Source organism: Streptomyces sp. NPDC050422 (assembly GCF_044458665.1).
GTDB lineage: Bacteria > Actinomycetota > Actinomycetes > Streptomycetales > Streptomycetaceae > Streptomyces.
Map to the genome: position 1 here is coordinate 114,023 of NZ_JBITIE010000016.1, position 57,671 is coordinate 171,693.

Annotated in this window: 46 protein-coding genes, 1 tRNA gene and 2 pseudogenes (2 of these 49 running past the window's edge); 38 read left to right on the top strand and 11 right to left on the bottom strand. The window is 71.1% G+C overall.

The window, feature by feature from the left end; genetic code table 11:
• On the top strand, positions 1–1,024 hold the 3' portion of the coding sequence (locus ACIBJG_RS25290) for a hypothetical protein (RefSeq protein ID WP_399310651.1). It extends 308 nt beyond the left edge of the window; the window shows 1,024 of its 1,332 coding nt (coding positions 309–1,332); the start codon falls outside the window, past its left edge; it ends in the stop codon at positions 1,022–1,024.
• Positions 1,025–1,192: 168 nt separating this feature from the next.
• Here ACIBJG_RS25290 and ACIBJG_RS25295 read toward each other — a convergent pair whose 3' ends face one another.
• Entirely contained in the window at positions 1,193–2,194 is a 1,002-nt protein-coding gene (locus ACIBJG_RS25295; protein ID WP_399310652.1) for an ATP-binding protein, read from the bottom strand.
• A 102-nt stretch (positions 2,195–2,296) separates the two neighbouring features.
• On the opposite strand from ACIBJG_RS25295, the gene ACIBJG_RS25300 reads away from it, so the two are divergent.
• Positions 2,297–3,121 (top strand): oxidoreductase, encoded by an 825-nt coding sequence (locus ACIBJG_RS25300; RefSeq protein WP_399310654.1) that lies wholly within the window; start codon positions 2,297–2,299, stop codon positions 3,119–3,121.
• A 627-nt stretch (positions 3,122–3,748) separates the two neighbouring features.
• On the opposite strand, the gene ACIBJG_RS25305 is transcribed toward ACIBJG_RS25300, so the two are convergent.
• Positions 3,749–4,588 (bottom strand): HAD family hydrolase, encoded by an 840-nt coding sequence (locus ACIBJG_RS25305; protein WP_399310655.1) that lies wholly within the window; start codon positions 4,586–4,588, stop codon positions 3,749–3,751.
• Positions 4,589–5,153: 565 nt separating this feature from the next.
• On the opposite strand from ACIBJG_RS25305, the gene ssd reads away from it, so the two are divergent.
• From ssd to ACIBJG_RS25340, 7 genes and pseudogenes are all read left to right on the top strand, one after another.
• Positions 5,154–6,215: a septum site-determining protein Ssd gene (ssd, locus tag ACIBJG_RS25310; protein WP_399310657.1), complete on the top strand. Its 1,062-nt coding sequence runs from the start codon at positions 5,154–5,156 to the stop codon at positions 6,213–6,215.
• A complete protein-coding gene (locus ACIBJG_RS25315; RefSeq protein WP_399310658.1) occupies positions 6,212–7,360 on the top strand; it encodes a TadA family conjugal transfer-associated ATPase in 1,149 nt (382 codons plus the stop codon). The genes ssd and ACIBJG_RS25315 overlap by 4 nt, the downstream gene beginning before the upstream one ends.
• 11 nt (positions 7,361–7,371) lie before the next feature.
• A complete protein-coding gene (locus ACIBJG_RS25320) occupies positions 7,372–8,235 on the top strand; it encodes a type II secretion system F family protein (protein WP_399310806.1) in 864 nt (287 codons plus the stop codon).
• Positions 8,232–9,098, top strand: coding sequence for a type II secretion system F family protein (locus ACIBJG_RS25325; RefSeq protein WP_399310660.1), 867 nt, complete (start codon positions 8,232–8,234; stop codon positions 9,096–9,098). The genes ACIBJG_RS25320 and ACIBJG_RS25325 overlap by 4 nt, the downstream gene beginning before the upstream one ends.
• A 66-nt stretch (positions 9,099–9,164) precedes the next feature.
• Entirely contained in the window at positions 9,165–9,362 is a 198-nt protein-coding gene (locus ACIBJG_RS25330) for a DUF4244 domain-containing protein (protein ID WP_399310661.1), read from the top strand.
• Positions 9,349–9,819, top strand: coding sequence for a TadE family type IV pilus minor pilin (locus ACIBJG_RS25335; RefSeq protein WP_399310663.1), 471 nt, complete (start codon positions 9,349–9,351; stop codon positions 9,817–9,819). Before ACIBJG_RS25330 ends, ACIBJG_RS25335 begins: the two co-directional genes overlap by 14 nt.
• A 119-nt stretch (positions 9,820–9,938) precedes the next feature.
• Positions 9,939–10,139 (top strand): annotated as a pseudogene (locus tag ACIBJG_RS25340) (Rv3654c family TadE-like protein); the annotation flags it as partial.
• 40 nt (positions 10,140–10,179) lie between these two features.
• On the opposite strand, the gene ACIBJG_RS25345 reads toward ACIBJG_RS25340, so the two are convergent.
• Entirely contained in the window at positions 10,180–12,750 is a 2,571-nt protein-coding gene (locus ACIBJG_RS25345; protein WP_399310665.1) for a DEAD/DEAH box helicase, read from the bottom strand.
• 78 nt (positions 12,751–12,828) lie between these two features.
• Between ACIBJG_RS25345 and ACIBJG_RS25350 the strand changes: the two genes are divergently transcribed.
• From ACIBJG_RS25350 to ACIBJG_RS25420, 15 genes are all read left to right on the top strand, one after another.
• Positions 12,829–13,182, top strand: coding sequence for an STAS domain-containing protein (locus tag ACIBJG_RS25350; RefSeq protein WP_003967428.1), 354 nt, complete (start codon positions 12,829–12,831; stop codon positions 13,180–13,182).
• A gap of 428 nt (positions 13,183–13,610) precedes the next feature.
• Positions 13,611–14,087, top strand: a complete 477-nt coding sequence (locus ACIBJG_RS25355) for an ATP-binding protein (protein WP_399310667.1) — start codon at positions 13,611–13,613, stop codon at positions 14,085–14,087.
• A gap of 300 nt (positions 14,088–14,387) precedes the next feature.
• Positions 14,388–16,823, top strand: coding sequence for a sodium-translocating pyrophosphatase (locus ACIBJG_RS25360; protein WP_399310668.1), 2,436 nt, complete (start codon positions 14,388–14,390; stop codon positions 16,821–16,823).
• Between the two features lie 280 nt (positions 16,824–17,103).
• Entirely contained in the window at positions 17,104–17,730 is a 627-nt protein-coding gene (locus ACIBJG_RS25365) for a small secreted protein (protein WP_399310670.1), read from the top strand.
• Between the two features lie 70 nt (positions 17,731–17,800).
• Complete coding sequence (locus ACIBJG_RS25370) at positions 17,801–19,336, top strand: methyltransferase (RefSeq protein WP_399310808.1); 1,536 nt, start codon at positions 17,801–17,803, stop codon at positions 19,334–19,336.
• A complete protein-coding gene (locus ACIBJG_RS25375; RefSeq protein WP_399310672.1) occupies positions 19,333–20,340 on the top strand; it encodes a winged helix-turn-helix domain-containing protein in 1,008 nt (335 codons plus the stop codon). The genes ACIBJG_RS25370 and ACIBJG_RS25375 overlap by 4 nt, the downstream gene beginning before the upstream one ends.
• A gap of 108 nt (positions 20,341–20,448) precedes the next feature.
• Positions 20,449–21,897 (top strand): ATP-binding cassette domain-containing protein, encoded by a 1,449-nt coding sequence (locus tag ACIBJG_RS25380; RefSeq protein WP_399310674.1) that lies wholly within the window; start codon positions 20,449–20,451, stop codon positions 21,895–21,897.
• A complete protein-coding gene (locus ACIBJG_RS25385; protein WP_399310675.1) occupies positions 21,894–22,685 on the top strand; it encodes an ABC transporter permease in 792 nt (263 codons plus the stop codon). Before ACIBJG_RS25380 ends, ACIBJG_RS25385 begins: the two co-directional genes overlap by 4 nt.
• Positions 22,686–22,747: 62 nt before the next feature.
• Positions 22,748–23,587, top strand: a complete 840-nt coding sequence (locus tag ACIBJG_RS25390; protein ID WP_399310677.1) for an ABC transporter permease — start codon at positions 22,748–22,750, stop codon at positions 23,585–23,587.
• Positions 23,588–23,756: 169 nt separating this feature from the next.
• Positions 23,757–23,954 (top strand): hypothetical protein, encoded by a 198-nt coding sequence (locus ACIBJG_RS25395; RefSeq protein ID WP_362554178.1) that lies wholly within the window; start codon positions 23,757–23,759, stop codon positions 23,952–23,954.
• Between the two features lie 343 nt (positions 23,955–24,297).
• Positions 24,298–27,165: a type I DNA topoisomerase gene (gene topA, locus ACIBJG_RS25400; protein WP_399310679.1), complete on the top strand. Its 2,868-nt coding sequence runs from the start codon at positions 24,298–24,300 to the stop codon at positions 27,163–27,165.
• 174 nt (positions 27,166–27,339) lie between these two features.
• Positions 27,340–30,642: a dTMP kinase gene (tmk, locus tag ACIBJG_RS25405; protein ID WP_399310681.1), complete on the top strand. Its 3,303-nt coding sequence runs from the start codon at positions 27,340–27,342 to the stop codon at positions 30,640–30,642.
• A 170-nt stretch (positions 30,643–30,812) separates the two neighbouring features.
• Positions 30,813–32,018: a DNA polymerase III subunit delta' gene (locus ACIBJG_RS25410; RefSeq protein WP_399310683.1), complete on the top strand. Its 1,206-nt coding sequence runs from the start codon at positions 30,813–30,815 to the stop codon at positions 32,016–32,018.
• Positions 32,019–32,264: 246 nt separating this feature from the next.
• A complete protein-coding gene (locus tag ACIBJG_RS25415) occupies positions 32,265–33,815 on the top strand; it encodes an alpha/beta hydrolase (RefSeq protein ID WP_399310686.1) in 1,551 nt (516 codons plus the stop codon).
• A gap of 98 nt (positions 33,816–33,913) precedes the next feature.
• Positions 33,914–33,987: transfer RNA gene (locus tag ACIBJG_RS25420), tRNA-Thr, on the top strand.
• A gap of 570 nt (positions 33,988–34,557) precedes the next feature.
• Here ACIBJG_RS25420 and ACIBJG_RS25425 read toward each other — a convergent pair.
• Positions 34,558–35,421, bottom strand: coding sequence for an SDR family oxidoreductase (locus tag ACIBJG_RS25425; protein ID WP_399310687.1), 864 nt, complete (start codon positions 35,419–35,421; stop codon positions 34,558–34,560).
• Positions 35,376–36,215, bottom strand: coding sequence for an SDR family NAD(P)-dependent oxidoreductase (locus tag ACIBJG_RS25430; RefSeq protein ID WP_399310689.1), 840 nt, complete (start codon positions 36,213–36,215; stop codon positions 35,376–35,378). Before ACIBJG_RS25430 ends, ACIBJG_RS25425 begins: the two co-directional genes overlap by 46 nt.
• A 194-nt stretch (positions 36,216–36,409) precedes the next feature.
• Between ACIBJG_RS25430 and ACIBJG_RS25435 the strand changes: the two genes are divergently transcribed.
• The 4 genes from ACIBJG_RS25435 (at position 36,410) to ACIBJG_RS25450 (ending at position 40,369) form a co-directional block, all read left to right on the top strand.
• On the top strand, positions 36,410–37,321 hold the full coding sequence (locus ACIBJG_RS25435) for a helix-turn-helix transcriptional regulator (protein ID WP_399310690.1): 912 nt from the start codon (positions 36,410–36,412) through the stop codon (positions 37,319–37,321).
• A gap of 346 nt (positions 37,322–37,667) precedes the next feature.
• Complete coding sequence (locus ACIBJG_RS25440) at positions 37,668–38,516, top strand: oxidoreductase (RefSeq protein WP_399310692.1); 849 nt, start codon at positions 37,668–37,670, stop codon at positions 38,514–38,516.
• A gap of 115 nt (positions 38,517–38,631) precedes the next feature.
• Positions 38,632–39,552 carry a helix-turn-helix domain-containing protein gene (locus ACIBJG_RS25445; RefSeq protein ID WP_399310694.1) on the top strand — a complete coding sequence of 307 codons (921 nt, stop codon included), beginning with the start codon at positions 38,632–38,634 and terminating at the stop codon, positions 39,550–39,552.
• 250 nt (positions 39,553–39,802) lie between these two features.
• Entirely contained in the window at positions 39,803–40,369 is a 567-nt protein-coding gene (locus tag ACIBJG_RS25450; RefSeq protein WP_399310809.1) for a Uma2 family endonuclease, read from the top strand.
• A 126-nt stretch (positions 40,370–40,495) separates the two neighbouring features.
• On the opposite strand, the pseudogene ACIBJG_RS25455 reads toward ACIBJG_RS25450, so the two are convergent.
• Positions 40,496–41,398, bottom strand: a pseudogene (locus ACIBJG_RS25455) (histidine kinase); the annotation flags it as partial.
• 724 nt (positions 41,399–42,122) lie between these two features.
• Between ACIBJG_RS25455 and ACIBJG_RS25460 the strand changes: the two are divergent.
• Entirely contained in the window at positions 42,123–42,506 is a 384-nt protein-coding gene (locus ACIBJG_RS25460) for an FtsX-like permease family protein (protein WP_399310811.1), read from the top strand.
• A gap of 25 nt (positions 42,507–42,531) precedes the next feature.
• Here ACIBJG_RS25460 and ACIBJG_RS25465 read toward each other — a convergent pair whose 3' ends face one another.
• Positions 42,532–43,212 (bottom strand): phosphotransferase, encoded by a 681-nt coding sequence (locus tag ACIBJG_RS25465; RefSeq protein WP_399310695.1) that lies wholly within the window; start codon positions 43,210–43,212, stop codon positions 42,532–42,534.
• A 188-nt stretch (positions 43,213–43,400) separates the two neighbouring features.
• Here ACIBJG_RS25465 and ACIBJG_RS25470 point away from each other — a divergent pair, with 188 nt between their 5' ends.
• Together ACIBJG_RS25470 and ACIBJG_RS25475 are read left to right on the top strand one after the other, a co-directional pair.
• The gene (locus ACIBJG_RS25470; RefSeq protein WP_399310812.1) at positions 43,401–44,759 is read left to right on the top strand and encodes an alpha-lytic protease prodomain-containing protein; all 1,359 of its coding nucleotides are present in this window, start codon (positions 43,401–43,403) and stop codon (positions 44,757–44,759) included.
• A gap of 48 nt (positions 44,760–44,807) precedes the next feature.
• Complete coding sequence (locus ACIBJG_RS25475) at positions 44,808–45,680, top strand: carbohydrate-binding protein (protein ID WP_399310696.1); 873 nt, start codon at positions 44,808–44,810, stop codon at positions 45,678–45,680.
• Between the two features lie 87 nt (positions 45,681–45,767).
• On the opposite strand, the gene ACIBJG_RS25480 is transcribed toward ACIBJG_RS25475, so the two are convergent.
• Positions 45,768–47,483, bottom strand: a complete 1,716-nt coding sequence (locus ACIBJG_RS25480; protein WP_399310698.1) for a bifunctional 3'-5' exonuclease/DNA polymerase — start codon at positions 47,481–47,483, stop codon at positions 45,768–45,770.
• Positions 47,484–47,629: 146 nt separating this feature from the next.
• Between ACIBJG_RS25480 and ACIBJG_RS25485 the strand changes: the two genes are divergently transcribed.
• The 3 genes from ACIBJG_RS25485 (at position 47,630) to ACIBJG_RS25495 (ending at position 52,044) form a co-directional block, all read left to right on the top strand.
• Positions 47,630–48,541: an NADP-dependent oxidoreductase gene (locus ACIBJG_RS25485; protein ID WP_399310700.1), complete on the top strand. Its 912-nt coding sequence runs from the start codon at positions 47,630–47,632 to the stop codon at positions 48,539–48,541.
• A gap of 69 nt (positions 48,542–48,610) precedes the next feature.
• Complete coding sequence (locus ACIBJG_RS25490; protein ID WP_399310703.1) at positions 48,611–49,786, top strand: DUF2786 domain-containing protein; 1,176 nt, start codon at positions 48,611–48,613, stop codon at positions 49,784–49,786.
• A gap of 104 nt (positions 49,787–49,890) precedes the next feature.
• Positions 49,891–52,044 (top strand): FUSC family protein, encoded by a 2,154-nt coding sequence (locus ACIBJG_RS25495; RefSeq protein ID WP_399310705.1) that lies wholly within the window; start codon positions 49,891–49,893, stop codon positions 52,042–52,044.
• Between the two features lie 32 nt (positions 52,045–52,076).
• On the opposite strand, the gene ACIBJG_RS25500 is transcribed toward ACIBJG_RS25495, so the two are convergent.
• Positions 52,077–52,568, bottom strand: coding sequence for a hypothetical protein (locus ACIBJG_RS25500; protein WP_399310708.1), 492 nt, complete (start codon positions 52,566–52,568; stop codon positions 52,077–52,079).
• 249 nt (positions 52,569–52,817) lie between these two features.
• Between ACIBJG_RS25500 and ACIBJG_RS25505 the strand changes: the two genes are divergently transcribed.
• Complete coding sequence (locus ACIBJG_RS25505) at positions 52,818–53,060, top strand: DUF397 domain-containing protein (protein WP_250969074.1); 243 nt, start codon at positions 52,818–52,820, stop codon at positions 53,058–53,060.
• A 39-nt stretch (positions 53,061–53,099) separates the two neighbouring features.
• On the opposite strand, the gene ACIBJG_RS25510 is transcribed toward ACIBJG_RS25505, so the two are convergent.
• Complete coding sequence (locus tag ACIBJG_RS25510) at positions 53,100–53,600, bottom strand: ATP-binding protein (RefSeq protein WP_399310709.1); 501 nt, start codon at positions 53,598–53,600, stop codon at positions 53,100–53,102.
• Between the two features lie 332 nt (positions 53,601–53,932).
• Here ACIBJG_RS25510 and ACIBJG_RS25515 point away from each other — a divergent pair, with 332 nt between their 5' ends.
• The 3 genes from ACIBJG_RS25515 to ACIBJG_RS25525 all read left to right on the top strand — a co-directional run bounded on the left by ACIBJG_RS25515 (position 53,933) and on the right by ACIBJG_RS25525 (position 57,054).
• Positions 53,933–54,814 carry a helix-turn-helix domain-containing protein gene (locus ACIBJG_RS25515; RefSeq protein WP_399310710.1) on the top strand — a complete coding sequence of 294 codons (882 nt, stop codon included), beginning with the start codon at positions 53,933–53,935 and terminating at the stop codon, positions 54,812–54,814.
• A gap of 54 nt (positions 54,815–54,868) precedes the next feature.
• Positions 54,869–56,326, top strand: a complete 1,458-nt coding sequence (locus ACIBJG_RS25520; RefSeq protein WP_399310712.1) for an aldehyde dehydrogenase family protein — start codon at positions 54,869–54,871, stop codon at positions 56,324–56,326.
• 86 nt (positions 56,327–56,412) lie between these two features.
• Entirely contained in the window at positions 56,413–57,054 is a 642-nt protein-coding gene (locus ACIBJG_RS25525; RefSeq protein ID WP_399310713.1) for a PadR family transcriptional regulator, read from the top strand.
• Positions 57,055–57,227: 173 nt separating this feature from the next.
• Here ACIBJG_RS25525 and ACIBJG_RS25530 read toward each other — a convergent pair whose 3' ends face one another.
• Positions 57,228–57,671, bottom strand: partial view of a glutamate decarboxylase gene (locus ACIBJG_RS25530; protein WP_399310715.1) — the end only. The gene runs 981 nt beyond the window's last position; 444 of the gene's 1,425 nt are visible here — the last part of the coding sequence; its start codon lies off the right edge, out of view; it ends in the stop codon at positions 57,228–57,230.

Consider the following 57,671-nt stretch of genomic DNA (forward strand, 5'->3'; position numbering starts at 1 on the left):
GCGGCTCTTCTCGCACTTCCGTGAGGTGGGCAAGAAGTACCACGCGAACATGACGTACTTCCTGAGCGGTGTCTACCTGCTGCCGGAGGCGAAGCGTGGGCTCTACGACCCGCCCAAGCACAACGCGGGCAGTTCCGACATCGGCTTCAACGACACCGAAGGCATTCGGGACACCCTGACCCAGGTCCGTGGTGCCTGGCTGGACGGCAACGAGATCGGCACCCACTTCAACGGCCACTTCTGCGGCAAGGACGGCGGGGTCGGCACCTGGTCCGTAGCCGAGTGGAAGAGCGAGATCCGCCAGGCCAAGTCGTTCGTGAAGGGCTGGAAGAGCAACGATCCGGACCTGAAGGACGAGAAGTCGCTGCCCTTCGACTACGACAGGGAACTGATCGGCGGCCGGACTCCCTGCCTAGAGGGGCAGAAGAACATGGTCGCGGCCGCGCGTTCGATGGGGTTCCGCTACGACTCCAGTGGCGTCAACGATCAGGTCTGGCCGAAGAAGAAGGGCGGCATCTGGGACCTCTCGATGCAGCTCGTCCCGGTGCCGGGCCGCGAGTTCGAAACCCTGTCGATGGACTACAACTTCATGTTCAACCAGTCCGGTACGACCCAGGGTGATCCGGACCAGCACGAGTACTGGGGCAACCAGATGCGGGACGGCCTGATCCAGGCCTTCGACCGCGCGTACGACGGAAACCGGGCCCCGCTGATCATCGGCAACCACTTCGAGTCCTGGAACGGTGGCACGTACATGCGCGCCATCGAGGAGACGATCGAGACGGTCTGCACCAAGGAAGGCGTGCGCTGCGTGTCCTTCAGACAGCTCGCGGACTGGCTGGACGCACAGGATCCGGCCACGCTCGCCAAGCTCGGCACGCTGAAGGTCGGCAAGGCCCCGAAGACCGGTTGGGCGTCGTTCCTCGGCGGGGCTGCGAGCCCCGGCAAGAGCGAAGGCCAGGATCAAGGCCGGGCGGAGGCGAAGGCGCCCGCCGGTTCGACGGGTAAGCAGACCGACCGCTAGTCGGCGCCTGGGCCTGACCCGGGTCGCCGCCTGGGGCTGCCCGGGTCGGGAGTGGGCCTGGCCCGGGTTGGCCACAGGGGGGCAGGGGCCGTCCCGTGTCGGCCCAGGGGCGGCGCTCGTCGGCCAGGGCCTGCCCCGGGGGCGATGCAGACCCTGGCCGACGGCCGATCAGGCGGGCTGGGCGGCGGCGGCCCCGGCCCGTGCGTGCCGCTCGTCGAGCACGAAGGCGGGGTCTACCTGGGCAGCCAGATCGGCCCCGGTCTTCTCGTTGCCCCAGCTCTCCGCGTTCTTCAGGTGGAAGTGCACCATCTGCCGCGTGTAGCGCTCCCAGTCCCGTTGGCCGTAGGAGTCCTCCGCCGCGTTTTGCAGGGCCTGCAAGGCCATCCGATTGTCCGCCTCCAGCAGTTCGAAGCGGGCAGGGCGCCCCTTCTCCATGGCCCGCACCCAGTCGGAATGGCCGATGGTGACCAGCAGGTCGTCGCCGACCTCGGCGCGCAGGAACTCCAGGTCGTCCTCGCCCTGCACCTTGTTGCCGACCACCTTCAGTGCGACGCCGAAGTCCTGTGCGTACTCCTTGTACTGGCGGTAGACCGAGACTCCCTTGCGGGTCGGCTCGGCCACCAGGAACGTCATGTCGAAGCGGGTGAACATTCCGGAGGCGAAGGAGTCCGAACCGGCGGTCATGTCGACCACCACGTACTCCTCGGGGCCGTCGACGAGGTGGTTGAGGCACAGCTCGACCGCGCCGACCTTGGAGTGGTAGCAGGCCACACCGAGGTCCGATTCGGTGAACGGCCCCGTGACCATCAGCCGGATGTCTCCGTCGTCGAGCCCGACCGTGCGGGCGCAGGCGTCGTAGACGGGATTGTCCTCGCACACCCGCAGCAGCCGGGAGCCTTCGCCCGGCGGGGTCGTCTTGATCATCGTCTCGGCGGAGGCGATGCGAGGATTGTCGCCCCGCAGATACTCCTTGATCAGTGGCAGCTGCGCTCCCATGGCAGGGAGGGCGGCTGCCTCCCTCTCGTCGAGGCCCAGCGCGGCCCCGAGATGCTGGTTGATGTCGGCGTCCACCGCGACGACGTGAGCTTCATTGGCGGCAAGGTGGCGGATGAAGAGCGAAGACAGCGTGGTCTTGCCGCTGCCGCCCTTCCCTACGAAAGCGATCTTCATGTTCACCTACGGTAGTCGCATGATTGCGGTCCGTTGTCGAAGTTCGTGAAGAAGGCCACTCCGGGCCGGTAGGTGTGCAAGGGGCGCGTAGCCTCGCTACTTATGAGTACGACTTCCTCGGACCCGCTCGCCACCCTGGGTGCTCTGCCAGGGGTGACCGATGCGGTGGACTCCGTACGCAAGGCTGTCGACCGGGTCTACGGCCACCGTGTCATGCGGCGCCGCAGCAACGAGGTGACGGCCGAGGCGGCCTTGCGGGGCGCCCGTGGTTCGGCCGCGCTCTCGGGCGCCGACTGGAACCTCGAGGAGGTGCGCCGCCGTACCGACTTCAGTGGTGACGGTGAGGCGCACGTGATCGGGGCGGCCCTGCGGTTGACGGCCGAAGCGGGGCAACTCCTCTCCATCTGGCGGCAGTCGCCGCTGCGGGTTCTCGCGCGGCTTCATCTCGTGGCGGCCGGTGGCGCGGCGCCCGAGGACGCGGTTGGCCGGCCCCGGCTGGCCGGCGAGCCGGTGGACGAGCCGCTGATCGAAGCGCCCCTGCCGGATGCCGACGAGGTTGCGGGGCGGCTCGAAGGGCTCAGTGGACTCATTCTTTCGGGGAGTGCGGCGCCCGCTTTGGTGACGGCCGCCATCGTGCACGGGGAACTGCTGGCACTGCGCCCCTTCGGCTCGTACAACGGCCTGGTGGCGCGGACCGCCGAGCGGATCGTGCTGATCGGGAGCGGGCTCGACCCCAAGTCGATCTGCCCGGCCGAGGTCGGCCACGCCGAGCAGGGGCGGGCCGCTTACGTCGCGGCGTTCGAGGGCTATCTGACGGGGACGCCGGAGGGCGTGGGCGCCTGGATCGCGCACTGCGGGCGGGCGGCGGAACTGGGTGTCAGGGAGTCGACCGCAGTGTGCGAGGCGCTTCAGCGCGGCGCCGCGTAGAAGCCGCATGGCGCGGCGGCGGGCGTCGCGGACGCGGCGCGGTGAGGCCTTGAGGCGCGGCGAGCCCGTCGGCGGCCGGGCTGGGCCGGGCTGGTGGATGGTTTCCGTCGGCTGGCCGATCGACCGGTCCGGTCGCCCTGAGCTCGGCGGCAAAGGGTTGCGGCGGTACCGTCCTCGGTACCGCCGCTGGCATGTCCGCCCAGTTACCAAGCGTCCTCGATATATGCCCATCAGGTCGGATGCTTTGCCCGTTCCTGGTGCGGCTGGCCCGTATTCGACGGGTCGACGTCGCGTGGGTGCCCGGCTTTCATGCGCGGTCCGTGGGGCCTTCTCTGCGTTTCAGGTCATCCTCTCGGATGTCCTTGGTCTCGCGGGCCGTTGAGTCCTTTGTACTCCAGGGGTCGAGCGAGCGGAAGTGCTGGCCGGACTTCTTTACTTTTAGGTTCAATTACGGACGAGTCGGTTCAAACAGGTTGGTGTGGTGCTGTGCGGCGGGTTTGGCGCCGGTGAGCGCTGCGTCCGCGCCGTCCGCGCCGGTGAGTACTGCGTCCGGTGCCCGGTGTGGGCCGGGGTTGCAGCCGCTGGGCGGGTGGCGGGCGCGCCGCCCATCCCGTGGGTGGAGCTGAGTCACGCCGATGGCGTGGTGGCGCGGCGTCGGGCGGTGTACCAGACGAGCCCGGCGGTGAGGGCTGCCGCGCCGACGGCAGCCGCAGCCATGAGCGCCGGCCTGGGCGGCATGGAGAGTGCGGGCAGACGTTGCTTGAGCCGGACCGGGCGGTCGAAGACGAGAATCGGCCACTCCCTCAGAGTCGCCTCGCGCCGCAGCGCGCGGTCCGGATTGACGGCGTGAGGATGGCCGACCGATTCCAGCATCGGCACATCGGTGGCCGAGTCGCTGTACGCGTAGCAACGGGCCAGGTCGTAGCCCTCGGACACGGCGAGGGCTCTGATGGCCTCAGCCTTCGTCGGTCCGTACGCGTAGTACTCCACCTCGCCGGTGAAGCAACCGTCGTCGCCGACGACCATTCGAGTGGCGACGACGCGGTCCGCGCCCAGGAGCTCGCCGATCGGCTCCACCACCTCGGCGCCCGAGGTGGACACGATCACCACGTCGCGTCCGGCGGTGTGATGTTCCTCGATGAGTGTCGCTGCTTCGTCGTAGATGATCGGGTCGATCAGATCGTGCAGGGTCTCGGCGACAATTTCCTTCACCTGCTGCACGTTCCAGCCCTTGCAGAGAGATGAGAGATATTCACGCATCCGCTCCATCTGGTCGTGATCTGCGCCCCCGGCGAGGAACACGAACTGTGCGTACGCAGTGCGCAGTACGGCGCGGCGGTTGATCAGCCCGCCTTGGTAGAAGGACTTGCTGAAGGTCAGCGTCGATGACTTCGCAATGACCGTCTTGTCCAGGTCAAAGAAGGCGGCTGTGCGCGGCAAGAAGCGGTTTTCCACAAGGCAGAGCATAGGGGCCCACCATTCGGCGTAAACTCCGGCGCGTGGGTTTGCCTGAGAAGGCTCTCGGGTACACCATGGAAGTCACGGATCGTTCGCGACCGTGCTAACCCGGTCCGACTCCTCCCCCCCCGAGTCGGCCGTGGGGACGACCCCCGCTCTCCCCCCCGGCGGGGGTCGTCGCATGTCCGGACGCGGTCTGCCGCTCGGAATCACGCATTTCTCCTCCTTCTCGGCCGCGATGGCCTGCTGTCGTGGGCGACTCTCCTCAGCATGCTCCGTCACGGTGGGTGATGGAAGGGGTGCTCTCGGAAGTCGCCGGTTTGAGTGACGGAGTTATTCACAACGGCGGAGCTGTCCACAGTTCTTGAGCAAGATCCACACGATTTCCTGAAGCGCTGCACGGTGATTCCACCCGTGAAGTCCACGGGTTCCGGAATCACCGTTTCTCGGGACGCTCCGAGATCGCCGCGAACCGCGGTGAAGGTGAGTGAAGAAGGGGCCAGAGATCGTGGCTGAATCCAGTGCACGGGATCGTCTGCCGGCCGCTGCGGCGCGAGGGGGCGGACCGCTGATCGTGACCGAGGATGTGGAACTGCTCGATGATCTGCTGAGGCTGTGCGCCGCCGCCGGAGCGGAGCCCGAGGTTCATCACACGCTGCCCGACCGCAGGGAAGGGTGGGAGCAGGCCCCCATGGTCCTCGTGGGGGACGATGCGGCGGCGCGGTGCCGGGGGGCGGCTCGTAGGCGGGGCGTGATGCTCGTCGGACGGGACCAGGATGCTCCCGACGTGTGGCGCAGGGCTGTGGAGATCGGGGCCGAGTATGTGCTGCGCCTGCCCGATTCCGAGACCTGGCTGGTCGATCAGATCGCCAATGCGGCAGAGGGGGTCGGCCGGCCCGCGCTGACCGTCGGGGTGATCGGTGGCCGGGGCGGATCCGGTGCGTCCACGCTGGCGTGTGCGCTGGCGGTGACCGCGGCCAGGGCTGGGCAGCGGACGATGCTGATCGACGGAGACCCACTGGGCGGCGGCATCGACGTGCTGCTCGGCGGGGAGCGGGCCGAAGGGATGAGGTGGCCGGATTTCGCCCATTCCAAGGGGCGGGTCGGGGGCGGGGCGCTGGAGGAGTCGTTGCCGGCTCTGCACGGGCTGCGGGTGCTCAGCTGGGGCCGTGACGACTGGGTGGTCATCCCGCCACAGGCCATGCAGGCGGTTCTTGGCGCCGCACGCAGGCTCGGCGGGGTGGTGGTGATCGATCTGCCGCGTCGGGTCGACGAAGCGGTGGCCGAGGCTCTGGCGCAACTGGACCTCGGGCTCCTGGTGGTGCCCGGGGAGCTGAGGGCCGTGGCCGCGGCAAAACGGGTGGCCTCAATGGCCGGGATGGTGCTGGAGGACCTACGCGTGGTGGCGCGAGGACCGTACGCATCCGGCCTCGACGAACAGTGGGTGGCGCACGCCATGGGGTTGCCGCTGGCCGGTGAACTCCCGTTGGAGCCAGGGTTGCTGGCCGAGCAGGACATGGGGGAGCCGCCCGGCGGGAGCCCCCGTGGGCCGCTGGCCAGGTTCTGTTCGGCCTTCTGGGACCGGGCACTTGCCGTCGAAAGGGCCGGAGGCCAGGTCATGGGGGGTGGGTCATGACCGAGGCGTTGCTCGACGCGGTGAGGCAGCGGCTGGCGCAGAGCGGTGCGGCGCCGACTCCGGCGGGGGTGGCGGCCGCATTGAGGGCGCAGGGGCGGTTGCTGGGGGATGCCGAAGTGCTGGGCGCGGCAGACGAGTTGCGTGGCGAACTGATCGGGACCGGTGTGCTGGAGCCGCTGCTCGCCGATCCGGCGGTCACGGATGTGTTGGTGTCCGCACCCGACCGGGTGTGGGTGGACCGGGGCGGCGGACTCGAACTCACCGCGGTGACTTTCGCGGACGCGGCAGCGGTCCGGAGGCTGGCACAGCGGCTGGCCGCTGTGGCGGGACGGCGTCTGGACGATGCCAGACCCTGGGTGGACGCCCGGCTTCCGGACGGGACCCGGATGCATGCCGTACTGCCGCCGGTATCGGTCGGATCGACGTGCCTTTCGCTCCGGGTGGTCCGGCCGAAGGCCTTCTCACTGGGGGAACTGGTTGTTGCCGGGACCGTGCCGCCGGGCGGCGACAGGGTGTTGCGGGCCTTGGTGGAGGCCCGGGTCTCCTACCTCATCAGCGGCGGAACCGGAGCGGGGAAGACGACGCTCCTGTCCAGCATGCTCGGTGTGGTGAGTGAGCAGGAGCGGATCGTGCTCGCCGAGGACTCGGCCGAGCTCCGGCCGGACCACCCGCACGTGGTGCGCCTCGAATCGCGCCCTGCGAATCAGGAGGGTGCCGGGCGGGTGACCCTTCGGGACCTCGTGCGGCAGGCCCTTCGTATGCGCCCCGACAGGCTGGTGGTCGGAGAGGTGCGAGGTGCCGAGGTCACCGAACTGCTGGCGGCCCTGAACACAGGTCATGAAGGCGGCTGCGGAACTGTTCATGCCAATGCCGCCGAACATGTCCCGGCCCGGCTGGAGGCACTGGGGACCGCTGCGGGTCTGGACCGGACAGCGCTTCACAGCCAACTGTCCGCGGCGTTGTCGGTGGTGGTCCATCTCGTACGGGACCGGTCCGGGCGGCGGAGGATCTCCGAGATCCAGGTGCTGGAACGCGATGGGGCGGGGCTGGTAGTGACCGTTCCGGCCCTGCGCTGGGGGGCGGCCGGCTTCGAGCGGGAGCGGGGCTGGGAGCGGCTCTGGGAGCTGATCGGGGGCGAGCGGTGAGCGGTACGCCGGTGGGAGCGCCGGAAGCGGTGTATGCGGGCGCGCTGTGTGCGGGGGCGGCGGCGGGTCTGGTGGTGGCCGGGCGAGGTCATGGGCCTCGGAGGGCCCGCGCGTTGTTCGGCCAGGGGGCGGAGCAGACGGCCCTTCGAGAGGGCTGGGAGAGGGGCCGGAACCGGCTCGGAGGGTGGCTGAGGGCGCGGCGGGAGTGGTTGTGCCTGCCGGTGGCCCTGATTCTGGCCGTCCTTGGTGAGTCCGTGTTGCCGGTGATCGCGGGGGTGGCCGCGGTTCCCCTGGTGCGGCGGTGGCTGAGGAGGAGGGAGCTGCGCAAGGAACGGGAGCGACGGGCCAACGGGGTGGTGGACCTGTGCGGTGCGGTGGTGGGCGAGCTGAGAGCCGGGCAGGAGCCGGGGCAGGCCCTGCTTGTCGCGGCCCATGGCGCGGGCGCGTTGGGCGTGGCATGGGCTGGGGTGTCGGCCGCGGCGCGGTTCGGGGGCGATGTCCCGCGAGCGCTGGGGCATGCGGCGTGTGAGCCGGGCCTGGAGGGGCTCGCGGGAGTGGCAGCCTGCTGGCGGGTGTCGGCGGACGGCGGTGCCGGTCTCGCGGCCGGTCTGGACCGGCTGGAGGGCGCGTTACGGGCCGAGCGGCGTCGGCGGGAGGAACTTCGCGCGCAGTTGGCAGGCGCCTGGTCGACTGTCGCCGTACTGGCTCTGCTGCCGGTGCTGGGCCTGGGGCTGGGAGCGGCGCTCGGGGCGGATCCGCTGAAGGTGTTGCTGCACAGTCCCGCCGGACTCGTCTGTCTGGTGCTGGGTGCGTCGTTCGAAGCGACCGGCCTGCTCTGGGCGACTCGGATCGTCCGTAAGGGAGAAGTGGCATGAGTGCCCGGGTCGGCGAACTCGGTGAAGTTGTCCACAGGGTGGGGATGGCGGGGCTGGCGCTGGGCGTGTGTGTCCAGCCGGCTATCGCCCTGGCTCGGCGCCGGACCGGGCAGCGGGTGCGCCGACGCGGGCAGAAGCTCCTTGCCGTGGCCCCTGCCGCGCTGGTGCCCCTGGGAGGGCGTGCAGGCCGGATGGGCATGCACCCGGGCCGGATGCGGCTGGCGGTTTCCGGCGCCGGTGCCGGTGCCGGTGCCAAGCAGTGGGCGGCGGCGGTGGGGGCCGCCCTGGCGGGCTGGATTCTGGTGGGTGGCCCCGCGGGGTGGGTGGCCGGGCTGGCAGCGGCCTACGGCGCGTGGCGGTGGCAGCGTGCGCGGCTGGGGCAGGCGCCGCGATCCGCAGCCGAGGAAGCTGCGAGTGCGGCGGAGGCGATGCGTCAGCTTCCGCTGGCGGCCGATCTGCTGGCGGCCTGCATCTCTGCGGGTGCTGGCCCACGAGAGGCCGCCGAAGCGATCGGGGAGTCGCTGGGCGGGCCCGTCGGTGAGCAACTGGCGCGTACGGCGGCGGAGATCCGGCTCGGGGGTGATCCTGCCGTCGCCTGGGGGAGGTTCGGGGCGATACCGGGCGCTGCCGCCTTGGCGCGCTGTCTGGACCGGGCCGGGTCGACCGGCGCTCCTGCGGCGGAGCCGGTGGCCCGGCTGGCCGAGGCCATGAGGGCCGAGAAGGCGAGCGCGGCGGTGGCGCGGGCCCAACGGGCCGCCGTGCTGATCACCGCACCTGTCGGGCTCTGCTTCCTGCCCGCCTTTCTGACGGTGGGCGTGGCACCCGTGGTGATCGGGCTTGCAGGAGGGCTGCTGCAGCCTTGATATCCCAAAAATTGCAAATTAGGGCGACTTCTCCAGGGAATATCTGTTCAACGGGGGTTTGAAGTGATGCGGAAAATGATGCTCTGGGCGCGAGCTGTGGCACGAAAGGTCCGAGCAGACACCGGAATGACGACCTCGGAATACGCGGTCGGAACGATTGCGGCCTGCGCGTTTGCCGCGGTGCTCTACAAGGTCGTCACCAGTCCGCCGGTCATGGCGCAGCTGCAATCGCTGCTCAAGGACGCGCTCGATGCGAAGTTCTGACGGCGGAGGCGGAGGCGGAGTGCTGGCCGGCTCCGGCGGACGCGCCGGGCGGGAGAGACGTGCCCGGGACGGGGCCGGGCCGGCCGGGCCGTCGGGTGACCAGGGAGCGGTGACGGCGGAGGCGGCCATGGTGATCCCGGTGCTGGTGGTCTTCGTACTCGCCCTGCTGTGGGCGCTGATGGCCGCGGCGGCCCAGATCCGGTGCGTGGACGCGGCTCGGGCCGGCGCCCGGGCGGCAGCCCGCTCCGAGCCGGAGGCACAGGTGAGGGAGGCCGCCCTTTCGGCGGCGCCCCGGCATGCCCGGGTCGAGGTGGAGCGGGCCGGGGAGTTGTGGCGGGTCACCGTGGCCGCACCGGCCCCGGGCCCCGGGCCGCTGGCCGTGACGCTGAGTTCCGAGGCCGTGGCGGCGGCCGAGGACCGGGTGGCGGCCGCGGGCGTGGCGGGGGCGGCGCCGTGACACGGCCCGGTCCGCGGAGGCCGCCGGCCCTGCGGCGCCCCGGGCTGCGGGTGCGCGGGAAGCGGCGGGACCAGGGGCTGGTGACCGTGTGGGCGGCGGTGACCACGGCTGCGCTGTGCGTGGTCTTCGGGGTGGTCCTGGCTCTCGGGCAGGTGGTGGTGGTCCGGCACCGGGCCGGGGGCGCAGCCGATCTGGCCGCGCTGGCGGCGGCCGACCGGGCCCTGGAGGGAGCCGCAGCCGCCTGCCGGTCGGCCCGGGAGGTGGCAGTGGCGCAGGGGGCGGATGTGGTGCGGTGCAGCGTCCAGGGGGAGATCGCCGATGTGACGGCCCGGGTGCGCCGTGGGCCGTACGCGCCCGAGGTCAGGTCCCGGGCGGGTCCGCCGACGGCGACGCCCACCGGCCGCTCGGACCGTCCGCCTCACCCGGATCCTCGGCCTTGGCCAGATCCTCCGCCTCACCCGGACCGTCCGACTCACCCGGACCTCGCGGGGCGGAGCGGAGGAGTTCCGTGAGCAGGCGAACGGCGCCGCGTTTGTGCAGGGGCTCGTTGCCGTTGCCGCACTTGGGGGACTGGATGCACGACGGGCAGCCCGCCTCGCACTCGCAGGAGGCGATCGCCTGGCGGGTGGCGGTCAGCCAGGCGCGGGCGGTGTGGAAGGCGCGTTCGGCAAAGCCGGCACCGCCGGGGTGGCCGTCGTACACGAAGACGGTCGGCAGCAGAGTGTCCGGATGAAGCGGTACGGACACCCCGCCGATGTCCCAGCGGTCGCAGGTGGCGAAGAGCGGCAGCATTCCGATCGACGCGTGTTCGGCGGCGTGCAGGGCGCCGCCCAGGATCTCCGGGTTGATCCGTGCCTCGTCGAGCTGGTCCTGGGTGACCGTCCACCACACGGCTCGGGTGCGCAGGGTGCGGGGCGGAAGGTCCAGTTTGGTCTCGCCGAGCACCTCGCCGGTGATCAGTCTGCGACGGAGGAAGGAGACGACCTGATTGGTCACTTCCACGGAGCCGTAGCAGAGCCGCCCGTCCCCCCATGGGATCTCGGTGTCGGTGTCCAGGACGGCGATGGCCGTGGTGTCGCGTGCGGTCGTCGAGTACGGCGGACTGGCCTCCTCGACCAGCGCGACCGAGTCCTCCAGGTCGAGCTTCCGGACGAGATAGCTGCGGCCCTGGTGGAGGTGGACGGCGCCCTCGTGGACGGCGGTGTGCGCGGCGGCCTCGTCGACGGTGCCCAGCAGCCTGCCGGTGCCCTCCTCGACGATCTGGACGGGGCGGCCGCCCTCGCCCCGGATGTCGGTGAGGTCGGCGGCCCGTTCGCGTCGGGTCCAGTGCCAGCCCGACGTCCGTCTGCGGAGCAGCTTCGCGGCTTCCAGCTGCGGCAGCAGCTCGGCCACGGCGGGGCCGAAGAGGGCCAGGTCGGATTCGGTGAGGGGCAGTTCCGCGGCGGCGGCACACAGGTGGGGAGCCAGGACGTACGGGTTGTCCGGGTCGAGGACGGTCGATTCCACGGGCTGCTGGAACAGGGCTTCGGGATGGTGGACGAGGAAGGTGTCCAGCGGGTCGTCGCGGGCCACCAGGATGGCGAGTGCGCCCTGGCCGGCCCGCCCGGCGCGGCCTGCCTGCTGCCACAGCGAAGCCCTGGTGCCGGGATATCCCGCGATGACGACGGCGTCCAGGCCGGAGACGTCGATGCCGAGTTCGAGGGCGGTCGTCGCGGCCAGGCCGAGCAGGCTGCCGGAGTGCAGCGCGCGCTCCAGGGCGCGCCGTTCCTCGGGGAGGTACCCCCCGCGGTAGGCGGCGACCCGGGCGGGCAGTGAGCGGTCGATTTCGGCGAGGCGTTCCTTCGCGATGACGGAGATGAGTTCGGCGGCGCGCCGTGAGCGTACGAACGCGACGGAACGCACGCCTTGCACGGTCAGGTCGGTGAGCAGATCGGCGGTCTCGGCCGTGGCGGTACGGCGAACGGGGGCGCCCTTCTCGCCGGACAACTCGGTCAGGGGCGGCTCCCACAGGGCGAAGACCAGTTCGCCGCGCGGGGAGGCGTCGTCGGCGACCTCGGTGACCGTGAGGCCTGTCAGACGGCCGGCCGCGACCGAGGGCTCCGCAGCGGTGGCCGAGGCGAGGAGGAAGACCGGATCGGCGCCGTAGCGGGCGCACAGGCGGCGTAGCCGGCGCACCACCTGGGCGACGTGCGAGCCGAAGACGCCGCGGTAGGTGTGGCACTCGTCGATGACGACGTAGCGCAGGGCGCGCAGGAAGGAGGCCCATCGGGGGTGGGACGGGAGTATCCCGCGGTGCAGCATGTCGGGATTGGTGAGCACGTAGTTGGCGTACTGACGCACCCATTCGCGTTCTTCGACGGGGGTGTCGCCGTCGTAGACGGCGGGCCGGATCCCGTTGCCCAGCGGGGCCGCCAGTTCCTTCACCGAGCGCCGCTGGTCGGCGGCCAGGGCTTTGGTGGGGGAGAGGTAGAGGGCGGTCGCCCCACGCCCGTTGGGGGCCTCTGAGCCGTCCAGGAGGGCGCTGAGAACCGGGGCGAGGTACGCCAGCGACTTGCCGGAAGCCGTGCCGGTGGCGATCACGACCGACTCGCCGTCCAGTGCGTGCTCCGCCGCGGCGGCCTGATGGGCCCAGGGGTGATCGATTCCGGCCTTCTGGATGGCGGCGATCACTTCTGGACGGATGCGATCGGGCCAGATGGCATGGGTTCCCGTGCGCGGGGGCAAGTGCTCCGTATGAGTGATGCGCGCGGACCGGCCCGCCCCTGCGGCGAGCCGGTCGAGGACCACGTCGGGAGAGGGGCGGGAGCCCCCGCTCTCGGGCGGTCGACTGGGGCGGTGATTCTTGGCCATCGGCACCGAGTGTGTCACTGGCGAGACGGACAATGGTCCCAAGGCGTCGTGCATGGCTGCCGGTAAGTGATTGAATGCCATCGCGGCTGGCGATCCGTCCCCTGGCTCCGCCGGGGAGACCGAGGGGCGACCGCTCGATAGCAAGGTGCTGGAGGATCCGTGGACCTGTCCTTGTCGACTCGCAATGTGTCCGGCCCTGGTGGCGACCGTACGGTCGTCGAGGTCGGTGGCGAGATTGATGTGTATACCGCGCCCAAGCTGCGCGAGCAGTTGGTCGAGTTGGTGAATGACGGCAGCTACCACTTGGTTGTCGACATGGAAGGTGTCGACTTCCTCGACTCCACCGGCCTCGGCGTGCTCGTGGGTGGCTTGAAGCGTGTGCGGGCCCATGAGGGCTCGTTGCGCCTGGTGTGCAACCAGGAGCGCATTCTCAAGATTTTCCGGATCACCGGTCTGACCAAGGTGTTCCCGATCCACACCACGGTCGATGAGGCCGTGGCGGCGACCGACTGACGTTCCGTCCGCGGTCGGGCCGGCTCTGGAGCCGGTCCGGCGGTGGTCGGTGCGACAGCGGTTCCGCACCAGGACAGCCGGGGTGACGGTTGCCGTTCGTCGGCGGCCGGTGATCCCGGCGGCTGGTGTGCGGCGCCCTTCCGTCACCCGTTCGGCGGTCTGCGGCTGACATTCATCTGCGGACCGGCGGCCGGTCGCCACGTGATCGGACCAGCGGTTCGGCGGTCGTCGAGCCGAACCGCCGAGCGGCTGTCGAACGGCGTTTCGGGCGACGTTTGTCGGCCGGACGGCCGGGGTGTCGTCAGGTCCGGTGGGCAGGCCGGTGAGCCTGCCGGCCGATCAGTGGCTTTGGCAGACAGAGCTTCAGGAGTACCGGGCCACCCGCTCGGCTCCTGTGGATGCACTTACGTACGTTCGAGGGGGATCGCATGGCCACCGTTGAACTCCGCTTCAGCGCCCAGCCCGAACATGTCAGAACGGCCCGCCTCGTGGCGGCTGCCGTGGCGCGCCGGGCCGGGGTCGACGAGGCAGTGCTCGACGAGGTCAGACTTGCCGTGGGGGAGGCGTGCAGCCGAGCGGTCGGGCTGCACCGCAGCCATGGCATCACGGCGCCCGTCACGGTCGTCCTGATCGAGGACGAGAAGTCCTTCTCGATCGAGGTCGGCGACGAGGTGCCCGGCCCGGGTGCCGACGGGTCGGTGCCCGGTGGTGTCTCAGGACGCCACGACGCCGCGCCAGGCGTGGGGCTGGACGAACCGGAACCGGACGCCGAAGGCGACGGCGAGGACGAGATGGGCCTCGCGGTCATCAGCGGTCTGGTCGACGACGTGGAGGTCAGGTCCGGGGCGGATGGCGGAGTGATCCGCATGAGCTGGCCGAAGACGCCTGCCACCGTTCTTCCCTGAAGCGAGCCGGACGAGCCGGACGAGCCGGGCCCCGGGGTGGTTCAGCCACCCCGACGGTGTAGTCGGCCACTCCTGATCCATTTTCCGAGGCCCTGCTGAGCAGGGCCTTTTTCGTTTCCGCCGGGTCTGCGATCTTCCAGCAATGCGTCTGCCCCATTACTGCATTCGGTCCAGGCGGAGAACTCGATCAATTGCCGTTCGGTTGATGAAGGTCAATTACATTTACCGCGCACTGTTTTGATCGTGTTCCGCTCCCTACAATCCGTCCACGTCTTGAGCGCTGAGCGTCAAGGAGGACGTATGGCGGGGTTCGGCACCACACCACTGGCAGAACTGACGCAGTTTTCCGCACTTTCCGACCCACCCACCACTCTCGCGGCCGCGGTACTCACCGATGGCAACCGCGTCATCGTGATCGTCATCGCGGTCGTCGCCGTCGCCGCATTGATCGTCGCCCAGCTGCTGGTACGCCAGGTGCTGGCGGCGGGTGAGGGCACCGAGCGCATGAAGGAGATCGCGGCGGCGGTCCAGGAGGGCGCGAATGCCTATCTGGCCCGCCAGTTGCGTACGGTCGGCGTATTCGCCGTCGTGGTCTTCTTCCTGCTTCTGCTGCTTCCGGCCGACAACTGGTCGCAGCGTGCAGGCCGTTCGGTGTTCTTCCTGGTGGGTGCGCTTTTCTCGGCAGCCACCGGATACATCGGCATGCGGCTGGCCGTACGGAGCAATGTCCGGGTGGCGGCCGCCGCGCGTGAGGCGACTCCCGCGGAAGGCGAACCGGAAAAGGATCTCACCGCGGTTTCGCACAAAGCAATGAAGATCGCTTTCCGTACGGGCGGCGTGGTCGGCATGATCACCGTCGGCCTCGGGCTCCTCGGTGCCTCCTGCGTGGTGCTCGTCTATGCCGCCGACGCGCCGAAGGTGCTGGAGGGTTTCGGGCTCGGTGCGGCGCTGATCGCGATGTTCATGAGGGTCGGCGGAGGCATCTTCACCAAGGCCGCCGACGTCGGTGCCGACCTGGTCGGCAAGGTGGAACAGGGCATCCCGGAGGACGACCCCCGCAATGCCGCGACCATCGCCGACAACGTGGGCGACAACGTCGGGGACTGCGCGGGGATGGCGGCCGACCTCTTCGAGTCGTACGCCGTCACGCTGGTCGCTGCGCTGATCCTCGGCAAGGCCGCCTTCGGCGACTCGGGTCTCGCCTTCCCCCTGATCGTGCCGGCGATCGGTGTGGTCACCGCCATGATCGGCATCTTCGCGGTCGCGCCACGACGCACCGACCGCAGCGGAATGACCGCCATCAACCGCGGATTCTTCATCTCCGCCGTCATCTCGCTCGTGCTGGTGGCGGTCGCGGTCTTCGTCTACCTGCCGTCCTCGTACGCGGAACTGGACGGGGTCACGGACGCGGCCATCACCTCGCACGGCGGGGATCCGCGGGTCTTCGCGCTGGTCGCCGTCGCCATCGGCATCGTGCTGGCGGCCCTGATCCAGCAGCTGACCGGCTACTTCACCGAGACCGGCCGGCGTCCCGTCAGGGACATCGGCAAGTCCTCGCTGACCGGACCGGCGACTGTCGTGCTCGCCGGTATCGCCATCGGTCTGGAATCCGCCGTCTACACCGCGCTGCTGATCGGGCTCGGCGTCTACGGGGCGTTCCTGCTGGGCGGTACGTCGATCATGCTGGCGCTCTTCGCGGTGGCGCTGGCCGGTACGGGGCTGCTCACCACCGTCGGTGTCATCGTCGCCATGGACACCTTCGGCCCGGTCTCCGACAACGCGCAGGGCATCGCCGAGATGTCCGGTGACGTCACCGGCGCCGGCGCGCAGGTCCTCACCGACCTGGACGCGGTGGGCAACACCACCAAGGCCATCACCAAGGGCATCGCCATCGCCACGGCCGTCCTGGCGGCAGCGGCGCTCTTCGGCTCCTACCGTGACGCGATCGCCACCGCCGTCGACGACGTCGGTGCCTCCGCCGGCGAGACGGGGCTGAGCCTGGACATCTCCCAGCCCAACAACCTGGTCGGCCTGATCTTCGGTGCCGCGGTGGTCTTCCTCTTCTCCGGCCTGGCCATCAACGCGGTATCCCGGTCCGCGGGCGCTGTGGTCTACGAGGTGCGGCGGCAGTTCCGTGAGCACCCCGGGATCATGGACTACACGGAGAAGCCGGAGTACGGGCGCGTCGTCGACATCTGCACCAAGGACGCGCTGCGCGAGCTGGCCACCCCCGGTCTGCTGGCGGTGCTGGCGCCGATCGCGGTCGGCTTCACCTTCGGTGTCGGCGCACTCGGCTCGTATCTCGCGGGCGCGATCGGCACCGGGACGCTGATGGCCGTCTTCCTGGCCAACTCCGGCGGTGCGTGGGACAACGCCAAGAAACTCGTCGAGGACGGTCATCACGGCGGCAAGGGCAGCGACGCCCATGCCGCGACCGTCATCGGTGACACGGTCGGCGATCCGTTCAAGGACACGGCCGGGCCGGCGATCAACCCGTTGCTCAAGGTGATGAACCTGGTGGCGCTGCTCATCGCACCCGCGGTGGTGCAGTTCAGCTACGGCGAGGACGCGAGCGCGGGGGTGCGTGCGGTGGTGGCGGTGCTGGCCATCGCGGTCATCGTCGGGGCGGTCTACGTCTCCAAGAGGCGGGGGATCGCGGTGGGCGACGAGGACGGTCCGGGCGGCGGTGACGGGGAGGGGGCTGCCAGGCCGGCCGACCCGGCAGCCGCTCAGTGAGCCGGAACCGGCACGGCAGGTGGCGGCCCTTGGGCGACGCCTGATCAGAAGGCGGGCGGGCTCGGCATCCTGATGCCGCGTCCGCCCGCCCGCGTATCCGCACGAGTGGGTGATCGTTCAGGTGTTCCCGTGCTCGGGAGCCGTGCGGGTGAGTTGTATCTCCCTCATTTCCCTTGGTGCAAATGGCTGCAAAAGGCCACCCATCGGACGACCGGCACCCGGATGGAGGGCGCTCGGCGTGTAAGTTCCGGGGCCGAGAGCCTTGGAAGGGACCAATCCGGTGAACAAGAAGCTTGCGGCCGCGCTGTCCGGCGGTGCGGTACTGGTACTTACGCTGTCGGGCTGCAGCGACGACAGCGGCAACAAGGTGAACGACTGGGCCAAGAAGGTCTGTGACCAGGTCCAGCCCCAGCTGCAGAAGATCGCGAACGCCAACGCCTCCATCCAGCAGCAGACCGCCGACAACAGCAAGCCCGCCGACGTCCAGAAGACCGACTCGGCCGCCTTCCAGCAGATCTCCCAGGCGTACAAGGCGCTGGGTACGGCCGTCGACTCGGCGGGCCCGCCCCCGGTCAACGACGGCGAGACGACGCAGAAGGAGGCCGTGAAGGAGCTCAACGCCTCCTCCGTGGCCTACGCGAACCTGCAGAAGAAGGTCGACGACCTGGACACCAAGGACCAGGCGAAGTTCGCCGACGGCCTCAAGGGCATCGCGGACGAGCTGAACAAGATCAGCACCAATGGTGACCAGGCGCTGAAGAAGCTCCAGTCCGGCGAGGTCGGCACCGCGATGGCCAAGCAGAAGGGCTGCCAGAAGCCGACCGCCTCGGCGGCGCCCTCGGCCGACGCGTCGAAGGAGGCGACGCCGTCCAAGGAGGCGTCCGCCTCGCCCAGCAAGAAGTCGTAGCGGGCCCGCGACCGGCCCGGCGCCCCTTCGGGCGGCCGGGCCGCTGCCGTTGTCAGTGGCAGCCCTCACAATGGGGCATGTGAGTAAGACCAGCCTTCCCGCAGCAGACCACGCGACCCGGCTCCGCGAAGCCCTCCTCGCCGCCGCCTTCACCGCCGACGGGCTCCTCGACCTGCTTGGCGCACCCGCCTATGCCGCGCTTGCCCGCAGCGAGACGGTCCCGGCGCTGCGGGCCACCCGCGGCGACGCACCGCTCGACACGCTCGTGCGCCTCTTCCTTCTTCAGCGCCCGGTCCCCGCCGGGCGGGCGGCCGCCGTGCTGCCGCTGGCGGAGTGCGTGGCCGACGGATGGCTGACGGAGGCGGACGGTGAGGTGCGGGCGACGGTCGATGTGCGGCCGTACAGCGGGCCGGAGGACCAGGACTGGTTCATCGTCTCCGACCTGGGCTGCGCGGTGGGCGGCGCGGGCGGGATCGGTTCGCACGAGGAGGGCGTCGTCCTCGGGATCGGCGGGGCCTCCACCACCCTCGCCGGGATCACCGTCCGCAGGCCCGTCGCCTCCGCCCTGGACGTCGGTACGGGCTCCGGCATCCAGGCGTTGCACGCCTCGCAGCACGCCACCCGGGTCACCGCCACCGACCTCAACCCACGTGCCCTCGACTTCACCCGGCTCACCCTGGCCCTGTCCGGCGCCGCCCAGGCCGACCTGCGCGAGGGTTCCCTGTACGAGCCCGTCGGCACCGAGACGTACGACCTCATCGTCTCCAACCCGCCCTTCGTCATCTCGCCCGGTGCCCGCCTGACCTACCGCGACGGCGGCATGGCGGGCGACGACCTGTGCCGGACCCTGGTGCAGCAGACCGGCGACCGGCTCAACGAGGGGGGATACGCCCACTTCCTGGCCAACTGGCAGCACACCGAGGACGAGGAGTGGCAGGACAGGCTGCGGTCCTGGGTCCCGCAGGGCTGCGACGCCTGGATCGTGCAGCGCGAGGTGCAGGACATCACGCAGTACGCGGAGCTGTGGCTGCGCGACAGTGGCGACCACCGCACGGACCCCGCGCAGTACGCCGCGCGGTACGACGCCTGGCTCGACGAGTTCGAGGCCCACGGCACGAAGGGGGTCGGCTTCGGATGGATCACGCTGCGGAAGTCCGCCGCGGCCGCGGCCGGGGAACCCTCGATCGTGATCGAGGAGTGGCCGCACGCGGTGGAGCAGCCGCTCGGACCGGCCGTCGAGGCGCACTTCGCCCGCCAGGACTACCTGCGGGAGCAGGACGACGCCGCGCTGCTGGCCGCGCACTTCACCCTCGCCGCCGAGGTCGTGCAGGAACAGGTGGGGCTGCCGGGGGCCGAGGACCCCGAGCACGTGGTGCTGCGTCAGAACCGCGGTATGCGACGCGCGACGAAGGTCGATGCGGTCGGTGCAGGGTTCGCCGGTGTGTGCGACGGATCGCTGCCCGCCGGGCGGATCCTGGACGCCATCGCCCAGTTGATGAACGAGGACCCGGTGCTGCTGCGCGACCGCACCCCGCAGGCCATTCGACTGCTGGTCGAGGAGGGCTTCCTGGAGCCCCTGCCCCAGGCCGGCCGGATGGCCGGATGATCTGTATCGAGCTGGACCAGGCGTCGCTCGGCGCGACACGGATCGCCATCAGCCCGCTGTGGGACGCGTTCTGCAGCCTGCATCTGGCCATGCCCCACCGCACCCCCTCCCGGCCCTACGAGGAGTGGGTGGTGCGGGCCCGCGAGGTGCTGCGGGAGGACACGCGGACGGAGCCGCTGCGGCTGCTCATCGACGGCCCGCACGACTTCCCGGACTTCCTGCTGCCCCGCCCGGTCGGGGCCACGTCGGTCGAGGCGGAGCTGGAGACGGTCCGGGCCACGCCGGCCGGTGTCGTACGGGCCGGGGTCGCCGAGCACTATCCGGGACTTGAGGACGACCCTCGCATCCGCCCGTACCTGGTGGACCCCGAGGCGGCCTGTTCGGCCCTCGCCGATGCGTACGCGGCGTACTGGGAAGGCGCGATGGCCGCCCACTGGCCCACCATGCGCCGGCTCGTCGAGGACGAGGTCCTGATCAGGGCGCGGACCTTCGCCACCGAAGGCATCGACGCGTTGTTCACCGGCCTGGAGAGCCGCGCCAAGTGGACGCCGCCGGTGCTTGAGCTGACGAAGCACATCGACGCGGAATACCGGGCGGGTGAGCGCCGGCTGCTGCTCGTCCCGCTCGTCTTCGCGGAGGGCTGCCGGCTCTACTCCACGGACGACCCCGAGGTCCTGACGGTCTCCTTCCAGGCCCGCGGCGCGGGCGCGCTGCGGGAACGGTCCGCGGAGCGCCCCGAGAGCGGCGACCGGCTCGGGCTGCTGCTGGGCCGGGGCCGCGCCTCGGTCCTGCGACAACTCGGCGGGCCGCTCACCACGGCCGGGATAGCCGACCGGCTGGGGCTCGCGCCGAGCACGGTCTCGGAGCACCTGTCGGTCCTCGCCGAGGCGGATGTCGTCACCCGGCACCGGATAGGCCGCAGCGTGTACTACCAGCTGACGGGCACCGGCCGGGCCCTGCTCGCGCTGCTCTCCGGGGAGGACGTGCTGCGCGCGGTGTCCTGAGAAGCGGGAGCCGGCATCCGGGCGGGGCGGATGCCGGCTCCCGCGGGAGGATTCGGCGGCCCCCGAATTGATGGCGGGGGCGGCACGGCCGGACCTAACGTCCCCGCCATGCTTGCCATCGAGGCGAAGAACCTGCGCCGCACCTACACCAGCCGGATCGGCTTCCTGCGTCCGCACCGCATCGAGACCGAGGCCGTGCGTGGGGTCACCTTCGAGGTGGCCCGGGGCGAGCTCTTCGGACTGCTCGGCCCCAACGGCGCCGGCAAGACCACCACCATCAAGATGCTCAACACCCTGCTGCTGCCCACCTCCGGCACCGCCCGGGTGCTGGGCCACGACGTGGCGTCCGACCCCGTCGCCGTACGCCGCAGGATCGGCTACGTCTTCGGCGGCGACCGGGGTCTGTACGACCGGCTCTCCGCCCTCGACAATCTGCGCTACTTCGCCGAGCTGTACGCCGTCGAACCACGCGAGCAGAAGCGGCGGATCGCCGGACTGCTCGACCTGGTGGGCCTCACCGGCCGGGAGAAGGAGCGGGTCGAGGGGTACTCGCGCGGGATGCGGCAACGGCTGCACATCGCGCGCGGACTGCTGCACCGGCCCGATGTCCTGTTCCTCGACGAGCCGTCCATCGGCGTCGACCCGGTGGCGGCGCGGGATCTGCGGCGCACCGTGTCCGACCTGCGAGCCGGCGGCACCACCGTGCTGCTGACCACCCATTACATGGCCGAGGCGGATGAGCTGTGCGACCGGATCGCGGTCATCGCCGGCGGCACGATCCGCGCGCTGGGCACCCCGGAACACCTCAAGTCCCGGGTCCAGCAACGCGGCATCCTGGAGATCGAGGCGTACGGGGCGGGCGAGGAACACCTCGACCGCATCCGGGCCCTGACGGGCGTGCACGGGGTGGCCGCCGAGGACCGGGGCAGCAGACAGGCCGTCATCGTGCAGACAGAACGGGGCGTGGACCTGCACGCGCAGGTTCTGGCGGCGCTCGACGGGGTGCGGGTCGGGCGGGTCGTCACGCGCGAACCCACGTTGGAGGACGCCTACATCGCGATCGTCGAGGAGGCGGAGACGGGCGCTCGGGTGGACAGCCGGGTGGTGGACGCGGTCCGCGCCACGACGGCCGGGCCCGTGCAGGGCGGCTGCTCCGTCGAGGGCGGCGGTCCGGGCCAGGGCGGCGGTCCGGGCCAGGGCGGCGGTCCGGGCCAGGGCGGCGGTCCGGTCGAGGGCGGCGGTTCGGGCCAGGGCGGCGGTCCGGTCGAGGGCGGCGGTTCGGGCCAGGGCGGCGGTCCGGTCGAGGGCGGCGGTCCGGGCCAGCGCGGCGGTCCGGTCGAGGGCGGCGGTTCGGGCCAGCGCGGCGGTCCGGTCGAGGGCGGCGGTTCGGGTCACGGTGCTGAGCCCGTTGAGGCCGACGGATCCCTTCGGTCCGCCGGGTCCGTTCCGGCCGACCTTCGGGCCGCCGGGTCCGTTCCGGCCGCCGGTCCCGTTGAGGACCCCGGCCCCGTCCAGCCTGCCGCGACGGTCCGGTCCGCCGACGAGGCCGCCACGTGACGCCCGCACGGGCCCTGCGCCTGATCGTCGTCGGCGTGCGTACCCACGTCTCGTACATGAGCCGTTCACCGATCGAAATCACCTTCGCCGTCCTCGTCCCGCTGGTGTACGCGACCCTTGCCGTCTATCTCTTCCGTGCAGCCGACGACCCCGACCGGCTGCTCACGGCAGCCGTCGGCGCCGGGCTGATGGGCATCTGGTCCTCGGTGCTCTTCGGATCGGGCGGAGCCGTGCAGAACCAGCGCTGGCTCGGCACGCTGGAGACCCTGGTCGCCTCGCCCACCCCGCTCTCCCTCGTACTGCTGCCGATCACCCTGGCCACCGCCGTCATCGGTACGTACGCCATGGGGGCGACGGTGATCTGGGGCGCCGTTCTCTTCGACGTGCCGCTCGACTTCGCGCACCCGCTGCTCTTCCTGGTCGCGGTCCCCGTGTGTGTTCTGTCGCTCGGCATGATGGGGCTGCTGCTCGCCGCCACGTTCGTGCTGCTGCGCAACGCCAACGCGCTCGCCAACCCCCTGGACGCCCCCGTGTGGCTGCTGTCCGGGATGCTCGTGCCCGTCACCGTGCTGCCGGACTGGACGCGTCCGGTTTCCTGGGCGCTGCCCACCACCTGGGGCTCGCGGGCGGTGCACGCGGCGACCTCGGGCGGGGCGGGAGCGGGTGAGGTGCTGGTCCCGATGGCCGTGGCCCTGGCCCTCGGCACGCTGTACGCCGTGGTTGCCGTCCTGTTCCTGGGGCGGGTCGAGCGCCGTGCGCGTGCCGCCGCCACGCTCTCCCTCGCCTGAGACCCCTCATCCGGACCCTCCACGGCCGGAGCTCCCCTGCCCGACATCAGGAGTTGCCCCACATGTCTGTCCACACAGTGGAACCCGCCCTCACACCCGCCCGCGGTCTGCACCGGAGGACCGTTTCCGTGTTGCGGCTCGTCGTGACCGGTGGCGGCCTGTCCTACCGGGCCCTCTTCAACTGGACGACGCTGCCCATGTTCATCGGCACCCTGCTGGTCGGGCCGCTGCTGCAACTGCTGTTCTTCGTCTTCCTGGGACGCCAGCTCCAGGTCGCCGACGACCGGTTCTATCTGCTGGGCAACGCCGTCGTCTCCGCGTCGACCGCCTGCGTGTACGGCGGCACGATGGCCATCGCCAACGAACGCCGGTACGGGACGCTCGGTGCCGTGCTGCTGAGCCCTCGGAACCGGGCTCCGCTCTGGTTCGGTCGCGCTCTGCCGTATGTACTGAACGGCCTGGTCATCAGCGTGTTCACCCTCGCTGTGGCCTGCCTGCTGCTCGGGCTCCGGATTCCGGTTGGGGCGCTGCCCGGACTGGCCGCGGTCCTGCTCGCCGCCGCGGCGGGGTGCTCCGCCTTCGGTCTGGCGCTGGGGGCGCTGGGGCTGCGGTTCCGCGATGTCTTCCTCATCTCGAACGTGGCCAGTTCCGGGCTCCTGCTCCTGACCGGCGCGAACGTGCCGCGGGAGAACCTGCCGGGGTGGATGCGGGCCGTCGGGGACGTCCTGCCGATGACCCACGCGGCGGACGCGGCGCGGGAGTTGTCGGCGGGCGCCGGACTCGACGGCAGGGCCCTCGCCGCGGAACTCGCGACAGGGGCGGGGTACGTGCTGCTCGCCGTCGTACTGCTGACGGTGTTCGAACGCGGCAGCAGGCGGCGCGCGACGCTGGACGTGATGTGAATCCGGCCAAGGTCGCGGCATCTCCGCGGTGACGTGACCACCACGGCCGGGCTGTTCACCGGGAGTTCGCGTCTGCGACGTTCCGCGGTGGGAGTCTCCCCCGGAACCGGGCGGCACCGTACGGACAGACCGTGCCGGGCCGCGCCGGGGAACGGGGAGGCGTACGGGCATGGAGAGCGGACCTGCTGTCTTCGCCGGAACGGTGTTCGCACTGTTCGGCGCCGCATTGCTGCTGTGGACGGGGGCGCGTGTGCTGCACCGTGCGCCGGTGGCGCACGGGGTGAGCCCCGTCGTCTCCACCGCACTCGCCACTGTGTTCGGCGTACTTTTCCTCGTCCTCGGAGTGTGGTGCCTCACCCGTATCTGAACCCGCGCCGACCCCGGCCGCCCCGGGCGGGCCGGGGAACACGCCCGGGGACCGCCCGCCCCCGGGGCCTCTCGCCCGGATCCTGCCGGGCCCGTCCCCGGCACCCGCAGGGCGGCCACAGCACCGCCGAAACCCGCAGGCAGGGGCCCCGTACACGGCGGACCGAGCGGGCCGGGCGGCAGGAATGGCGGAAGTCGGGTTACCGTTCGAGTGGCCGTTGCGGGCTTTTGCCGTTTGACACGGGGGCGGGTTGTACCGTCACACTCCGCAGCGACAGCACCGTCGGCAGCGCCATCGCGCTGCCCGGATGCCCACCGAGCGTCGACCGGAGAGAAGAGCGAAGTTGTCCCCGACCAGCGAGACCGCACAGGGCGGCCGCCGACTCGTCATCGTCGAGTCGCCTGCCAAGGCGAAGACGATCAAGGGCTATCTCGGCCCCGGATACGTCGTCGAGGCGAGCGTCGGGCACATCCGCGACCTCCCGAACGGCGCCGCCGAGGTGCCGGACGAGTACACCGGCGAGGTACGCCGTCTCGGCGTCGACGTGGAGAACGACTTCCAGCCGATCTACGTCGTCAACGCCGACAAGAAGGCCCAGGTCAGGAAACTCAAGCAGCTGCTGGCCGAGTCCGACGAACTCTTCCTCGCCACCGATGAGGACCGCGAGGGCGAAGCCATCGCGTGGCACCTGCAGGAAGTGCTCAAGCCCAAGGTCCCGGTCCACCGGATGGTCTTCCACGAGATCACCAAGGACGCGATCCGGGCCGCCGTCGCCAACCCGCGCGAGCTCAACCAGCGCATGGTCGACGCCCAGGAGACCCGCCGCATCCTCGACCGTCTCTACGGCTACGAGGTCTCGCCGGTCCTGTGGAAGAAGGTCATGCCGCGGCTGTCGGCGGGCCGCGTCCAGTCCGTCGCCACCCGCCTCGTCGTCGAGCGGGAGCGCGAACGCATCGCCTTCCGTTCCGCCGAGTACTGGGACCTGACCGGCACCTTCGCCACCGGCCGCTCCGGTGATGCCTCCGACCCCTCGACGCTCACCGCCCGCCTCAGCGCGGTCGACGGGCGCCGCATCGCCCAGGGCCGCGACTTCGGCCCCGACGGGCAGCTGAAGCAGGGGTCCGCACAGACGCTGCACCTCGACGAGACGAACGCCCGCGCCCTGGCCGCCGCGCTCGCCGACTCCACGTTCGCCGTACGGTCCGTCGAGTCGAAGCCGTACCGCCGCTCCCCGTACGCGCCCTTCCGCACGACGACCCTCCAGCAGGAGGCGAGCCGGAAGCTGGGCTTCGGGGCGAAAGCCACCATGCAGGTCGCGCAGAAGCTGTACGAGAACGGCTTCATCACCTACATGCGTACCGACTCCACGACCCTCTCGGAGACCGCGATCACCGCGGCCCGGGCCCAGGTCACGCAGTTGTACGGGGCGAACTACCTGCCGGACAAGCCCCGCACGTACGCCGGCAAGGTCAAGAACGCGCAGGAGGCGCACGAGGCGATCCGCCCCTCCGGGGACCGCTTCCGCACCCCTGCCGAGACCGGCCTCACCGGCGACCAGTTCCGGCTGTACGAGCTGATCTGGAAGCGGACCGTCGCCTCCCAGATGAAGGACGCGGTCGGTAACTCCGTCACCGTCAAGATCGGCGGCCGGGCGAGCGACGGCCGGGACGCCGAGTTCTCCGCGTCCGGCAAGACGATCACCTTCCACGGCTTCATGAAGGCGTACGTCGAAGGCGCCGACGACCCGAACGCCGAGCTCGACGACCGCGAGCGCCGGCTGCCGCAGGTCGCCGAGGGCGACGCGCTGACGGCCGACGAGGTCACGGTCGACGGGCACGCCACCAAGCCGCCGGCCCGCTACACCGAGGCCTCGCTGGTCAAGGAGCTCGAAGAGCGCGAGATCGGCCGCCCGTCGACGTACGCCTCGATCATCGGGACGATCCTCGACCGCGGCTACGTGTTCAAGAAGGGCACGGCGCTCGTACCGTCGTTCCTCTCCTTCGCCGTGGTCAACCTGCTGGAGAAGCACTTCGGCCGGCTCGTGGACTACGACTTCACGGCCCGCATGGAGGACGACCTCGACCGCATCGCGCGGGGCGAGGCCCAGTCCGTGCCGTGGCTGAAGCGCTTCTACTTCGGTGCGCAGGAGGGCGACGACGCGGCCGGTGCCGGGAAGGCCTCCGACGCGGGCAACGGCGACGGCGACCACCTCGGCGGGCTCAAGGAGCTCGTCACCGACCTCGGTGCGATCGACGCGCGGGAGATCTCCTCCTTCCCCGTCGGCAACGACATCAAGCTGCGGGTGGGCCGGTACGGCCCGTACATCGAGCGCGGCGAGAAGGACTCCGAGGGCCACCAGCGCGCGGACGTCCCCGAGGAGCTGGCACCCGACGAGCTGTCCGTCGAGTACGCGGAGGAGCTGCTGGCCAAGCCGAGCGGCGACTTCGAGCTCGGCGCGGACCCGGTGAGCGGGAACCAGATCATCGCCAAGGACGGGCGTTACGGCCCGTACGTCACCGAGGTGCTGCCCGAGGGCACCCCGAAGACGGGCAAGAACGCGGTGAAGCCGCGGACGGCTTCGCTCTTCAAGTCGATGTCGCTGGACACGGTGACGCTGGCCGACGCGCTGAAGCTGATGTCGCTGCCGCGTGTCGTCGGCGAGGACGCCGAGGGCGTCGAGATCACGGCGCAGAACGGCCGCTACGGCCCGTACCTGAAGAAGGGCACGGACTCGCGGTCCCTCACCTCCGAGGACCAGCTCTTCGACATCACGCTCGATGAGGCGCTCGCCATCTACGCCCAGCCCAAGCAGCGCGGGCGGGCCGCCGCCAAGCCGCCGCTTAAGGAACTGGGCACGGACCCGGTGAGCGGGGCTCCGGTCGTCGTCAAGGACGGGCGCTTCGGCGCGTACGTCACCGACGGCGAGACGAACGCGACGCTGCGGACCGACGACAGCGTCGAGGACATCACGCCGGAGCGCGGCTACGAGCTGCTCGCCGAGAAGCGGGCCAAGGGGCCGGCGAAGAAGAAGACGGCGAAGAAGGCTCCGGCAAAGAAGGCGCCGGCCAAGAAGGCGACCGCGGCGAAGAAGACGGCTACGGCTGCGAAGAAGACGACTGCGGCCAAGAAGACGACGACTGCGGCGAAGAAGGCTCCGGCAAAGAAGGCGCCGGCGAAGAAGGCGGCTTCCGCGGCGTCTGCGGAGGACTGAGCGACCTGGGGCTCGGGCCCCTGAACCGCGCCGGAGGGGCTGGACCGGTGTCCAGCCCCTCCGGCTTTGTCGCGTCCTGGGGCGGGGGCCGGAGAGGGGCCGGCCCGGCCGGTCTGCGGTCGTATGTTCGGACGCGGGCCCCGGGCACCGCCCTGCTCCCGATAGGCTGGGCGGATGACGCGAGCCGAGCAGCCAACGGTCGTGAGCCCCACCTCCGACACACTTGCCGCAGACTCACGCGAGCGCGCCGTACGAGCCCTGTTGCGTGTTCCCCCGCTGAAGCGGTTGTGGAGCGCGCAGCTCGTCGGCAGTACCGGCGATGCACTCGCCCTTCTCGTGCTGGTGTTGCTGTCGCTGCAAGCGGCGGTCCTTGAGGGCTCATTCGGATCCGGATACCGCGGGGCGGCCTTCGCCGTCGCCGCCGTCTTCGGGGCCCGGATTATTTCCACTCTGCTCTTCGGAGCCGTACTCCTGGGGCCGCTGACGACCCTGACGGCGCCAGGCGGGCCGCTCGACCGGCGGTGGCTGATGATCGGCGCCGACGGGCTGCGGCTCGCGCTGCTGGTCGTCGCGCCCCTGTGGATCGACTGGACGCCCGACAAGGCGCTCATGATGATCCTCATCACCGTCTTCGTCACCGGCGCGGGCGAGCGGCTGTGGACGATCGCGAAGGACGGCGCGGCGCCCGCGCTGCTGCCCGCACCGCCGATCGAGGGCGCCGCGGTGCGCCCGCTGCCGGATCACATGGACGCGCTGCGCCGGCTCTCCCTGCGTACGGACTTCGCCGCCGTTCCCGCCGCCGCGGCCGTTCTGCTGGTTGCCACGCTCATCGGGAATCTGCTGGGCTCGGGCCTGGAGTGGTTCTCGTTCCACCAGGCGGCCCTCGGCTCGTACGTCGCGGCCGGGCTGTTCTCCGCCTCGATCTCCACCCTGTACTTCCTGGAACTGCCCGGTACGACGACGCCCCGTCCGCGTTCGCCCCTGGAGGGGCTGCGACGGCCGTCCGCCGGCAGCGGACCGGACAAGGGACGCACCGGTGCCGTCCCGCTGATCGTCGCGACCTGCGCCGCGGTGGCCGGGGCGATCGCGGTCGCGGCCGCCGTCGCCGTACTGCACGCCGCCGACCTCGGTGGCGGTCCCGTCACCTTCGCCCTGCTGATCCTCGCCCTGACCGGTGCCACGGGCGTCGGCATCCGCACCGCGCAGAAGGTGCTGCCGGCCCTGTCGCGCCGCCGGCTGCTCTCCTTGGCCACCGCCGTCACCGGGGTCGCCCTCCTGGCGATGGGCCTGGTGCCGGACACGGCGACCGTCGTCCTGATCGCCGTGCTCGCCGGCTACGCGGCGGGTGTCGCAGCGAGCACCGGCCATGTGCTCGTCGACCAGGAGACCGAGGAATCCCGCCGGGCCCGGACCACCGAGCACCTCCAGGCCGTCGTCCGGGTCCTGGTCGCGCTCGGCGCGGTCGGCGGCCCGCTGGTGGCCGCCGCCATAGGCACCCACCGGCTGACCGCGGGCGACTTCGTCTTCGCCCACGGCGGCGCCGCCTTCACCCTGATGCTGATCGGCGCCCTGCTGCTGCCGGTCGCCGCGATCGTCCTGGCGAAGACGGACGACCGTTCCGGAGTGCCGCTGCGCCGCGACCTGCGCGAGGCACTGCGCGGCGGAGACCCGGCGGTCGCACCCGCCGCCACCGGCTTCTTCCTCGCTCTGGAGGGCGGTGACGGAGCGGGCAAGTCCACCCAGGTCGAGGCGCTCGCCGAGTGGATCCGCGCCAAGGGCCACGAGGTCGTCGTCACCCGTGAACCGGGTGCGACCCCCGTCGGCAAGCGGCTGCGCTCGATCCTGCTCGACGTGTCGTCGGCCGGCCTCTCCAACCGCGCCGAGGCCCTGCTGTACGCCGCCGACCGCGCCGAGCACGTCGACTCGGTCGTGCGTCCGGCGCTGGAGCGCGGCGCGATCGTCATCTCCGACCGATACATCGACTCGTCCGTCGCCTACCAGGGCGCGGGCCGCGATCTCGCGCCGACCGAGATCGCCCGGATCTCGCGCTGGGCGACGAGCGGACTCGTACCGCATCTGACGGTCCTCCTGGACGTCGACCCGCAGACCGCGAGGGAACGGTTCACCGAGGCGCCCGACCGGCTGGAGTCCGAGCCGCCCGAGTTCCACGCCCGGGTGCGGTCCGGATTCCTGACGCTGGCCGCCGCCGACCCGACCCGCTACCTGGTGGTGGACGCCGGCCAGGAGCCGGAGGCGATCACCACGGTCGTACGGCACCGGCTCGACCACCTCCTTCCGCTCTCCGAGGCCGAGATCAAGGCCCTGGAAGAGGCGCGCAAGGCCGCCGAGGAAGAGGCCAGGCGCCTCGCCGAGGAGGAGGCCGCGCGCAAGGCCGAGGAGGAGCGCCTGGAGCGCGAGCGGCAGGAGCAGCTCGCCAAACTCCGCGCCGAGGAGGAGGAGCGCAAGCGCCGCGAGGAGGAGGAAGCCCGCCGGCGCGAGGCCGAACGGCAGGCGGAGGAGGCCAGGCAGCGTGCCGAGGAGGCCCGCCGCGTCGCCGAGGAGGAGCGCGCCCGGATCGAGGCCGAGGACGCGGCCCGCGAGGCCGAGCAGGCGCGGCTTCGCCGCCAGGCCGAGGAGGAGGCCCGGCTGCGCCAGGAGGCCGAGGCCCGGCGCCTGGAGAAGCAGCGCAAGGCGGAGGAGGCACTGCTCCGGGCCGAGGCGGCCCGCAGGCAGGCAGAGGCAGAGGCCGCTGCCGCCGCAGAGAGCGCCCGTGCTCAGGCTGCGGCCGCCCAGGCGGAGGCCGATGCCGAGGCGGCAGCGGCCGCGCAGGCTTCGCGTGCCGCCGCGCAGTCCGAGTCGTCTGCGCGGTCCACACGGTCCACGCAGGCCGGGCCGTCCGAGTCGGACAGTGAGCTGACGGTGCCGACGCCGATCGTCAACCCGAACGAGATCACGCAGCCGGTGCCTTCCCCCGTGGATCCGCAGTCCGGTTCGGGGCGGCCCCGCAGCGCGTCGCCGTCCGCGCCCTGGCCTTCCGACGAGGCCGAGACGCCGATGATCCCGAAGATCTCCGACGCCTCCGGACACCCCGGTGCGGCGGACGAGACGGCCGTGCTTCCGCCGGTACGTGACGGGGGACGGGACACGCGACGGACCTCCGGACGGGACGCCGATCCGGCGGACCGGGTTCCGCGCGGCATCTTCCGGGACGAGCGCCCGGCGGAATCCGCACCGGAGAGCGAGAACGAGCGCACCCGCGAGTTGCCGCAGATCACCGATCCGCACGCGGACCCGCACGGGAACCCGCAGGCGGACCGGGACCGGCAGGATTCGTCCGGCCGGTCGCGGCGTCCGCGCCCGGACTGGGCGGAGGAGACCCCGCTGGACGATCTGCCCACGCTGGCGGACGAGCTGCTCGGCGATCACGACGACGAGGGCCCCGCACCCAAGGGCCGGGGGCGCCGCCCGCGGCGCTGACCGGGCCGGCCGTCGTCCGTCCGGCTGTCGGGATTGTCAGCCCCGTCCCCCACAATGGGAAGCCGGATCGACGAACGTCACGGCGACAGCCGTGGCGGGAGCCACACGGAGCCGCGCCGCCGTTCCACGGAACGGCGGCGCGGCCGCATATCACTGGAAGGGCGGTGCCCATGTCCGTATGGGACGACCTGGTCGGCCAGGACCGCGTGCAGGAGCAGCTCGGTGCCGCCGCCCGGGACGCCGACGCACTGGTCACCGCCAATTCCACGGGAAAGCCGGTGCCGCCCGGCTCGAGGATGACCCACGCCTGGCTGTTCACCGGTCCCCCGGGCTCCGGCCGGTCCACCGCCGCCCGGGCCTTCGCCGCCGCCCTGCAGTGCACCAGCCCGGACCGTGCCCTGGGCGGGGCGCCGGGCTGCGGCTTCTGCGACGGGTGTCACACGAGCCTCATCGGTACGCATGCCGACGTCGACGTGATCCGCACCGATCTGCTCTCCATCGGTGTGAAGGAGACCCGCGAGCTGGTTCGCCGCGCCCAGCTCTCGCCGGCCGTCGGCCGCTGGCAGGTCATCGTCATGGAGGACGCCGACCGCCTCACCGAGGGCGCGGGGAACGTGCTGCTCAAGGCGGTGGAGGAGCCCGCGCCGCGCACGGTGTGGCTGCTCTGCGCGCCCTCGCTGGAGGACGTGCTGCCCACGATCCGGTCCCGTTGCCGCCACCTCACCCTGCGTACCCCGTCGGTCGACGCCGTCGCCGACGTCCTCGTCCGCCGCGACGGCATCGACCCGGAGCGGGCCGCGGCCGCGGCCCGGGCCACCCAGGGACACATCGGCCGGGCCCGCCGGCTGGCCACCGACGAGCGGGCCCGTGCCCGCAGGGCGGCCGTCCTGAAGCTCCCGTTGCGGGTCGACGACATCGGCGGCTGCCTCAAGGCGGCCCAGGAGCTGATCGACACGGCCACCGACGACGCGAAGCAGGCGTCCGAGGATGTCGACGTCAAGGAGACGGAAGACATGAAGGCCGCGCTCGGCGCCTCCGCCGGCGGCCGGATGCCGCGGGGCACGGCCGGGGTGATGAAGGAGCTGGAGGACCGGCAGAAGCGCCGGAAGACCCGCACCCAGCGCGACAGCCTCGACCTGGCACTCACCGAACTGACCGGGTTCTACCGCGATGTGCTCGCCCTGCAGCTGGGTTCCCGGATCGCCATCGCCAATGCGGACGCCCAGGACTCCCTCGACCGCATCGCCCGTTCGTCCACTCCCGAGCGCACCCTGCGCCGGATCGAGGCCGTGAGCGACTGCCGCCGGGCCCTGGACCGCAATGTGGCCCCGCTGCTCGCGGTGGAGGCGATGACGATGGCGCTGCGGGCGGGCTGACACCGCCGGTCACGGCTGTACGGCTGTACGGCTGCACGGCTGCACGGCGGGACCGGCACACGGACCCACCGATCCCCGAGCCGCCCGGTACCGGTCACCGAGCCGCCCCGTACCGGTCACCGAGCCGCCCGGTACCGGTCACCGAGCCGCCCCGTACCGGTCACCGAGCCGCCCCGTACCGGTCACCGAATCACCCGAAAGGGCAGGGAATCGGACGAGCCGACGCCCGGCGGCTACGCTCCGGAGATGCACATCAGGCGCCCGCTCCGCACCCTCGCCCTAGCGCTCGGCACTGCCGGCCTCCTCATCTCCGGCTGCTCCGGCGGGAGTTCGACCACGGGCGCGTCGTCGCCCGCGCAGGCGGCCTCGGCCACACCCTCCGCCGTGCCGGCGGCGCTGAAGTCGTTCTACGCCCAGCAGCTGAGCTGGCGGGACTGCGGTGTCACCGGATTCCAGTGCACCACGATGAAGGCGCCGCTCGACTACGCGAAGCCGGACGGCGGCGAGATCAAGCTGGCGGTCTCCCGGAAGAAGGCCACCGGGCCCGGCAAGAAGATCGGCTCCCTCCTGGTCAACCCGGGAGGCCCCGGCGGATCGGCCATCGGCTATCTCCAGGGCTACGCCGCGATCGGCTACCCCGCCCAGGTGCGCGCCCGCTACGACATGGTCGCCATCGACCCGCGCGGGGTCGCGCGCAGCGAACCCGTCGAATGCCTCACCGGTTCACAGATGGACGCCTACACGCAGGTCGACCAGACCCCGGACGACGCCGTCGAGGTCACGAAGCTGAGCAGCGCCTTCAAGAAGTTCGCCACGGGCTGCGAGCAGCGCTCGGGCGAGATCCTGCCGCACGTCTCCACCGTGGAGACGGCCCGTGACATGGACATCCTGCGGGCGCTGCTGGGAGACGGGCAACTGCACTACGTCGGCGCCTCGTACGGAACCTTCCTGGGTGCGACGTACGCCGGACTCTTCCCGGCGCGGGTGGGCCGTCTGGTTCTCGACGGCGCGATGGACCCCTCGCTCCCGTCGGTCGAGATGAACCGGGACCAGACCGCGGGGTTCGAGACCGCGTTCCAGTCCTTCGCGGCGGACTGCGTGAAGAAGGCGGACTGCCCGCTCGGCACGAAGTCCGCCGACGACGCGGCGAAGAATCTCAAGAAGCTGTTCAGCGACCTCGACGCGAAGCCGATCGCCACGGGTGAGTCCCGCAAGCTCGGCGAGTCCCTCGCCACCACGGGCGTCATCGCCGCCATGTACGACGAGACGGCCTGGCCCCAGCTCCGCGAGGCGCTCACCGGTGCCGAGGCGGGCGACGGCTCGGGTCTGCTCTCCCTGGCGGACAGTTACTACGAGCGCGAGCCGAACGGTACGTACGCGAATCTCATGTACGCCAACGCGGCCGTGAACTGCGTCGACCTCCCGCCCGCCTTCGCCACCTCCCAGGCGGTCACCCAGGCCCTGCCCACTTTCGAGAAGGCCTCGCCGGTCTTCGGGAAGGGCTTCGCCTGGGCCTCCCTGAACTGCGCCTACTGGCCGGTCCCCGCCACCGGCACCGCGCACCCGATCAAGGCCGAGGGCGCCGCCCCGATCGTGGTCGTCGGCACCACCCGGGACCCGGCGACCCCGTACAAGTGGGCGAAGTCCCTGGCCGGCCAGCTCTCGTCGGGCACGCTCCTCACCTACGAGGGCGACGGGCACACGGCGTACGGCCGTGGCAGCGACTGCATCGACACGGCGATCAACACGTACCTCCTGGAGGGCACCGCGCCGGACGACGGCAAGAAGTGCTCCTGACCTGCGACTGAGGCGGAAGAACGGGCCGGTACGGAGCACTCCTCGAAACTGTGTAGACTTGGCGACGCTGCTGATCGCACCATGGTGCGACAGGGCGTGCCGCCTTAGCTCAGTTGGCCAGAGCAACGCACTCGTAATGCGTAGGTCTCGGGTTCGAATCCCGAAGGCGGCTCCGCTTAAGCCTCAGGACTCACTCGCCGTGACCTGGGGCTTTTGCTTTTTCCTGATCGGCTCGTGTTCTGCACCAACGCCGGATCCGGCTCCGAAATAGCGCATGGGGGCCAGATGGGGCCCGCGCCCTTGTAATGCACCCCAGGACGCACTCGCCGCGACCTGGGGTCTTCCCTTTCCGTGGCCTTGCTCCTGCCGGTGCGTCAGCCCAGAGGCTTCGCCGGGAGGCCGTCTCGGGCTGCTCGCGAGTCATTGCCGCTCGGGTGCTGCCCACCCGGCCCATCAGGTCGCCGGTGGCCCGGGTGGGCAGCACCCGAGCCACCGGCGACCTGATGGGCCTTGAGTCAAGGCCCGCCCGTCGTGACCCCGGATGCTGTCGCAAATACTTCCCGGAATGAGCCTCAACCCACTTTGAGTGACAGCAGGTTGTGACAGTGCATGGGCGGTCCGGGGCCGTGTCCGTGTCCGTGGACTGTTCTTGATCTTGCTCCGGGCAAGGGCGACCCTGAGAGAACGCTGCGCGTGGGGCTTGCCTGGAGTCACGTATCCGGGCAAGCCCCCTGGGGCGCTTCTACAGGGGTTGGGCTGTGGGCAGGATGGTCAGCTCGCTGAGGTTGACGTGACGCGGGAGTGAGGTGATGAAGCCGACGACTTCCGCAATGTCGTCTCCTCGGAGGCAGTCGATGTCGCGCAGCAACGCGGCCATCATGGTGCTGGCGTCGGTGTCGACGACGTGGTCGGGGAGCTCGGTGTCGACCATGCCGGGTTCGATCGCGCTGACACGTACGTTCTTCTGTCCCAGCTCGACGCGCATGAGGCGTGTCAGGTGACTGATATAGGCCTTGGTTCCGGAGTAGACCGAGAACTTCTCCAGGATGCGTGTGGCCGCGATGGAGGAGGTGTTGATCAGGTCCGCCGGCCCTCCCCGGTCGGCTGCGGCGGTCAGGTGGGGAAGGAAGGCCGCTATCACGTTCATCACGCCGGTGACGTTGAGATCGATCTGGCGCTGCCAGTCGTCGACCTTCAGCTCGTCAATGGCGGAGATGAGCTGCACTCCGGCATTGTTGAACACCAGGTCCGCTTGACCGAGCTCGTTGGCCACCTCATCTGCGGCGGCTTGGACGGCGGCCCGGTCGGTGACGTCCACGGTCAGAGGCAGCACGGTGCCGCCGGCTGTGGTGATGTCCTCAGCGAGTGCGGCGAGTCTGTCCTGACGCCGTGCGACGATGGCCACCGAGGCTCCCAGCGCGGCAAGGCGGTGCGCGGTGGCCGCGCCCATGCCGCTGGAAGCACCGGTGACCACGGCTGTCCGGCCGTCAAGCGGCCGGCCCGTGATGAGTGGGGACATGGGAAAAGGATTCACTTTCTGCTGGTGTTTCGATGGGCTGTTCAGGCAGCGTCGTCGTGGGCGGTGGCGGTGGACTTCTCCTGCCACGCGGCGAGGTCGTCCTGGAGCCGGCTGATCTTGACCTGCTGGCGCTCGATGGCGTCACGGCCGAGTGCCAGGTGGGTGGGCAGCTTGTCCTGGCAGGTCACTTCGTAGATCAACGCGGCCCCCTTGACGGGATCGCCGAGCTGGGTGTGGTTGGCCTGGCCGATCCAGTCGAGGGTGTCGTGAGCCGGGGTGCCGTCGTAGGCGGGAATGCGGTCGGCGGCGGTTGACAGTGAGCTGCCGTCGAGGAAGTCGGTACGGAATACGCCGGGTTCGACGACCATGCTCTGGATGCCGAACGGTGCGAGTTCCACGGAGAGGGCTTCGCTGATCCCGGCGACGGCGAACTTCGAGGCGCTGTACATGCTGACGCCGGGTTCGCCCTCGAATCCGGACCGCGATCCGATGTGGACGATCTTTCCGTGGCCCGCCTCCCGCATCACGGGAAGGACCGCGCGGGTCACATTGATCAGACCGAAGACGTTGAGGTCGAACAGGGAGCGCGCTTCGGCGTCCGTGATCTCCTCCAGGGCGCCGAGCAGTCCGCGCCCGGCATTGTTGACCAGCACGTCGATCCCGCCGAACCGGTCTACGGCCGCCTTGACGGCCCGCGGGATGTCCTCGCTGCGGGTGACGTCCAACGCGATGCCGAACACGCGCTCCGACCGCTTCAGGTCGTCCGGCAGGCTGTCCGGGTTGCGGGCCGCGATCACGACCGTGTCACCGCCCTCCAGCGCGGCACGGGCGATCTGGAGGCCGAGACCGCGGGAGGCTCCGGTGATGAACCAGGTGGACATGAACGGCTCCTGTTTTCGTGGGTGACGGGACGGAAGCGGGGGAGCGGGGATGCGCCCCGTCATCCGTTCTGCTCCTCCACTGAAACAGCGCTGACCAGCGCAAAGGGGCGCGAAACAGGTCCTGTCGATCGGGGGACGAACTGGGCCACCCTGGGCTGCGTCATGCGGGGAGGGAACGCGCGAGACTGGGTGGCATGACCCGTGACGAGACAAGCTCCCGGCTGGCGGAGTTTCTGCGCTCGGCCCGCGCCCGCCTCACCCCGCAGGAGGCCGGACTGGAGGAGGGAGGCTTCGGCCGGCGCCGCGTGCCCGGACTCCGGCGGGAAGAACTCGCCCGCCTGGCCGGAGTCAGCGTGGACTACTACACCCGCCTGGAACAAGGCCGCAGCTCCAGCGCCTCAGCAGAAGTCCTCGACGCGCTTGCCACCGCGCTGCGTCTCGACGACGCCGAACGCGCCCACCTGCACATGCTCGCTCGACCCACCTCGGCCCAGCGCAAGCGCCGGTCCCGGCCGCAGCGCGTCGATCCCGGCACCTGGGACCTGCTGGACACCCTGGAGGCCGCCTGCCGGCCAGGCTTCGTCCTCGGCCGGCGCCTCGACGTCCTCGCCCACAACCGCCTCGCCGGACGCCTCATCACCGACTTCCGTGCCCTGCCCGCCGCGCACCGCAACCAGGCACGCTTCGTCTTTCTCGACCCCCACGCCCGCGAGCTGTACACACACTGGGCCACCGTCGCCGCCGACACGGCCGCCATGCTCCGCCTCGACGCCGGTCGTCACCCCGACGACCCCGCGCTCAGCGCTCTCGTCGGTGACCTGTCCATAAACAGCCAGGAATTCCGCCGCTACTGGTCCGATAACAAAGTTCACCAGCGCACCACCGGCACCAAGGACTACCACCACCCCCTCGTCGGCGACCTCACCATCACCTATCAGGCCCTCACCCCTGGCGACGACCCCGACCAGACCCTGTTCATCTACCGCACCGAACAAAACAGCCCATCGGAAACGTCACTGCGGCTGCTGGCTTCCTGGGACGAACCCACGGCACAGGAGACAGCGCCGACGCACGGCCCCACCACTGTCCGTAGCGCCGGAAACTGAATCGACCCCGGGTTCCCGGGAAGGATCTTCGGCCCGGTGATGCCGGTGATGCCGGTGATCGCCCACGACGCCCTGGACGAGGCCGTCGCCATCGCCGACGACACCCCCTTGTCTCGCCGCGTAAGTCACCGGTGCCGACCTGGAGGCGGCCCGTGCGGTTGTGGCGCGGATCCGGGCCGGGTACGTGCTGATCAGTGACACGGAGTTCGACCGGTCGGCTCCGTGGGACGGCTGTTCCTAGGGAGACCTTTCCCTGGAAGACCCCCCGTGCTCCGGTCAGCCTGGAGAACACCGCAGCACACACGCACTTTCGGGGACGGATGGCCCCCTTGTTCGAGGAGTACGCATGACCACGTGGTTCATCACCGGAGCAGCACGCGGTTTCGGTCTGGAGATCGCCCGCCAGGCGCTCGATCGCGGCGACAACGTCGTCGCGACCGCCCGCAACCCTCAGGCTGTCGAGAAGGCGCTGCCCGGGTACGAGGGCCGACTGCTCCCGTTCGCGCTCGACGTGACCGACGAGGCGCGGGCCCACACGGCGGTCGCCGCGGCGGTGGAGGCGTTCGGGTCGATCGACGTCCTGGTCAACAACGCGGGGCGGGGCCTGCTCGGCGCGGTGGAGGAGTCCACGGACGCCGCGGTCCGCTCGATCTACGACACCAACGTCTTCGGCCTGCTCAACGTCACCCGCGCGGTGCTGCCGGTGATGCGCCGACAGCGGTCAGGTCGCGTACTCAACCTCAGCTCGTTGGGTGGGTTCAGCAGCTCGGCGGGCTTCGGGATCTACTGCTCCACCAAGTTCGCCGTGGAGGGGATTTCCGAGGCGATGCAGCAGGAGCTGGCTCCGCTGGGGGTCGGTGTCACGCTGGTGGAGCCGGGCTACTTCCGTACCGACTTCCTCGACGCCACCAGCCTGCATACCGAGGACACCGTGATCGCCGACTACGCGGCGACCGCTGGTGCGGTACGCGGAGTGGTTCCCGGCCTCAACCAGGCTCAGCCGGGCGACCCGGTCAAGGGCGCCGCAGCCGTTCTGGCTCTCGCCGACGCTCAGGACCCGCCGGTACGCGCCCAGCTCGGCAGCGACTGCCTGGCCGAGCTCGACCGGAAGATCGGGCAGCTCCAGCAGGAGTCCGTCGCCTGGCGCGACCTGGCCCTGTCCACCGACCACGACGACACCCGCACCCCGGCCTGACCGGTGGCCTTGCGGTGCTTCGCCCGGTGGTGCAGCCGCACCGTCGCACCACCGGGGGAAGCCGCCGGGGCCGACCGCGTTGATGACGAGAGACGATGCTGAAACGAGGACGGCTGTGACCGAACTGGGTGAGTACCTGCGCGCCTGCCGGGCCCGGGTGAGCGCCGAACAGACCGGCATCCCCTCCTCCGGCCACCGCCGGGTACCGGGACTGCGGCGCGAGGAACTCGCCACGCTGGCCGGTGTCAGCGTGGACTACGTCGTCCGCCTGGAACAGGGCCGGGCGAAGTCGGCGTCGCCGGAGATCCTCACCGCCCTCGCGCGGGCCCTGGAACTCGACGCGGACGAACAGGAGTACCTGCTGCGCTGCGCTGCCGACTCCACCGGACTCACCGTCAAGGCCGGGTCGCCCACACCCCGCACGCAGCGTGTGGGGGGTGCGACCCGGGTGCTGCTGGAAAGCATGCCGGGGGTGCCCGCGCTCGTGCTGGGCCGGCGTATGGACATCCTGGGGTGGAACACCCTGGGCGCTGCGCTGATCACCGACTTCGGGCAGGTGCCCGTACAGCACCGCAACCACATATGGCTGTCCTTCCTCGACCCCGAGGTCCGCGCCCTGTACACCGACTGGGAGAAGGTGGCCCGCGAATGCGTTTCCTATCTCCGGATGGACGCCGGCCGCTACCCCGAGGACCCCGCCCTGCTCCGCCTCATCGGAGAGCTGTCGGTGAAGGACGCCGACTTCCGTCAGTGGTGGTCCACCCACCGGGTGCGCGCCCAGCGCTCGGGCCGCAAGGACTTCCTCCACCCCCTCGCGGGAGAGATCAGCCTGGATTTCCAGGTGATGGACGTGCGCGGCACCGGGGACCAGACGCTGCTCGTCTACACGGCCGAACCCAACTCCCGCTCCGCTCAGGCCCTTGCCTTCCTTGCCGGGTGGGCCACTACCGAGCCTCACCTCCAGCAGGAACACCTGCGCCGAGGATCACCTGCGGAGCCTGGCGCCGCCCCCGCCGCCCCCGGCGGCAAGCGTTGATCCGGGCCGGACGACGAACATCAGGGCGACGGTCGGCGCTACCGCTCGGCGGAGGATTCCCGGTGCCGGGCGGCGTGCAGGCTGCCGAGCAGGGACAGTGCCTCGGCACGGCAGCAGGCACTCTCGTGGAACGGGGCTCTGCGCACCGCGCGCGGCGGCCGTTCTCGCGTCCAGGGTGCCGGGGGAGCTGAGACAGTACGCTGAAGTCGGCGGGATCGGGCCCGCTCGCATGGTGTCCGGGAGGTGCGTCATGACTGCCGAGAGGGCAGCCCCTGCGTGGATGCACGAGCAGATCACGGCGGAGCAGTACGACTCCTGGTCCGAGGAGCAGTGTTCGGGGATTGAGATCGTGGACGGGATGGTCGTCGTGAGTCCCAGTGCGTCCAAGCGCCATAACCGGCTCGCTCGGATCCTGGCGAATGCCTTGGAGGAGGCTGCGGGGCCTGATTGGAATGCCGATACCGACTTCGACGTCCGTCTCCAGGACGTCCCGCTCACGAATCGGCGCCCGGATGTCGTCGTGTATCGCGCGGAAACGATCGACATCACGCCCACCCGCCCGGAGCACGTGCTGTTGGTCGTGGAGGTCGTCTCGCCGGGATCGGAGACCACCGATCGGATTGTGAAGACGGACCAGTACGCCAAGTCCGGCATTGCCTTCTACTGGCGGGTCGAGCAGGCCACGACCGGAGTCCCGCTGGTGTACACCTATGTTCTCGACCCCGCGACCAGGGCCTACGCAAACGGGGACGTGTTCACCGGCGTCGTCAAGGTTTCGGCTCCCTTCCAGATGGAAGTCGATCTCGGCCAGGTCTGACTCGATGCGGGTAAGCCACCCGAGTTCGAGCGCGTTGTCGCCGGTGAGGGAAGCCCGGCTTGCGTGAGCGCTGCGTGAGCGGACTGGGCGGTACCAGGGCGGACCAGACGTCACAGTGAGCACGGAGCCGGGCGGACTGGACACTAGCAGGTGGCCGTCGAGCTCCGAGATGCGATCGGCCACGCCCTGGAGCCCCGTGCCGCCGACGGCGGATGCGCCACCCGCCCCGTCGTCCGACACCTCCACCACCAGCCGGCCCTTCTCCGCCCGGCCGTTCACCCGGGCACGGTTCGCCCCACTGTGCTTGGCCACATTGGCCAGCGCCTCGCAGACCGCGAAGTAGACCGCCGTCTCGATCGCTTCGGAGAGCCGGTCCGGCAGGTCGAAGTCCACGTCCACCGGGATCACCGAACGGTCCGCGACGTCCTCCACCGTCGCCTGCAGACCGCGGTCGGTCAGGACCTGGGGGTGGATGCCCCGGATGAGTTCCCTGATCTCCACCAGCGCGACCGCGGCCTCCTCGTGCGCCTTGGCCAGCAGCCCGGCCAGTGGCTCGGCAGGGCCCTCCAGTCCGGCCAGGCCGAGCGTCATGGACAGGGCGACGAGCCGCTGCTGCGCCCCGTCGTGCAGATCGCGCTCGATCCGCCGGCGCTCCGCCTCGAAGGCGTCGACCAGCCGCACGCGGGAACGGCCCAGTTCCCGCAGCCGGGAATCCAGTCCGGCCTCCGGCGCGGAGAGCAACTGCCGGGTCAGCGCGGCCCGGGCGGTTGCCAGGACCCCGAGCGGATACGCGAACAGGGGGAGCAGCACCAGTCCGGCGAGGAGCGCCGCGAAGGCGGGCGGGTAGCTGTCGATCAGCCAGATCTTGAGGATGCGGGCCTCCTCGCCCTCGCTCGCCGCCAGCATCGGGGGAGCGGCGATCAGGCCGCCGCAGAGGACGAGGGCCGTGCCCACGGCCAGCGCCTCCAGCGGCCACAGGACCAGGGCGAAGAGCAGTGTGTAGCCCAGCTCCCGCCAGGTGGCCCGCTCCGCCGTACTGGCGAGGGAGAACACCTCCGCCGCACTGCGCAGAACGGCCGCGCTCACGGCGCCCGTGATCGTCACCGTGGCGCTGGCCGCCTCGCTGATGGGGACGACGGAGACCCTCGACGAGGCCAGGGCCACCGAGGCGCGCACCCAGGTGGCCTCGGACTTCGTGGTCACGGCGGCGGGCGAAGGCGCCGCGCTCCCGGCGCGGTTCGTCGAGCGGGCCCGGCACATATCCGGCGTCGTCGTCAGCGCCTCGCGCTCCACCTCCGTGACCGTGCTGGAGGAAGGCACGGCGCTCGTCGGCTCCGAGGCGCGGGCCGTGGACCCGGCCGACGCGGCGGCGGTGTCGGCGCTGCCCGTGGTGGCGGGGAGCCTTGCCGGGCTCGACGACGGTTCCCTCGTCGTCAACGAGGAGTGGATGACCACGACGGTCGGCGAGCGCGTCGGTGTCTGGCTGGCCGACGGCCGCAGGGTCACCCTGCGGGTGGCGGCCGTGCTGAGCACCGGCACCGGGAACAACGGCGTGTACGTGACCCCGCGCAACGCCGGGGGAGCCGCAGTCGACCGGATCGACGTCAAGGTCAGGGAAGGCACCGGGCGTTCGGCCGTCGAGACGCAGTTGGAGGCGGCCGGCCGGGCTACGGGGGCACAGGTGGCGACGCGGGCCGAATGGACGGCCGCGAGCCGGCGTCAGTCCGGTGGGAACACCCGTCTCGGGCTGCTGATGATCCTCCTCATCGCCCTGGTGTACACCGCCATCGCGCTGGCCAACACGCAGGTGATGGCCACCTCGGACCGGGTGCGCGACCTGGCGGTGCTCCGGCTCGCCGGGGCCACGAAAGCGCAGGTGCTGCGGCTGGTGGGGGCGGAGGCGGTGCTCGTGGTGGCGGTGGGGACGGTGCTCGGCGGGGCAGTGGCCGCGCTGAACCTGCTCGGCGTACGGACCGCACTCGGACTGCTCGACGTCCACTCGGCCGTCGTCGTCCCGTGGGGGACCATCGGCTCGGTCGTCGCGGCGAGCGCACTCCTGGCCGTGGTCTTCGCGGTGCTGCCCGCCTCGCTCGCGCTGCGCACCCGGCCGGTCGAACTCGCGGGCGCGAGAGAGTAGTCCGGCGCTCAGGGCCGGACGGGCCTCAGCGGGAGAGCGTGGTGACCAGGGCCGCCGCCTCGCCGATGAGGTCCCGTTCGGCCGGGCTCATCGTCGGGTTGGCGGCGCGGCGGGCCGCCACATCGGCGAGGTGGCCGGCCGGGATGCCGCCCTCCGCGATGAGGTGCGGCATCAGGGCGGTCAGCAACGCGCGTCCGCCGTCCGCCGCAGGGCTGTCCCGGTCGACCGCCACCTGGGCCAGGATCAGCGCCGACATGGCCCGGTCCAGGGCCGGCGGGCCCTCCTCGGTGTTGCTCCAGTCGATCACCACCGGGCCGTCGGCCGTCAGCATCACGTTGTCCGGATGCAGGTCGAGGTGGAGGATCCGGTCCTCGGGGTCCGGTGAGAGCCGGGCCGGGATGGTGTGCAGCTCGGCGAGCAGCCGGGCGAGTACGGCGGAGGCCTCGGCGCCGTCGATGTCGCCGCTGAGCAGGGACTCCAGCATCGTCGGACCGGTCAGCCGCTGCAGGACAAGATCGCCGGGGCCGGCCGACGGGGGCTGCGGGCCGAGCCGGGGGACGGGGTAGCCCGAGGCCGAGAGATAGGACATGACGGGCAGTTCGCGGGTGGCGTCCAGCCCGTCGCGGTAGCGGCGCAGGACCCACAGCTCGTCCAGTTCGTATACGTCGGCGGAGCGCCCGCTGCCCAGCATCTGGCCTATTCGCATGAGAGGAACCTACTCGCGAGGGTGCGCCGCGGGGAGCCCGATCGCTGGTGTTTCACCGTATCGCCGCCGGTCACGACAGCCCCATAACGTGATGCGATGGGGTGGACGGGATCTCCTGGAGTTGACGTGTACGCGGCTACGTTGACGGCAATTCCCCCGAATTCAAGGAGAGTTCCGTGGAGAGATCCATGCTCCGCAGACGTCTACTGGCCGCGTGTACCGCGACCGTGGCCGTCGGTGCGCTCGCGCTGGCCGGACTGACCGGCACCGCGTCCGCCGACCCGTCCCCCCGCCTGCCGCACGCCGGGGCGGGCCCGCTCTCGCCAGGTCTGCTCAGGGCCATGCAGCGCGATCTCGGACTCACCGCCGACCAGGCGACGGAACGGATCGGCAACGAGTCCCGTGCCGCCGCCGTGGCCGCCGGGCTGCGGAGCTCGCTCGGCACCGGATTCGCCGGTGCCCGGGTGAGCGGCGACGCGGCCGAACTGACCGTCGCCACGACCGATGGGGCGGACGCCGGCCGGATCGCCGAGGCGGGGGCCCGGCCCGTCGTCGTCGACCACAGCCTGGCCGAACTCGCCTCCGTGAAGGCCGCCCTCGACCGGGTGGCACTGCGCGAGGCGCCGAAGGACGTGCCCGCCTGGTACGTCGACGTGCGCACCAACCGGGTCGTCGTCCAGGCCGGCCGGGGCGCCGCAGCCGGCACCTTCCTCGCTGCGGCGGGTGTCGCCCGTGATCTGGTGACGGTCATTCAGGCCGGCGCGCAGCCACGTACGTTCGCGGATCTGCGCGGCGGTGACGCGTACTACATGAACGGCTCCGGCCGCTGCTCCATCGGCTTCCCCGTCAAGCGCGGCACCCAGGGCGGCTTCGTCAGCGCCGGGCACTGCGGGACCCCGGGCGTCAGCACCAGTGGGTACAACCAGCAGGCCCAGGGCTCCTTCCAGGACTCCACCTTCCCCGGCCGGGACTACTCCTGGGTCGCCGCCAACACCAACTGGACTCCGCGCCCGCTCGTGAACGGTTACGGCAACGGCGATGTGACGGTCACCGGATCCACCGAGGCGCTGGAGGGTTCGTCGGTCTGCCGCTCCGGCTCGACGACCGGCTGGCACTGCGGCACGGTCCAGCAGCGCAACAGCAGTGTCACCTACCAGGAGGGCACCGTCTCCGGGGTGACCCGGACCAACGTGTGCGCCGAACCGGGCGACTCCGGCGGCTCGTTCGTCTCCGGCAGCCAGGCCCAGGGCGTCACCTCCGGCGGCACCGGCAACTGTTCCCAGGGCGGTACGACGTACTTCCAGCCGGTGAACCCGGCACTCCAGGCGTACGGACTCACGCTGGTCACCAGCGGCACCCCGACCGACCCGCCGACCGACCCGACGGACCCGCCGACCGATCCGGGCGGCAGCTGGGCCGCCGGGACGACGTACGCGGCCGGTGACGTGGTGACGTACGGCTCCGGCAGTTACCGCTGCCTCCAGGGACACCGGGCGCAGCCCGGCTGGACGCCCCCGAACGTCCCCGCGCTCTGGCAGGCCCTGTAGCCGGCCCCCTTCGCACGTGCCCTTCCCCACCACCCCGAGGAAGCAGCCATGACCCCCGAACAGACTCCCGGCGGCTCCGCCGGTGACCGGCACATCAGCCGCAAGACCCTCCTCAAGGCGGCGCTGGTCGCCACCGCCGTCCCGCTGCTCGCCGGCGGCGGGGTCGCGCTGGCACGCGACGCCGGTTCCGCCGGAGTGCCGCTCGCCCCGACCCCCGACTGCGACGACGGCGACGGTCCCACGCACGACCAGATGGAGGGCCCCTACTTCAAGCCCGACTCCCCGCTCCGCACCAGTCTGGTGACCGCCGGCACCCCCGGAGTCCCGCTGACGGTCAGTGGATACGTCTTCGGCCGCGAGTGCCGGCCCATCCCCGGAGTGCTGCTCGACTTCTGGCAGGCGGACACCAACGGCGCGTACGACATGAGCGGATGCGCCTTCCGGGGCCACCAGTTCACCGATCAGTCCGGCGCCTTCACGCTCACCACGATCGTGGCGGGGCTGTATCCCGGACGGACCCGGCACATCCACGTGAAGGCCCGGGCGCCCGGCTCGGGCATCCTCACCACGCAGCTGTACTTCCCGGGCGAACCGCGCAACAACACCGACACCCTGTACGACCCGGCGCTCCTGATGAACGTCCGGCCCGTGGGTTCCGGGAAGGAGGGGACCTTCGACTTCGTCCTCGACGTCGCTCAGGAACCCACGGAACCGACCGATCCGCCGACCGACCCGACCGATCCGCCGACCGACCCGACCGACCCGCCGACCGGGCCGGGCGGCAGCTGGGCGGCCGGCACGCTCTACAACGCGGGCGACCGCGTCACGTACGGCGGGGTCTCCTACCGCTGTCTGCAGGCTCACACCGCCCTGACCGGATGGGAGCCGCCGAACGTCCCCGCGCTGTGGGAGCGCGGCTAGACGGGCAGACCGGCGGGGGAACCACCGCCACGCGCGCATGCCCCGGGCTCTCTCCCCGGGGCATGCGCCGCGCCCGGCCCGGCCCCGTCACTTCGCGTCCGAGTACCGTTCCACCACCGCCGTGCTGAACGGGAAGCGCACCGGCGTGTCACCGAAGGCGGTCCGCCCGGCCAGTTCACCGGCCGCCCGGATCGCCTCGACGACGGTCTCGGCCTCCTCCCGGGGGCAGTGCACGATCACCTCGTCGTGCTGGAAGAAGACCAGTTCGGCCCGGAGCCCGGCGGCCGTGATCGACTGCCGCAGTGCCGCCAGGAGCAGCAGTGCCCAGTCGGCCGCGCTGCCCTGCACCACGAAGTTGCGTGTGAAGCGGCCCCGCGCACGGGCGTTGGAGGAGGCGTAACCCGGCGTGAACGTGATTCCGCCGTCCGCCGGTTCGGCCCCGTCCGTCGGCGGGTCGTCGCTGTCCTGCGGTATGCCGGCCTCCCCGTCGTCCCCGCTGCCCGCGGCGGGCGGGCTGGTCCGGCCCAGCCAGGTCCGTACGAGACGGCCCTCCTCGCCCGCCTTCGCCGCGTCGTCCACGTAGGCGACCGCGTGCGGGAACCTCCGGCGCAGGGCGGCCAGGTTCTTCAGCCCGTCGCCCGACGTCTGGCCGTAGACCGCGCCGAGCAGCGCGATCTTGGCGTGGTCGCGGTCGCCGTGGAAGGCGCGGTCGGACAGCGCGGTGTACAGGTCGCCGTCGTGACCGGCCACCTCCATCAGGCCCCGGTCGCGGGAGATGGCGGCCAGCACCCGCGGTTCCATCTGGTCGGCGTCCGCGACGACGAGGCACCAGCCCTCGTCGGCGACCACCGCCCGCCGGATCACCTTGGGGATCTGCAGCGCCCCGCCGCCGTTGGTCGTCCAGCGGCCGCTCACCGTGCCGCCGGGCTGGTACTCGGGGCGGAAGCGGCCGTCGCGGACCCAGTCCTGGAGCCAGCTCCAGCCGTGGGCCGTCCAGATCCGGTAGAGCTTCTTGTACTGGACGAGCGGCCGCACCGCCGGATGGTCCAGCTCCTCCAGCTCCCAACGGCGCGTCGAGCGCACCCTGATGCCGGCCTGTGCGAAGGCCTTCACCACATCGGCGGGGAGATCCGGGCGGACCCTGCGGCCGAACGCGGCGGACACCTCGTCCGCCAGCTCGGCCAGCTTCCGGGGCTCGCCGCCGCCCGCGTACCGCTCGCCCAGGAGTTCGTGCAGCACCTCGCGGTGGACGTCGGCCCGCCAGGGCAGGCCCGAGCGGTTCATCTCGGCGGCGACCAGCATGCCGGCCGACTCGGCGGCCGTCAGCAGACTCATCCGGGCCGGCCGGTCCGTGGCGTCGTGGCGGGCGAGCTGATCCGCGTACACCTGGAGCAGGGCGTCGAAGGGCAGCTCCGTCCCCGACTGCGGCTCGAACAGGGAGGACTGGGAGCCCGGTACGGCGGAGCGCGGCGGCGGGTCGGGCGGTACCGGGCCGCGCAGCAGGCGGGCGTGGGCGGCCGCGGCGGAGCGGGGTTCGCCGAGGCGGCCCTCATGTCCCAGCAGGAGGGACTCGGCGACCTCGATGTCGTAACAGCGCGCGACCGGAACCCCGGCGGCCAGCAGCCGGGGGTAGACCTCGGCCGTCGAACGCCACACCCAGCGGGTGACTCCGGGCCGGGAGCGGACGGCCTCCACCAGGTCGGGCTCGGTCACGGCCGGGGCGGTCGGCCGGCCCGCGCGGTCCAGCGGGGCGAGGCGCGCGCCACCGCTCTCCGTGACGGCCACAGCCCAGCGTTCGGTCATGGATTCGAGTCTGGCACCCGGCACTGACAGCGAGGCGGAGCGCGCGGAAGAGGGGACGCTGGAAGGATGGATCAGGGCCGGGGCAGGCGGCACCTCCGGAACACGCCCCGGTCCGGATCCGTTTTCACGAGGAGGCAGGCGACACGATGGAAGCGATCGTTTTCGAGGAGTTCGGCGGACCCGAGGTACTGCACCCGGCCCGGGTCGAGGACCCGCACCCCGGCCCCGGGCAGGTGCGGGTGAAGGTCCGGGCCGCCGCGGTCAACCCGATGGACTACAAGATCCGGCGCGGCTGGATGGAGGACGTGTTCCCGACCTCGCTCCCGGCGATTCCCGGCGTCGAGTTCGCCGGGGTGGTCGATGCGACCGGTGAGGGCGTCACCGATGTGGCGGTGGGCGACGAGGTGCTGGGCTGGAGCGCCACCGGTTCCTACGCCGAGTACGCCCTGGCCGACGCCGCTCTCGTCGCCCCGAAACCGGCGGAGCTGAGCTGGCCGGACGCGGCCGCCCTGACCATCGCGTCGAACACCGCCCAGCGCGTCCTGGACGAACTCGCCGTGGAGGCCGGGGAGACCCTGCTGCTGCACGGCGCGGCCGGAGCCGTCGGATCGGCCGCGGTCCAGCTGGCGGCGGCCCGCGGCGCGACGGTGATCGGCACGGCGTCCCCGGGCAACCACGACTACCTGCGGGTGCTCGGCGCGACTCCGGTGGAGTACGGGGAGGGCTTGGTCGGCCGGGTGCGCGAACTCGCTCCGCAGGGTGTGGACGCGGTCTTCGACGCGTCGGGGCGCGGCGCGCTGCCGGACTCCATCGAGCTGCGCGGCGGTACCACCGACCGGATCGTCACGATCGCCGACCCGGAGGCGGCGAAGTACGGAGTGGCCTTCTCCGGCGGTGGCTCCCGGTCCAGGGAGCAGCTGGCCGAGCACGCCCGCCGCGCGGCCGACGGCGAGCTGCGGGTTCCCGTCGCCGAGACGCTGCCGCTCACCGAGGCGGCCAGGGCGCAGGAACTGAGCGAGGCGGGGCACGTACGCGGGAAGGTCGTGCTGCTGCCGTAGAGGGCCGCCACCGGTTGTCCACAGGGTGTGGATGAATTCCGCCGAGCCCGCCATGCCTACCCTGATCTCATGGAACCGGTGATCGATCAGGCCTTCGCGGCAGCCCTGTACTCGGAGGGCGACCGTGGCCTCGACACCGGCGCGTCCCTCCTCGCCGCCGACCCGGCGTCCGACGCGGAGCTGCTGCGCCGGGGCGAGGAGTTCGTCCGGCGCGCCTGGGACGGCGGCTGGCTGCCCGCCGACCTCGTGCGCTTCGTCCGCCGTGAGCTCGACGAACACGCGGCCGGACTGGCAGCCGGGCTGATCGGCTCGGAGGTCCGGTGTTACGAGGCGCTGCCGCCCCGCTGGCAGGGGCAGCTGGACGAGCTGCCCGCGGCGCCGCCGACGGGGCGGCCGGACCGGTTCTCGTACGCCTCCGCACTCCTGGGCCTCTACCGGCTGCTGCTCCGCCTGCCCGCGATCGAGCCCGTCGGGCCGCCGCCCGGCGCCCTGCGCGACACCCTGCACCTGCCGCCCGCGCACGACGAACCGCGCATGCTGACGCGGATCCGGGCGCTGCTGGCGAAGGCCGAGGCGACCGGCTTCCCGGAGGAGGCGGAGGCGCTCACCACCAAGGCGCAGGAGCTGATGGCCCGGCACAGCATCGACGAGGCGCTGCTGGCGGCCCGTACGCACAGCGGCTGTGTGCCCGGCGCCTGCCGGATCGGGGTGGACGCCCCGTACGAGACGGCCAAGGCGATCCTGCTCGACGCCGTCGCCTCGGCGAACCGCTGCCGGGCCGTGTGGAACAGTGACCTCGGCTTCTCGACGGTGGTCGGCTTCGAGCCGGACCTGGAGGCCGTGGAGCTGCTCCACACCTCGCTGCTGGTGCAGGGCACGGCGGCGATGACCCGGGCCGAAGCGGGCCAGCGGGCCGGCGGCCGCAAACGGACCAAGACCTTCCGGCAGTCCTTCCTGATGGCCTACGCCCAGCGGCTGGGCCGCCGGCTGGCCGACGGCACCGCCCGGGCCACCGCCGAGGCCGACGCCGAGGGCGCGGCCGCCGGTGCACCGTCCGCCGGGGCCGGCCTCCTGCCCGTGTTGGCCGCCCGGGACGTGGCGGTCACCGACACCGCCGAGAAGATGTTCCCCGAGACCACGACCACCCGGGTCCGCGGCGCGACGGACCTGGACGGCTGGACGCACGGGACGGCTGCGGCGGACCGGGCGAGGATGGGCGGGGGCAGGCCGGAGATCTCCGGCTGAGGGCGGCGATCCCGCCCCCGGAAGCGCATCCGGACCGGGTCCGCGAACCGGGGGATCACGCACGACAACTCGGGCATATCGGTAAATCCGGTTAGGCTCTGGGAATGAGCTGGCTCCGGGCGCTGAGGGAGACCGCGCGCTCGGGGCTGACGATCGAGAGGACGCGTCTCGAACCGCTGATCGCCGTCCGCGGCGCGGCGGGTCTCGCCCTGGTGATCGGGGTGAGTCTCGCCCTCTTCGGGCCGGTGGTCGCCGCCAGCTCCGCGTTCGGCGCGTACCAGGCGGCGATCGCCACCTTCCAGCGCAGCTGGCGTCCCCGTCCGGTGCTCGCCCTGGTCTCCGGCTTCAGCCTCGGGGTATCGACGTTCCTCGGGTACGTCACCGGTTCCCATCTCCCGCTCTTCCTGGCCCTGCTGGTGCTCTGGACCTTCATCTCCGGGCTGGCCTGGGCGGCGGGTCCGACGGGCGGCATCATCGCCGCGTCCAACGTCGCGATCATGCTGGTGACGGTCACGCTGCCCACGTCCGTCGCCGAGGCGGCCCTGCACGCCCTGATGATCACGTTCGGCGGTGTGGTCCAGGCGGTACTGATCGTGCTGTTCCCGATCCGCAGATGGGGTGCCCAGCGTGACGCCCTGGCCGACGCACTTGCCGCCGAGGCCGACTACGCCCGCAGGCTGCGCCACGACCCGGTCGCCCACTTCGACCCGGCGCCCCTGATGGAGGCCCGCAGGGCCGCCGCCGTCACCGCCCGCCAGGCCCGCAGCCGCCCCGCCGAACTGCACGGCTCACGCGGTGTCGCCGAGCGGATCAGGCCGGTCCTCGCCTCACTCGCGGACCCGGCGATGGGCGTCCCGTCCGAAGGCCCGGAACGCGACCGGGTCCGCGAGCTCCTCGCCGCCGCCGCCTCCCTGCTCGACGCGGCCGCGCGGGCGATCCGCCACGGCGACCCGGTGCGGCTCCCCGCACCCGCCGTCGCCGCGCTGAAGACCCCCGACACCGGCGCGCTGCTCACCGGCCCCCCGCTCCGCGCCGCCGACCGGCTGGCCGCCCTGCTCTCCGACGTCATCGAGGCCGCCGAGGGCGACGGCACGAAGGAGGAGCGGGCCGGGGCCGCGGAGGCCGCCGACGCGATGGAGGCCGGGCGGGGCGGCCAGGCCCCCACCGAGCACCACTCGAGGCCCACCCTGCTGCGGCTGGTGCCGGTCGTGATCGGGTCGATGCGCCGCGAACTGCACCACGGCTCCCCGATCCTGCGGCACGCGATCCGGATCTCCGTCGTCGCGGTGGTCGGCTACCTGCTGGGCCTGGCGCTGCCGTTCGGACACGGCTACTGGGTACCCATGGCCGGTGTCATGGTGATGCGGCCGGAGTTCTCCCGTACGTACGAACGGTCCGTGGCGCGTTTCGGCGGCACCGTCGTCGGGGTCTTCGCCGCCAGCGTGATCGTCCAGGCGGCCCACCCCCGCGCCGGGCTGTCCGCCGTGCTCGCCGTGGCCTGCGCCCTGCTGATGTACCTGCTGATGCGTACCGGCTACGCCGTCGGTCAGGCCTGTGTCGCCGCGTACGTGGTCCTCCTGCTCGGCATGGCCGGCGACGACCTCTCGCAGAACGTGCTCGAACGGGTGCTCCTGACCCTGTTCGGCGGTCTCCTGGCCATGGTCTCGTACGCCGTCTACCCGGCGTGGGAGACCCCGAGGCTGCGCGGGCGGCTCGGCGACTGGCTCAAGGAGGACGGCCGTTACGCCGCCGCGGTCGTCGACCAGTACGCGGATCCGGCCGACCGCGGCCACGACGACGTCCGCCAGGCCCTGCTCGCCACCCGGAACGCCCGCGTCGCCTGGCAGGAGGCGGTGGCCACCGCCCAGCACGAACCGGTGCGCCACCGCGGCCTCTCGCACTCCGCCGCCGACGACACCCAGCACGCGCTCGCCCAGCTCGGCCGGGTCGCGATGCTGATGGAGGCGCACCTCCCGGAGGGCGGCGCCACCCCCGTACCGGCGGCCGCTCCGCTCGCCGAGGCGCTGCGCCGGGCCACCGAGCAGGGTGCGAAGGCGGTGCGGGAGCGGCGCGTACCGGACTGGAAGCCGGTGCGGGAGGCGCTGAAGAAGTGGGACGAGGAGGAGCGGACGGGCGAAGGAGGATCGGACCCGGTCGTACGGAACGGGGCCGACCTCCTGCTCGAAGCCCTGGAGGAGTTCTCCGAGGGCCTGGACAGCGGCTCCGGCTCGAGGGCCGCCGCGTCCGACGACGACTGAGGCGCGGTCAGGGCCCCGGCCGGTGCCCGCGGTCACGGGGTCGGCAGGTCGGGCAGGCCTTCCAGTGAGTCGGCGTCGGTCTTGGCGAGTGTGTCCTTGGCGCCGCCGTCCCACGAGACGACGACGGTCTTGCCGTCGTTGGACTCGATGGCTCCCATGGTCCGGTCGGTGTTGCCGTCGGCGCACGTCAGCGCCAGCGTCGGCTTGCCCATGTCCTTGGCGGTGCCCGAGCAGACATGGGAGTCGGCGACGACCACGGCCTTCCCGGACGCGACGGACAGCACCACGGCCTTGCCGTCGGTCTGCCCGGCCCAGGCGCCCTCCAGCGCCTTGAGGCCGCCGGTGGCGCCGTCCGCTCCCGAGCCGGAATCGTCACTGGCGCTGCCGGCGGGCGCCGGGGTGGCGGCGGAGCCGGAACTCTTGTCCGCGCCCCCCTTGTCGCTGTCGCTGCCGCACCCGGTGAGGGCGAGAGCGGTGAGCAGTCCGGTGGCGACGACGGCGCCCGTACGTACGAGTTTGGCCATGGTGAATTCCCCCTGGATGACGAATGGCGGTCCAAGCTACCAGCCAGTCGCAACCGGGGTGGGACGGTCAACTCCCGGAATCGGGAGCGGAACAGGCCTCTCGTTCGTCTTTCTCCTGCGGAGCTGTAACCGAGGGAACACCCCGCGTGCACGTGCATCTGCGCATGCATCCGCTCATGCACCAGAAATTGAACACAGCTATGATCCGAGACAGTTGACACTTGCACTTTGCAACTCGGGGAGCGTCCTGTGCACCACGTGTACAACGGCATGGCGGCCACAGAGCTTCGCGGAGTCGTCTGGCAGAAGAGCAGGCACAGCAACTCCCAGGGATCCTGCGTGGAGTTCGCGAAGCTGCCGGACGGAGATGTGGCGATGCGTAATTCGCGCCACCCCGACGGGCCGGCGCTGGTCTATACGCCCGCGGAGATAGAGGCGCTGCTGCTGGGCGTGAAGGACGGCGAGTTCGACCACCTCATAGCGGAGGCCTGAGCGTCACCCTCCGGTGCGCTGCCGCCTCGGCCGGGTGCGTCACGCCGGGTCGGACAGCCGGAAGAGCGCCCAGACGACCTTTCCGTGCGGAGTCGGCCCGCTGACGGTGCCATCCGTCGTCAGTACGGGTGAAGGGTGCCAGCCCCAGCAGTCGCTGAAGGAGTCCACCAGGAAGAGCCCGCGGCCCGACTCCGCGGAGTCCTCGGCCTCGGACGCGACGGGGCTCGCCTGGCTGGGGTCGCGTACCGCGCACACCAGTCGCGAGGTCCAGCGCATCAGATGCAGCCGGACCGGCGGGTCCTGGGGTTCGCGCGGTGTATCGGCCGGCAGGGCGTGCCGCAGAGCGTTGGTGACCAGCTCGGAGACGACGAGCGCGACATCGTCGAAGCGCTCGCTCAGGCCCCATCCGCCGAGGGTCGCCCGGGTGAACTGCCGTGCTCCGCCGACGGCTTCGTAGCGGGCGGGCAGGGCGCAGGTGGCCGATCCGGAGACGGCGGAGGGATCGATGGGTGGGAGCCCCTGTCGTAAGGGCTCGAGCATCGTCGATCCATTCGTCCCCATGCGAGGCACTCCCGGGAATCGCGGCTGTATCGGTACTGCGGGTACGCGGGTACAGCGGCACAACACGAACGAGCACGCAGGTGCGCGTGGCCCATGGTTCCGAATGCGCAGAGCAGATGCAAGGGCAGATGCACGTGCACGCGCCTGACCTGTCCGATAGCGTGCCGGTTCTTGCTCATTTCTTCCCGGAGCGAGTTTCGGGGCCTCGGAGAAGTCTTCCCATTTCCGTAATCGAATGAGTACGGGCTGAAGCGTTTTGATGGCAGAATCCGGCACTTGGGCATCGGGGGGACCCCGATGCCCAGGAAGCGATGGGGAGGGCTGGACCGGTGGCGGCAGGCGAGTCGAGTGGATCCGTGGTGCGGCGCATCCTGCTGGGCTCGCAGCTCAGGCGGCTGCGGGACTCACGTGGCATCACCCGTGAGGCGGCCGGCTACTCCATCCGGGCTTCCGAATCGAAGATCAGCCGCATGGAGTTGGGACGGGTGAGCTTCAAGGCCAGGGACGTCGAGGACCTGCTCACGCTCTACGGAGTCACGGACGAGGCGGAGCGCGACTCCCTGCTCGGGCTGGCCCGCGAGGCCAACGTGGCGGGCTGGTGGCACAGTTACGGGGACGTGCTGCCCGGCTGGTTCCAGACGTATATCGGCCTGGAGGGTGCGGCCTCGCTCATCCGGATCTACGAAGTCCAGTTCGTTCACGGCCTGTTGCAGACCGAGGACTATGCGCACGCGGTCGTCTCGCGGGGCATGCGCGGTGCCCCCGCTGCCGAGATCGACCGCCGGGTCGCACTGCGGCTGGAGCGGCAGAAGGCCCTCGTCTCCGAACGGGCCCCCCGCTTCCACGCCGTACTGGACGAGGCGGCGCTGCGTCGTCCCTACGGCGGGCGGGAAGTGATGCGCGCCCAATTGCGGCATCTGATCGACATGTCGGAGCAGCCGAACATCACGCTCCAGGTGATGCCCTTCAGTTTCGGCGGGCACGCGGGCGAGAGCGGTTCTTTTACGATGCTGCGATTCCCGGAATCCGATCTGTCGGACATTGTCTATTTGGAGCAGCTGACAAGTGCGCTCTATCTGGACAAGGCCGAAGAAGTCGCCCAGTACGAAAAGGCGATGGTCCGGCTCCACGCAGACAGCCCGGGTCCGGAGGAGAGCCGGGATCTGCTCCGTGGTCTTCTCCAACTCTCCTGATATTTCAGTACCATGACGTACCGACAGGAGTCTGCACCTGCAGTAAGGGATCGCATGTCCTTCTTCCACGAGCTGGCCGCCCAGTACATCGACGGTGAATGGCGCACCGGCACCGGCTCGTGGGACATCATCGATTTCAATCCCTACAACGGGGAAAAACTCGCCGCCATCACCATCGCCACCGTGGACGAGATCGACCGCGCCTACCGTGCGGCCGAGCGAGCCCAGGGGGAGTGGGCCGCCACGAGTCCGTACGAGCGCCGCGATGTTCTGGAGCGGGCCGTGCGGATCACCGAGCGGCTGGCCGACCGGATCGTCGAGACGGTCATCGACGAGCTGGGCGGCACCCGGGCGAAGGCGCTGTACGAACTGAGCGCCGCCCAGGACTTCCTGCGCGAGGCGGCCCACCAGGCGCTGCACCCCGAGGGCCGGATCCTGCCCTCGCCGGTGGACGGCAAGGAGAACCGTCTCTACCGGGTACCGGTCGGCGTCGTCGGCGTCATCAGCCCCTTCAACTTCCCCTTCCTGGTGACGATGAAGTCCGTCGCACCGGCCCTGGCGCTCGGGAACGCGGTCGTCGTCAAGCCCAACCAGAACGCGCCGGTGACCGGTGGCGGGCTGATCGCCCACATCTTCGAGGAGGCCGGGCTGCCGGCCGGGCTGCTCAACGTCGTCGTCACCGACGTAGCCGAGGTGGGCGACGCGTTCATCGAGCATCCCGTCCCCAAGGTGATCTCCTTCGCCGGGTCGGACCGCGTGGGCCGCCACGTCGCCGCGACGGCAGGCGCGCTGTTCAAGCGCACCATCCTCGAACTCAGCGGCAACAGCGCCCTGGTGGTACTCGACGACGCGGACATCGACTACGCCGTCGACTCGGCCGTCTTCAGCCGCTTCGTCTACCAGGGTCAGGTCTGCATGGCCGCCAACCGGATCCTGGTGGACCGTTCCGTGGCCCCTGAGTTCACCGAGAAGTTCGTCGCCCGCGTGGCCGCGCTCAAGGCCGGCGACCCGCGCGATGCCGAGACGCAGATCGGCCCGGTCATCAACGCCTTCCAGGCCGACGCGCTGACCGCCCTGGTCGACCAGGCGCTCGCCGAGGGGGCCACGGCACTGGTCCGGGGCCGTACGCGCGGCAACCTCGTCGAGCCCAGCGTGCTCACCGGGCTGCCGGACGACTCCCCGCTGCTCTCCCAGGAGATCTTCGGCCCGGTGGCGCTGCTCATCGAGTTCGACGGCGAGGAGGAGGCCGTACGGATCGCCGACGACAGCCCCTACGGGCTCAGCGGCGCCGTGCACACCGCCGACGCCGAACGCGGGGTGCGCTTCGCCCAGCGGATCGACAGCGGCATGTTCCACGTCAACGACGCCACCGTCCAGGACGATCCGCTGGTCGCCTTCGGCGGCGAGAAGAACTCCGGGACCGGCCGGCTGAACGGCGAGGCGACGGTGGAGGCGTTCACCACCCAGAAGTGGATTTCCATCCAGCACGGCCGGAGCCCGTTCCCCCTCTGAAGCAGGCACCCCGTAGGCCGGACGTCTTTTCCGCTCCGATCTCCGCACCGATACTCTCGTCAAAGTTGAGTAGAGAGGTGGGTGGAATGTCAGCGATCCGGTTGCTGGTCCTGTGTGCCGTGCGGCAGCACGGCCGGGCACACGGCTATCAGATCCGCAACGACCTGGAGTACTGGGGCGCGCACGAGTGGTCCAACGCCAAGCCGGGGTCGATCTACCACGCACTGAAACAGATGGCGAAGCAGGGTGTCCTGCTCGCCCACGAGGTCGCCCCGAGCACGGTGGGCGGACCGCCGCGCACCGAGTACGAGATCACCGAGCAGGGCGACGAGGAGTACTTCACGCTGCTGCGCGCGGCGCTGACCTCGTACGACCAGAGGCTGGACGTGCTGTCGGCCGGGCTGGGCGGGATCGTCGACCTGGAACGGGCCGAGGCGGTGGCGCTGCTCAAGGAGCGGGTGGCCGGCCTGACCCGGTGGCGGACCTCGGTCACCGAGTACTACACGCCGGAGGCAGGGCCCGAGTCGATCGGGCACATCGGCGAGATCATGAACATGTGGGTGCACTCGGCGGACTCCGGCGCGGAATGGACCCGGGGGCTGATCGAGCGCATCGAGGGCGGGGCGTACACCTTCGCGGGTGAGGGCGATCCGTTCGTGGGCGTGCTGGCCGAGGGCGAGGAGAACCCGTACGCGACGGGGACGTCCGACCCCGGGGATCCCCACTAATCAAGTTTGATGAATGTGGATCGGACCGCTCGTGTGGCCGTTGGCGCCGCCGGCGGTGTTCTTCCCGCCGGCGGTACGGCAGTTCGCGCGGACGGCCGCTGAACGACGGGCTCCGGCCCTCGTCCGCACATGCCGGACGGGGCCGGAGATCGTCGCTCGGTCCGGGGCGGTGCTCAGTGGTGGAACGACGTCGCCGGGCCGTGGTCGGCGCTCAACGGGTGCGACTGGCTGCGCAGCTCGGGCAGCAGCAGCCGCAGGTCCTCCAGCAGCAGTTCCGCCAGGTCGGACGAGAAGCCGTTGCGGCACACGACCCGGAGCACGGAGAGGTCCTCGCGGTTGGCCGGGAAGGTGTACGCGGGCACCAGCCAGCCCCGTTCGCGCAGCCGGCGCGACACGTCGAAGACGTCGTACGCCGTCACCTCCGGCTTGGTCGTCACCGCGAAGACGGGCAGCTGGTCGCCCCGGGTGAGCAGCCGGAAGTCGCCTAGCTCCTCGAACTTCTCCGCCAGCCCCATCGCCACGTCACGGGACGCCTGCTGCACGGCCTTGTAGCCCTTCCGGCCCAGCCTCAGGAAGGTGTAGTACTGCGCCACGACCTGGGCGCCCGGCCGGGAGAA

Bases quoted from the DNA above. Each gene is read 5' to 3' on its own strand.
- ACIBJG_RS25295 (WP_399310652.1), bottom strand. From the start codon at position 2,194: ATGAAGATCGCTTTCGTAGGGAAGGGCGGCAGCGGCAAGACCACGCTG.
- ACIBJG_RS25300 (WP_399310654.1), top strand. From the start codon at position 2,297: ATGAGTACGACTTCCTCGGACCCGCTCGCCACCCTGGGTGCTCTGCCA.
- ACIBJG_RS25305 (WP_399310655.1), bottom strand. From the start codon at position 4,588: ATGCTCTGCCTTGTGGAAAACCGCTTCTTGCCGCGCACAGCCGCCTTC.
- ACIBJG_RS25315 (WP_399310658.1), top strand. From the start codon at position 6,212: ATGACCGAGGCGTTGCTCGACGCGGTGAGGCAGCGGCTGGCGCAGAGC.
- ACIBJG_RS25325 (WP_399310660.1), top strand. From the start codon at position 8,232: ATGAGTGCCCGGGTCGGCGAACTCGGTGAAGTTGTCCACAGGGTGGGG.
- ACIBJG_RS25330 (WP_399310661.1), top strand. From the start codon at position 9,165: ATGCGGAAAATGATGCTCTGGGCGCGAGCTGTGGCACGAAAGGTCCGA.
- ACIBJG_RS25335 (WP_399310663.1), top strand. From the start codon at position 9,349: ATGCGAAGTTCTGACGGCGGAGGCGGAGGCGGAGTGCTGGCCGGCTCC.
- ACIBJG_RS25345 (WP_399310665.1), bottom strand. From the start codon at position 12,750: ATGGCATTCAATCACTTACCGGCAGCCATGCACGACGCCTTGGGACCA.
- ACIBJG_RS25355 (WP_399310667.1), top strand. From the start codon at position 13,611: ATGGCCACCGTTGAACTCCGCTTCAGCGCCCAGCCCGAACATGTCAGA.
- ACIBJG_RS25360 (WP_399310668.1), top strand. From the start codon at position 14,388: ATGGCGGGGTTCGGCACCACACCACTGGCAGAACTGACGCAGTTTTCC.
- ACIBJG_RS25370 (WP_399310808.1), top strand. From the start codon at position 17,801: ATGGGGCATGTGAGTAAGACCAGCCTTCCCGCAGCAGACCACGCGACC.
- ACIBJG_RS25375 (WP_399310672.1), top strand. From the start codon at position 19,333: ATGATCTGTATCGAGCTGGACCAGGCGTCGCTCGGCGCGACACGGATC.
- ACIBJG_RS25380 (WP_399310674.1), top strand. From the start codon at position 20,449: ATGCTTGCCATCGAGGCGAAGAACCTGCGCCGCACCTACACCAGCCGG.
- ACIBJG_RS25390 (WP_399310677.1), top strand. From the start codon at position 22,748: ATGTCTGTCCACACAGTGGAACCCGCCCTCACACCCGCCCGCGGTCTG.
- ACIBJG_RS25395 (WP_362554178.1), top strand. From the start codon at position 23,757: ATGGAGAGCGGACCTGCTGTCTTCGCCGGAACGGTGTTCGCACTGTTC.
- tmk (WP_399310681.1), top strand. From the start codon at position 27,340: ATGACGCGAGCCGAGCAGCCAACGGTCGTGAGCCCCACCTCCGACACA.
- ACIBJG_RS25410 (WP_399310683.1), top strand. From the start codon at position 30,813: ATGTCCGTATGGGACGACCTGGTCGGCCAGGACCGCGTGCAGGAGCAG.
- ACIBJG_RS25415 (WP_399310686.1), top strand. From the start codon at position 32,265: ATGCACATCAGGCGCCCGCTCCGCACCCTCGCCCTAGCGCTCGGCACT.
- ACIBJG_RS25430 (WP_399310689.1), bottom strand. From the start codon at position 36,215: ATGTCCACCTGGTTCATCACCGGAGCCTCCCGCGGTCTCGGCCTCCAG.
- ACIBJG_RS25435 (WP_399310690.1), top strand. From the start codon at position 36,410: ATGACCCGTGACGAGACAAGCTCCCGGCTGGCGGAGTTTCTGCGCTCG.
- ACIBJG_RS25440 (WP_399310692.1), top strand. From the start codon at position 37,668: ATGACCACGTGGTTCATCACCGGAGCAGCACGCGGTTTCGGTCTGGAG.
- ACIBJG_RS25450 (WP_399310809.1), top strand. From the start codon at position 39,803: ATGACTGCCGAGAGGGCAGCCCCTGCGTGGATGCACGAGCAGATCACG.
- ACIBJG_RS25460 (WP_399310811.1), top strand. From the start codon at position 42,123: ATGATCCTCCTCATCGCCCTGGTGTACACCGCCATCGCGCTGGCCAAC.
- ACIBJG_RS25465 (WP_399310695.1), bottom strand. From the start codon at position 43,212: ATGCGAATAGGCCAGATGCTGGGCAGCGGGCGCTCCGCCGACGTATAC.
- ACIBJG_RS25470 (WP_399310812.1), top strand. From the start codon at position 43,401: ATGCTCCGCAGACGTCTACTGGCCGCGTGTACCGCGACCGTGGCCGTC.
- ACIBJG_RS25475 (WP_399310696.1), top strand. From the start codon at position 44,808: ATGACCCCCGAACAGACTCCCGGCGGCTCCGCCGGTGACCGGCACATC.
- ACIBJG_RS25480 (WP_399310698.1), bottom strand. From the start codon at position 47,483: ATGACCGAACGCTGGGCTGTGGCCGTCACGGAGAGCGGTGGCGCGCGC.
- ACIBJG_RS25485 (WP_399310700.1), top strand. From the start codon at position 47,630: ATGGAAGCGATCGTTTTCGAGGAGTTCGGCGGACCCGAGGTACTGCAC.
- ACIBJG_RS25490 (WP_399310703.1), top strand. From the start codon at position 48,611: ATGGAACCGGTGATCGATCAGGCCTTCGCGGCAGCCCTGTACTCGGAG.
- ACIBJG_RS25495 (WP_399310705.1), top strand. From the start codon at position 49,891: ATGAGCTGGCTCCGGGCGCTGAGGGAGACCGCGCGCTCGGGGCTGACG.
- ACIBJG_RS25500 (WP_399310708.1), bottom strand. From the start codon at position 52,568: ATGGCCAAACTCGTACGTACGGGCGCCGTCGTCGCCACCGGACTGCTC.
- ACIBJG_RS25510 (WP_399310709.1), bottom strand. From the start codon at position 53,600: ATGCTCGAGCCCTTACGACAGGGGCTCCCACCCATCGATCCCTCCGCC.
- ACIBJG_RS25515 (WP_399310710.1), top strand. From the start codon at position 53,933: ATGGGGAGGGCTGGACCGGTGGCGGCAGGCGAGTCGAGTGGATCCGTG.
- ACIBJG_RS25520 (WP_399310712.1), top strand. From the start codon at position 54,869: ATGTCCTTCTTCCACGAGCTGGCCGCCCAGTACATCGACGGTGAATGG.
- ACIBJG_RS25525 (WP_399310713.1), top strand. From the start codon at position 56,413: ATGTCAGCGATCCGGTTGCTGGTCCTGTGTGCCGTGCGGCAGCACGGC.